The organism is Nonomuraea sp. WAC 01424 (genome assembly GCF_003947315.1).
In the GTDB taxonomy this organism is placed as follows: domain Bacteria; phylum Actinomycetota; class Actinomycetes; order Streptosporangiales; family Streptosporangiaceae; genus Nonomuraea; species Nonomuraea spiralis.
This window is the reverse complement of the sequence record NZ_QHHZ01000018.1, coordinates 1-53,982: the sequence shown is the minus strand read 5'-3', so window position 1 is coordinate 53,982 and position 53,982 is coordinate 1. Positions and strand designations below refer to the sequence as shown.

Annotated in this window: 58 protein-coding genes (1 of these 58 only partly in view); 30 read left to right on the top strand and 28 right to left on the bottom strand. The window is 71.5% G+C overall.

Going from position 1 to position 53,982, the window contains the following annotated elements:
• The 3 genes in view from DMB42_RS40580 to DMB42_RS40570 are tightly spaced (at most 2 nt apart) and all read left to right on the top strand, a layout consistent with a single transcriptional unit that may run on beyond the window.
• Positions 1 to 1,147, top strand: the 3' portion of a protein-coding gene (locus DMB42_RS40580; RefSeq protein WP_125644378.1) for an ABC transporter permease. It extends 143 nt beyond the left edge of the window; only the last 1,147 of its 1,290 coding nucleotides appear in the window; the start codon falls outside the window, past its left edge; it ends in the stop codon at positions 1,145 to 1,147.
• A complete protein-coding gene (locus DMB42_RS40575; protein ID WP_125644377.1) occupies positions 1,144 to 1,539 on the top strand; it encodes a cytidine deaminase in 396 nt (131 codons plus the stop codon). The genes DMB42_RS40580 and DMB42_RS40575 overlap by 4 nt, the downstream gene beginning before the upstream one ends.
• A 2-nt stretch (positions 1,540 to 1,541) precedes the next feature.
• Positions 1,542 to 2,813, top strand: coding sequence for a thymidine phosphorylase (locus tag DMB42_RS40570; protein ID WP_125644375.1), 1,272 nt, complete (start codon positions 1,542 to 1,544; stop codon positions 2,811 to 2,813).
• 106 nt (positions 2,814 to 2,919) lie between these two features.
• Here DMB42_RS40570 and DMB42_RS40565 read toward each other — a convergent pair whose 3' ends face one another.
• Complete coding sequence (locus tag DMB42_RS40565; RefSeq protein WP_125644373.1) at positions 2,920 to 3,306, bottom strand: MarR family winged helix-turn-helix transcriptional regulator; 387 nt, start codon at positions 3,304 to 3,306, stop codon at positions 2,920 to 2,922.
• Positions 3,307 to 3,393: 87 nt separating this feature from the next.
• On the opposite strand from DMB42_RS40565, the gene DMB42_RS40560 reads away from it, so the two are divergent.
• Positions 3,394 to 4,827 carry an MFS transporter gene (locus DMB42_RS40560; RefSeq protein ID WP_125644371.1) on the top strand — a complete coding sequence of 478 codons (1,434 nt, stop codon included), beginning with the start codon at positions 3,394 to 3,396 and terminating at the stop codon, positions 4,825 to 4,827.
• Between the two features lie 91 nt (positions 4,828 to 4,918).
• Here the strand turns inward: DMB42_RS40560 and DMB42_RS40555 are convergent, their stop codons facing one another.
• Entirely contained in the window at positions 4,919 to 6,670 is a 1,752-nt protein-coding gene (locus DMB42_RS40555) for a hypothetical protein (protein ID WP_125644369.1), read from the bottom strand.
• 124 nt (positions 6,671 to 6,794) lie between these two features.
• On the opposite strand from DMB42_RS40555, the gene DMB42_RS40550 reads away from it, so the two are divergent.
• From DMB42_RS40550 to DMB42_RS40535, 4 genes are all read left to right on the top strand, one after another.
• Positions 6,795 to 7,394: a hypothetical protein gene (locus DMB42_RS40550; RefSeq protein WP_125644367.1), complete on the top strand. Its 600-nt coding sequence runs from the start codon at positions 6,795 to 6,797 to the stop codon at positions 7,392 to 7,394.
• A gap of 5 nt (positions 7,395 to 7,399) precedes the next feature.
• Positions 7,400 to 7,750: a cupin gene (locus DMB42_RS40545; protein ID WP_125644365.1), complete on the top strand. Its 351-nt coding sequence runs from the start codon at positions 7,400 to 7,402 to the stop codon at positions 7,748 to 7,750.
• A gap of 93 nt (positions 7,751 to 7,843) precedes the next feature.
• Positions 7,844 to 8,917, top strand: a complete 1,074-nt coding sequence (locus DMB42_RS40540) for an adenosine deaminase (protein WP_125644363.1) — start codon at positions 7,844 to 7,846, stop codon at positions 8,915 to 8,917.
• Positions 8,914 to 9,540, top strand: coding sequence for a PH domain-containing protein (locus DMB42_RS40535; protein WP_125644361.1), 627 nt, complete (start codon positions 8,914 to 8,916; stop codon positions 9,538 to 9,540). The genes DMB42_RS40540 and DMB42_RS40535 overlap by 4 nt, the downstream gene beginning before the upstream one ends.
• Positions 9,541 to 9,572: 32 nt before the next feature.
• Here the strand turns inward: DMB42_RS40535 and DMB42_RS40530 are convergent, their stop codons facing one another.
• The 3 genes from DMB42_RS40530 to DMB42_RS40520 are packed head-to-tail and all read right to left on the bottom strand — an operon-like array spanning position 9,573 to position 12,446.
• Complete coding sequence (locus tag DMB42_RS40530; protein WP_125644359.1) at positions 9,573 to 10,301, bottom strand: enoyl-CoA hydratase/isomerase family protein; 729 nt, start codon at positions 10,299 to 10,301, stop codon at positions 9,573 to 9,575.
• The gene (locus tag DMB42_RS40525) at positions 10,298 to 11,809 is read right to left on the bottom strand and encodes an AMP-binding protein (protein WP_260478232.1); all 1,512 of its coding nucleotides are present in this window, start codon (positions 11,807 to 11,809) and stop codon (positions 10,298 to 10,300) included. Before DMB42_RS40525 ends, DMB42_RS40530 begins: the two co-directional genes overlap by 4 nt.
• A complete protein-coding gene (locus tag DMB42_RS40520) occupies positions 11,751 to 12,446 on the bottom strand; it encodes a TetR/AcrR family transcriptional regulator (RefSeq protein ID WP_125644357.1) in 696 nt (231 codons plus the stop codon). Before DMB42_RS40520 ends, DMB42_RS40525 begins: the two co-directional genes overlap by 59 nt.
• A gap of 110 nt (positions 12,447 to 12,556) precedes the next feature.
• Between DMB42_RS40520 and DMB42_RS40515 the strand changes: the two genes are divergently transcribed.
• From DMB42_RS40515 to DMB42_RS40505, 3 genes are read left to right on the top strand one after another with little or no spacing between them, the layout of a single operon-like run.
• A complete protein-coding gene (locus tag DMB42_RS40515; protein ID WP_125644355.1) occupies positions 12,557 to 13,375 on the top strand; it encodes a MerR family transcriptional regulator in 819 nt (272 codons plus the stop codon).
• Positions 13,336 to 14,295: a sigma-70 family RNA polymerase sigma factor gene (locus tag DMB42_RS40510; protein WP_125644353.1), complete on the top strand. Its 960-nt coding sequence runs from the start codon at positions 13,336 to 13,338 to the stop codon at positions 14,293 to 14,295. Before DMB42_RS40515 ends, DMB42_RS40510 begins: the two co-directional genes overlap by 40 nt.
• A gap of 15 nt (positions 14,296 to 14,310) precedes the next feature.
• Complete coding sequence (locus tag DMB42_RS40505) at positions 14,311 to 14,796, top strand: GyrI-like domain-containing protein (RefSeq protein ID WP_125644351.1); 486 nt, start codon at positions 14,311 to 14,313, stop codon at positions 14,794 to 14,796.
• Between the two features lie 9 nt (positions 14,797 to 14,805).
• Here the strand turns inward: DMB42_RS40505 and DMB42_RS40500 are convergent, their stop codons facing one another.
• A complete protein-coding gene (locus DMB42_RS40500; RefSeq protein WP_125644349.1) occupies positions 14,806 to 16,311 on the bottom strand; it encodes an MFS transporter in 1,506 nt (501 codons plus the stop codon).
• A gap of 156 nt (positions 16,312 to 16,467) precedes the next feature.
• Here DMB42_RS40500 and DMB42_RS40495 point away from each other — a divergent pair, with 156 nt between their 5' ends.
• Entirely contained in the window at positions 16,468 to 16,836 is a 369-nt protein-coding gene (locus tag DMB42_RS40495) for a YciI family protein (RefSeq protein ID WP_125644348.1), read from the top strand.
• Positions 16,837 to 16,870: 34 nt separating this feature from the next.
• On the opposite strand, the gene DMB42_RS40490 is transcribed toward DMB42_RS40495, so the two are convergent.
• The 4 genes from DMB42_RS40490 to DMB42_RS40475 form a co-directional block, all read right to left on the bottom strand.
• Positions 16,871 to 18,490, bottom strand: a complete 1,620-nt coding sequence (locus tag DMB42_RS40490; RefSeq protein WP_125644698.1) for a phospho-sugar mutase — start codon at positions 18,488 to 18,490, stop codon at positions 16,871 to 16,873.
• Between the two features lie 62 nt (positions 18,491 to 18,552).
• The gene (locus tag DMB42_RS40485) at positions 18,553 to 19,356 is read right to left on the bottom strand and encodes a purine-nucleoside phosphorylase (RefSeq protein WP_125644346.1); all 804 of its coding nucleotides are present in this window, start codon (positions 19,354 to 19,356) and stop codon (positions 18,553 to 18,555) included.
• A 3-nt stretch (positions 19,357 to 19,359) separates the two neighbouring features.
• Positions 19,360 to 20,664 carry a M20/M25/M40 family metallo-hydrolase gene (locus DMB42_RS40480; protein ID WP_125644344.1) on the bottom strand — a complete coding sequence of 435 codons (1,305 nt, stop codon included), beginning with the start codon at positions 20,662 to 20,664 and terminating at the stop codon, positions 19,360 to 19,362.
• Positions 20,661 to 21,641: an Lrp/AsnC family transcriptional regulator gene (locus DMB42_RS40475; protein ID WP_125644342.1), complete on the bottom strand. Its 981-nt coding sequence runs from the start codon at positions 21,639 to 21,641 to the stop codon at positions 20,661 to 20,663. Before DMB42_RS40475 ends, DMB42_RS40480 begins: the two co-directional genes overlap by 4 nt.
• 114 nt (positions 21,642 to 21,755) lie before the next feature.
• On the opposite strand from DMB42_RS40475, the gene DMB42_RS40470 reads away from it, so the two are divergent.
• Complete coding sequence (locus DMB42_RS40470) at positions 21,756 to 23,060, top strand: MFS transporter (protein ID WP_260478230.1); 1,305 nt, start codon at positions 21,756 to 21,758, stop codon at positions 23,058 to 23,060.
• Here the strand turns inward: DMB42_RS40470 and DMB42_RS40465 are convergent.
• Positions 23,057 to 23,482: a gamma-glutamylcyclotransferase gene (locus DMB42_RS40465; RefSeq protein ID WP_379478648.1), complete on the bottom strand. Its 426-nt coding sequence runs from the start codon at positions 23,480 to 23,482 to the stop codon at positions 23,057 to 23,059. The genes DMB42_RS40470 and DMB42_RS40465 overlap by 4 nt on opposite strands.
• A 245-nt stretch (positions 23,483 to 23,727) precedes the next feature.
• Here DMB42_RS40465 and DMB42_RS40460 point away from each other — a divergent pair, with 245 nt between their 5' ends.
• From DMB42_RS40460 to DMB42_RS54450, 3 genes are all read left to right on the top strand, one after another.
• The gene (locus DMB42_RS40460) at positions 23,728 to 25,122 is read left to right on the top strand and encodes an NAD(P)H-quinone dehydrogenase (RefSeq protein ID WP_125644336.1); all 1,395 of its coding nucleotides are present in this window, start codon (positions 23,728 to 23,730) and stop codon (positions 25,120 to 25,122) included.
• 156 nt (positions 25,123 to 25,278) lie between these two features.
• Complete coding sequence (locus DMB42_RS54455; protein WP_221762571.1) at positions 25,279 to 25,785, top strand: hypothetical protein; 507 nt, start codon at positions 25,279 to 25,281, stop codon at positions 25,783 to 25,785.
• Complete coding sequence (locus DMB42_RS54450; protein WP_221762570.1) at positions 25,782 to 26,087, top strand: cellulose binding domain-containing protein; 306 nt, start codon at positions 25,782 to 25,784, stop codon at positions 26,085 to 26,087. The genes DMB42_RS54455 and DMB42_RS54450 overlap by 4 nt, the downstream gene beginning before the upstream one ends.
• 64 nt (positions 26,088 to 26,151) lie before the next feature.
• On the opposite strand, the gene DMB42_RS40450 is transcribed toward DMB42_RS54450, so the two are convergent.
• On the bottom strand, positions 26,152 to 26,697 hold the full coding sequence (locus DMB42_RS40450) for a TIGR03086 family metal-binding protein (protein WP_185845120.1): 546 nt from the start codon (positions 26,695 to 26,697) through the stop codon (positions 26,152 to 26,154).
• On the opposite strand from DMB42_RS40450, the gene DMB42_RS40445 reads away from it, so the two are divergent.
• On the top strand, positions 26,696 to 27,529 hold the full coding sequence (locus DMB42_RS40445; RefSeq protein ID WP_185845119.1) for a helix-turn-helix domain-containing protein: 834 nt from the start codon (positions 26,696 to 26,698) through the stop codon (positions 27,527 to 27,529). The genes DMB42_RS40450 and DMB42_RS40445 overlap by 2 nt on opposite strands.
• Positions 27,530 to 27,569: 40 nt before the next feature.
• On the opposite strand, the gene DMB42_RS40440 is transcribed toward DMB42_RS40445, so the two are convergent.
• Both DMB42_RS40440 and DMB42_RS40435 read right to left on the bottom strand, forming a co-directional pair.
• On the bottom strand, positions 27,570 to 27,911 hold the full coding sequence (locus DMB42_RS40440; protein ID WP_125644330.1) for a DUF5713 family protein: 342 nt from the start codon (positions 27,909 to 27,911) through the stop codon (positions 27,570 to 27,572).
• A gap of 77 nt (positions 27,912 to 27,988) precedes the next feature.
• The gene (locus tag DMB42_RS40435; protein WP_125644328.1) at positions 27,989 to 28,435 is read right to left on the bottom strand and encodes a hypothetical protein; all 447 of its coding nucleotides are present in this window, start codon (positions 28,433 to 28,435) and stop codon (positions 27,989 to 27,991) included.
• 70 nt (positions 28,436 to 28,505) lie between these two features.
• On the opposite strand from DMB42_RS40435, the gene DMB42_RS40430 reads away from it, so the two are divergent.
• From DMB42_RS40430 to DMB42_RS40420, 3 genes are read left to right on the top strand one after another with little or no spacing between them, the layout of a single operon-like run.
• Entirely contained in the window at positions 28,506 to 29,330 is an 825-nt protein-coding gene (locus tag DMB42_RS40430; RefSeq protein ID WP_260478229.1) for an AraC family transcriptional regulator, read from the top strand.
• A gap of 33 nt (positions 29,331 to 29,363) precedes the next feature.
• Positions 29,364 to 29,795 carry a VOC family protein gene (locus tag DMB42_RS40425; RefSeq protein ID WP_260478228.1) on the top strand — a complete coding sequence of 144 codons (432 nt, stop codon included), beginning with the start codon at positions 29,364 to 29,366 and terminating at the stop codon, positions 29,793 to 29,795.
• Between the two features lie 58 nt (positions 29,796 to 29,853).
• Positions 29,854 to 30,393 carry a GNAT family N-acetyltransferase gene (locus DMB42_RS40420; protein ID WP_125644326.1) on the top strand — a complete coding sequence of 180 codons (540 nt, stop codon included), beginning with the start codon at positions 29,854 to 29,856 and terminating at the stop codon, positions 30,391 to 30,393.
• Here DMB42_RS40420 and DMB42_RS40415 read toward each other — a convergent pair.
• Complete coding sequence (locus tag DMB42_RS40415) at positions 30,327 to 30,704, bottom strand: hypothetical protein (protein WP_125644324.1); 378 nt, start codon at positions 30,702 to 30,704, stop codon at positions 30,327 to 30,329. The two genes, DMB42_RS40420 and DMB42_RS40415, sit on opposite strands and share 67 nt — an antisense overlap.
• A gap of 167 nt (positions 30,705 to 30,871) precedes the next feature.
• On the opposite strand from DMB42_RS40415, the gene sigJ reads away from it, so the two are divergent.
• Both sigJ and DMB42_RS40405 read left to right on the top strand, forming a co-directional pair.
• On the top strand, positions 30,872 to 31,801 hold the full coding sequence (gene sigJ / locus DMB42_RS40410) for an RNA polymerase sigma factor SigJ (RefSeq protein ID WP_125644322.1): 930 nt from the start codon (positions 30,872 to 30,874) through the stop codon (positions 31,799 to 31,801).
• 42 nt (positions 31,802 to 31,843) lie between these two features.
• The gene (locus DMB42_RS40405) at positions 31,844 to 32,344 is read left to right on the top strand and encodes a carboxymuconolactone decarboxylase family protein (protein WP_125644320.1); all 501 of its coding nucleotides are present in this window, start codon (positions 31,844 to 31,846) and stop codon (positions 32,342 to 32,344) included.
• A gap of 12 nt (positions 32,345 to 32,356) precedes the next feature.
• On the opposite strand, the gene DMB42_RS40400 is transcribed toward DMB42_RS40405, so the two are convergent.
• From DMB42_RS40400 to DMB42_RS40370, 7 genes are all read right to left on the bottom strand, one after another.
• A complete protein-coding gene (locus DMB42_RS40400; RefSeq protein ID WP_125644318.1) occupies positions 32,357 to 33,118 on the bottom strand; it encodes a PIG-L deacetylase family protein in 762 nt (253 codons plus the stop codon).
• A gap of 8 nt (positions 33,119 to 33,126) precedes the next feature.
• Positions 33,127 to 34,260 (bottom strand): ROK family protein, encoded by a 1,134-nt coding sequence (locus tag DMB42_RS40395; RefSeq protein ID WP_125644316.1) that lies wholly within the window; start codon positions 34,258 to 34,260, stop codon positions 33,127 to 33,129.
• Between the two features lie 2 nt (positions 34,261 to 34,262).
• Positions 34,263 to 35,084, bottom strand: a complete 822-nt coding sequence (locus DMB42_RS40390) for a carbohydrate ABC transporter permease (RefSeq protein WP_125644314.1) — start codon at positions 35,082 to 35,084, stop codon at positions 34,263 to 34,265.
• Position 35,085: 1 nt separating this feature from the next.
• Positions 35,086 to 35,967 (bottom strand): carbohydrate ABC transporter permease, encoded by an 882-nt coding sequence (locus DMB42_RS40385; RefSeq protein ID WP_125644312.1) that lies wholly within the window; start codon positions 35,965 to 35,967, stop codon positions 35,086 to 35,088.
• Between the two features lie 3 nt (positions 35,968 to 35,970).
• Positions 35,971 to 37,398, bottom strand: a complete 1,428-nt coding sequence (gene ngcE, locus DMB42_RS40380; protein ID WP_125644310.1) for an N-acetylglucosamine/diacetylchitobiose ABC transporter substrate-binding protein — start codon at positions 37,396 to 37,398, stop codon at positions 35,971 to 35,973.
• Between the two features lie 90 nt (positions 37,399 to 37,488).
• The gene (locus DMB42_RS40375) at positions 37,489 to 38,445 is read right to left on the bottom strand and encodes an N-acetylglucosamine kinase (protein ID WP_125644308.1); all 957 of its coding nucleotides are present in this window, start codon (positions 38,443 to 38,445) and stop codon (positions 37,489 to 37,491) included.
• The gene (locus tag DMB42_RS40370; protein ID WP_125644306.1) at positions 38,439 to 39,689 is read right to left on the bottom strand and encodes a 6-phospho-beta-glucosidase; all 1,251 of its coding nucleotides are present in this window, start codon (positions 39,687 to 39,689) and stop codon (positions 38,439 to 38,441) included. Before DMB42_RS40370 ends, DMB42_RS40375 begins: the two co-directional genes overlap by 7 nt.
• A gap of 180 nt (positions 39,690 to 39,869) precedes the next feature.
• On the opposite strand from DMB42_RS40370, the gene DMB42_RS40365 reads away from it, so the two are divergent.
• Entirely contained in the window at positions 39,870 to 40,469 is a 600-nt protein-coding gene (locus DMB42_RS40365; RefSeq protein ID WP_125644304.1) for a dihydrofolate reductase family protein, read from the top strand.
• On the opposite strand, the gene DMB42_RS40360 is transcribed toward DMB42_RS40365, so the two are convergent.
• Positions 40,438 to 40,893, bottom strand: coding sequence for an ATP-binding protein (locus tag DMB42_RS40360; protein WP_185845118.1), 456 nt, complete (start codon positions 40,891 to 40,893; stop codon positions 40,438 to 40,440). The two genes, DMB42_RS40365 and DMB42_RS40360, sit on opposite strands and share 32 nt — an antisense overlap.
• 209 nt (positions 40,894 to 41,102) lie before the next feature.
• Here DMB42_RS40360 and DMB42_RS40355 point away from each other — a divergent pair, with 209 nt between their 5' ends.
• The 4 genes from DMB42_RS40355 to DMB42_RS40340 all read left to right on the top strand — a co-directional run bounded on the left by DMB42_RS40355 (position 41,103) and on the right by DMB42_RS40340 (position 43,949).
• The gene (locus DMB42_RS40355; RefSeq protein ID WP_125644300.1) at positions 41,103 to 41,918 is read left to right on the top strand and encodes a helix-turn-helix transcriptional regulator; all 816 of its coding nucleotides are present in this window, start codon (positions 41,103 to 41,105) and stop codon (positions 41,916 to 41,918) included.
• Positions 41,906 to 42,112 carry a DUF397 domain-containing protein gene (locus tag DMB42_RS40350; protein WP_125644298.1) on the top strand — a complete coding sequence of 69 codons (207 nt, stop codon included), beginning with the start codon at positions 41,906 to 41,908 and terminating at the stop codon, positions 42,110 to 42,112. The genes DMB42_RS40355 and DMB42_RS40350 overlap by 13 nt, the downstream gene beginning before the upstream one ends.
• Before the next feature lie 204 nt (positions 42,113 to 42,316).
• Positions 42,317 to 42,970 (top strand): RNA polymerase sigma factor, encoded by a 654-nt coding sequence (locus DMB42_RS40345; protein WP_125644296.1) that lies wholly within the window; start codon positions 42,317 to 42,319, stop codon positions 42,968 to 42,970.
• Positions 42,960 to 43,949, top strand: a complete 990-nt coding sequence (locus DMB42_RS40340; protein ID WP_125644294.1) for a CU044_5270 family protein — start codon at positions 42,960 to 42,962, stop codon at positions 43,947 to 43,949. Before DMB42_RS40345 ends, DMB42_RS40340 begins: the two co-directional genes overlap by 11 nt.
• A 79-nt stretch (positions 43,950 to 44,028) precedes the next feature.
• Here DMB42_RS40340 and DMB42_RS40335 read toward each other — a convergent pair whose 3' ends face one another.
• From DMB42_RS40335 to DMB42_RS40310, 5 genes are all read right to left on the bottom strand, one after another.
• Positions 44,029 to 45,123 carry a hypothetical protein gene (locus tag DMB42_RS40335; protein WP_125644292.1) on the bottom strand — a complete coding sequence of 365 codons (1,095 nt, stop codon included), beginning with the start codon at positions 45,121 to 45,123 and terminating at the stop codon, positions 44,029 to 44,031.
• Entirely contained in the window at positions 45,120 to 45,614 is a 495-nt protein-coding gene (locus DMB42_RS40330) for a SigE family RNA polymerase sigma factor (RefSeq protein WP_125644290.1), read from the bottom strand. The genes DMB42_RS40335 and DMB42_RS40330 overlap by 4 nt, the downstream gene beginning before the upstream one ends.
• Positions 45,615 to 45,714: 100 nt before the next feature.
• Positions 45,715 to 46,995 carry a hypothetical protein gene (locus DMB42_RS53730; RefSeq protein ID WP_260478226.1) on the bottom strand — a complete coding sequence of 427 codons (1,281 nt, stop codon included), beginning with the start codon at positions 46,993 to 46,995 and terminating at the stop codon, positions 45,715 to 45,717.
• Between the two features lie 225 nt (positions 46,996 to 47,220).
• Positions 47,221 to 48,972, bottom strand: coding sequence for a biotin carboxylase N-terminal domain-containing protein (locus tag DMB42_RS40315; protein ID WP_125644288.1), 1,752 nt, complete (start codon positions 48,970 to 48,972; stop codon positions 47,221 to 47,223).
• A 28-nt stretch (positions 48,973 to 49,000) separates the two neighbouring features.
• A complete protein-coding gene (locus DMB42_RS40310; protein ID WP_125644286.1) occupies positions 49,001 to 49,720 on the bottom strand; it encodes an SDR family NAD(P)-dependent oxidoreductase in 720 nt (239 codons plus the stop codon).
• 123 nt (positions 49,721 to 49,843) lie between these two features.
• Between DMB42_RS40310 and DMB42_RS40305 the strand changes: the two genes are divergently transcribed.
• From DMB42_RS40305 to DMB42_RS40295, 3 genes are all read left to right on the top strand, one after another.
• Entirely contained in the window at positions 49,844 to 50,116 is a 273-nt protein-coding gene (locus tag DMB42_RS40305; RefSeq protein WP_260478225.1) for a WXG100 family type VII secretion target, read from the top strand.
• 88 nt (positions 50,117 to 50,204) lie between these two features.
• The gene (locus tag DMB42_RS40300; RefSeq protein ID WP_125644284.1) at positions 50,205 to 51,353 is read left to right on the top strand and encodes a S8 family serine peptidase; all 1,149 of its coding nucleotides are present in this window, start codon (positions 50,205 to 50,207) and stop codon (positions 51,351 to 51,353) included.
• Between the two features lie 73 nt (positions 51,354 to 51,426).
• The gene (locus DMB42_RS40295) at positions 51,427 to 53,859 is read left to right on the top strand and encodes a serine/threonine-protein kinase (RefSeq protein WP_125644282.1); all 2,433 of its coding nucleotides are present in this window, start codon (positions 51,427 to 51,429) and stop codon (positions 53,857 to 53,859) included.
• The last annotated feature ends 123 nt before the right edge of the window (positions 53,860 to 53,982 follow it).

The window sequence follows — 53,982 nt, the reverse complement described above, 5'->3', positions numbered from 1 at the left end:
GATCGGCCTGGCCGGTCTCGGCGGCCTGTGGGCCGAGCGGGCCGGCGTGGTCAACATCGGCCTCGAAGGCATGATGGTGCTCGGCACCTGGTTCGCCGGCTGGGCCGGGTACCAGTGGGGCCCGATGGCCGCGCTGCTCGCCGGGCTGCTCGGCGGCGCGCTCGGCGGGCTGATCCACGCGGTCGCGACCGTCACGTTCGGCGTCGACCACATCATCAGTGGCGTCGCCATCAACCTGCTGGGCCCCGGCATCACCCGCTTCCTGTCCGAGGTCCTCTACGGCGAGGGCACCTCGGCCAGCGCGAAGGGCGCCGGCATCACCACCTCGCCCGCGATCAGCTCGTCCGCGCCTGAGGTGAGCCTGCCCGTGTTGTCGGACGGCCCCGACCTGCTGGGCAAGCTGGAGAGCACCCACTGGTTCCTGCTCTCCGACCTCGCCGGCATCCTGCGCGGGCTCACCCACGACGTGAACGCGCTGGTCATCCTGGCCGTGTTGCTGCTGCCGGTGACGTACCTGGTGCTCTGGCGCACGTCGTTCGGGCTGCGGCTGCGTTCGGCGGGGGAGAACCCGTGGGCGGCCGAGTCGCTGGGCGTCAACGTCTACCGGATCAAGTACCTCGCGGTCGTCGTCTCCGGCGCCTTCGCCGGGCTCGGCGGCGTGTTCCTGGTCTTCGTCTCCAACAAGTACGTCGAGGGCCAGACGCAGGGCCGCGGCTTCATCGGCCTGGCCGCCATGATCTTCGGCAACTGGCGGCCCGGCGGGCTCGCGGCCGGCTCGTCCCTGTTCGGGTACGCCAGCGGTCTGCAACTGCGCAGCTCCGGCGAGGTCAGCGCGGTCACCTCGTTCTTCCTGTTCGGCTCGCTGCTGCTGCTGATCTACATCGCGCTCCAGGTCCGTAAGCTGGTCGCGCCGGGTCAGCCCGCCGAGGTCGTGGCGAGGGGCGTCAAGGACTACACGGTGATCGCCGCCGCCGCGGCGGGCGCGATCCTGCTGTTCTGGCTCTGGCGGACCGTGAAGACACTGCCGGGCGAGTTCGTCTACATCACGCCACACGTGCTCACGCTGCTCGTGCTCCTGGTCGCTTCGCAACACCTGCGGATGCCCAAGGCCGACGGCGTGCGCTTCCGCCGGGGGGATCAACATTGAACATCGACTGGGACGGCCTGCGCGACGAGGCGTCCGCGGCCATGCGCAACGCGTACGCGCCGTACTCCAAGTTCCCGGTGGGGGCGGCGGCGCTGGTGGACGACGGCCGGATCGTCACGGGTTGCAACGTCGAGAACGCCTCGTACGGCCTCGGCCTGTGCGCCGAGTGCGGCCTGGTGTCCGCGCTGCACATGTCGGGCGGCGGCCGGCTGGTGGCCTTCACCTGTGTGGACGGCCACGGCGAGCTGCTCATGCCGTGCGGGCGCTGCCGCCAGGTCCTGTACGAGTTCGGCGGTGAGGACCTGCTGGTCGAGACCGTCGACGGCCCCAAGCGCATGGCCGAGATCCTCCCGTACGCGTTCGGCCCCGACGACCTCAGCAGGAGCACCTGATCATGGACGCCATCGAGGTCATCCGCGCCAAGCGGGACGGCGTCGAGCTGTCGGCCGCCCAGATCGACTGGGTGATCGCCGCCTACACGCGCGGCGACGTGGCCGACGAGCAGATGTCCGCGCTCGCCATGGCCATCCTGCTCAACGGCATGAACCGGCGCGAGATCGCCGACTGGACGCAGGCCATGATCCGCTCGGGCGAGCGTATGGACTGGTCGATGCTCGACCGGCCCACGGCCGACAAACACTCCACGGGCGGCGTGGGCGACAAGATCACGTTGCCGCTGGCGCCGCTGGTGGCCGCGTGCGGCGCGTACGTCCCGCAGCTCTCCGGGCGCGGCCTCGGCCACACCGGCGGCACGCTCGACAAGCTGGAGTCCATCCCCGGCTGGCTGGCCTCGCTCTCCAACGACCAGATGCTGCACGTCCTGCGCACGGCCGGAGCGGTGGTCTGCGCGGCCGGCTCGGGCCTGGCCCCGGCCGACAAGAAGTTGTACGCGCTGCGCGATGTCACCGGCACCGTCGAGTCGATCCCGCTGATCGCCTCGTCGATCATGTCGAAGAAGATCGCCGAGGGCACCGGCTCGCTGGTGCTCGACGTGAAGGTGGGCTCCGGGGCGTTCATGAAGACGACCGAGGCGGCCCGCGAGCTGGCCGAGACCATGGTCGCGCTCGGGAGCGACGCGGGCGTGCGCACGGTCGCCCTGCTGACGGCCATGGACCGGCCGCTCGGTCGGGCCGTGGGCAACGCGCTGGAGGTCGAGGAGTCGATCGAGGTGCTGGCCGGCGGCGGGCCGTCCGACGTGGTCGAGCTGACCGTACGGCTGGCGCGCGAGATGCTGGAGGCCGCCGGGGTCGCCGGCAAGGACCCGGCCGACGCGCTGCGTGACGGGTCGGCCATGGACGCCTGGCGGCGGATGATCTCCGCCCAGGGCGGCAACCCGGACGCGATCCTGCCTCGCGCGGCCGAGACCATGACGGTCCAGGCGCCGTCGTCCGGGGTGCTGGCCCACCTGGACGCGTACGCGGTGGGGCTGGCCGCCTGGCGGCTCGGCGCCGGACGGGCGCGCAAGGAGGACCCGGTGTCGTTCGGCGCGGGGATCATGCTGCACGCCAAGCCCGGTGACCTGGTACGCGAGGGACAGCCGCTGATGACGCTGCACGCGGACGAGACGGCCCGGTTCGAGCGGGCGCTGGACGCGCTGGAGGGCGGCTACGAGGTGGCCGACGCGGGCCGCGACCTCCTGCCCCTGGTCATCGACCGCATCGGCTGACCCGCGGGGCGGGGTTTCGCCGCTCGTTGAACCACCCCGGAAAGACCCGTGCACGGCGGCCGGCCCGACGAGGGGCCGGCCGCCCGCGTGTTCTCCGGCGCGTTCGTCAGGGAACGGGGACCGGGGTGTCGGCGAAGACGTCGTTGAGGACGGCGCGCTGCGTGGGCAGGGCCTGGGCGTGCCGGGTGCGGCCCTCGTCGGTGATGCAGACGAACACGCCCCGGCGGTCGGAGTCGCAGGTGCCGCGGGTGACGAGCCCGCTCTTCTCCAGCCTGGCCACGACCCTGGACAGGGCGCTCTGGCTCAGGTGGACCTCCTCGCAGAGCTCCTGGATGCGCAACTGCTTGTCGTGGTGGACGATCCGGTCGAGCACCTCGAACTCACTGGGCCCGATCCCATGATGCTCGCCCAGCTCCCGCTCCAGCGCGCACATGGCCTTCGCGTGTTTGGCCAGGACATAATGCCAGGTCTCGACCACGAACTCCTCGTCCATGTCGCGGAGGTTACCATCTCGCGAAGATTCATGCAACGACATTAAATGCGCTTGCATTAGATGCGGGCGCATGTATTGTTCTGACCCATGTCCTCTTCCTCATCCCGTTGGGGCGCGCTCGCCGTGCTCTGTGCAGTGATCTTCCTTGACGCCCTTGATGTCTCGATGGTGGGCGTCGCCCTGCCCGCCATCCAGCACGACCTGGGCCTCAGCACCTCTTCCCTGCAGTGGGTGGTCAGCGGCTACGTGCTCGGTTACGGCGGTCTTCTGTTGCTCGGGGGCAGGACCGCCGACCTGCTCGGGCGGCGCAGGGTGTTCCTGGTCGCTCTGGGCGTCTTCGCCGTCGCGTCGTTGCTGGGCGGTGTCGTGGACGACGGAGGGCTGTTGATCGCGGCCCGCTTCGTCAAGGGTGTGGCCGCCGCGTTCACCGCGCCCGCCGCTTTGTCGATCATCACCACCACGTTTCCGGAGGGCCCGGAGCGCAACAAGGCATTGAGCATCTTCACCGCCTGCGCCGCGAGCGGTTACTCGCTGGGCCTCGTGCTCTCCGGTCTGCTGACCGGGCTCGGCTGGCAGTGGACGCTCCTCATGCCGGTGCCGGTCGCGGTCATCGCGCTGATCGCCGCGTTGAAGGTGCTGCCGAAGGGCCGGGAGGAGCGCGCCGAAGGCGGTCACGACCTCATCGGTGCCGTGCTGATCACCGCCTCGATGTTGCTGCTGGTCTTCACCGTCGTGCAGGCTCCCGAGGTCGGCTGGGCCTCGTTCCGGACGATCGGCTCGCTGGTGGCCGTGGCGGTGCTGCTCGGCCTGTTCGTCTTCACCGAGCTGCGGTTGAAGCACCCGCTGGTGCGGCTCGGCATCCTGCGCTCGGGCCACATCGTCCGCGCCAACCTCGGACTGCTCATCCTGATGGGTTCGTACGTCGCCTTCCAGTTCGTGGCCATGCAGTACTTCCAGAACCTGCTGCACTGGTCGGCGCTCGGCACGGCCATGGCGTTCCTTCCCGCGGGCCTGCTCGTCGCGGTCACCTCGACCAAGATGGGCGACTTCGCCGACAGGTTCGGCACCGGCAAGCTGATCGTCATCGGCGCCGCGGCCCTGGCCGGCGGGTACGCGATCTTCCTGGGCATCGACGAGACGCCGAGCCTGGGCGCCATGGTGATCCCCGGCATGGTCCTGCTGGGCGTGGCGTTCGCGCTGTCCTTCCCCGCGCTGAACATCCAGGCCACCAACGGCGTGCACGACGACGAGCAGGGCCTGGCCTCCGGGCTGCTCAACACCTCCGGCCAGGTCGGCGGCGCGATCGTGCTGGCCGTGGTGACCGCCGTGCTGACCTCGGGCGGGAACGGCGAGACGTTGTCGATCGGCGCGCTGCGCTCGGCGATCGTGGTCTCGCTGGTGCTGGCCCTGGTCGGGCTGGCGATCTCGGCCACCGGGCTGCGCTCGCGCCGGGCCGCCGCCGAGGTCGAGGCCGAGGCCCAGGCCGAACGGGAGGGCGTGAAGGTCGTCGAGGCCGTCTGATCCGTGCTGATCGGGCCGCATGGCCCGAGCCGACCGGGTCACCTGGTCCGTGACCGGGAAGAGGGTTCCGCCGGAGGCGGCGCCCTCTTCCTCATTCCGCCAGGGCGCCGAGCGGGTCGGAGTAGTCGATCCACTCCGTCGCGGAGTCGTCGAAGACGGTCGCCTCGCCGGTACGGACGTCCACCTCGGTCAGGTAGACGTCCTCGAGGTCCCACAGGCGTACGAGGACCTTGTCGCGGCTCAGCCAGCGTTCCACCCGCACCACTTCGAGGTCGTCCTCGTCCAGCCGCGTACGGGGGCCGGCGACGCGGCCGGTACGGGCGTCCATGGTGACCAGTTCGTCGTCGGCCGTCACCAGGGCCAGGGAGTGGCCGTCGGGCGCGAGCGCGGCGCCGTGCTCGACGAGCGCGGGGTCGATGCGGAACCCCCGGGTACGGGTGCGCCCGCCGTCCAGCCTGAGCGTGCTGACCGAGGCGTGGCCGGGGACGTCCGTGGTGTCCCGGCGTTCGGAGACCACGGACGTGCCGTCGTCGTCGAGGGCGAGGATCTCGACGCCCTGGCCGCGTACGGTGCGGGTGGTGCCCGTGCTGAAGTCGAGCACCGCGCCGGCCCCCGAGCCGCCGAAGGAGAGCGAGAAGTAGCGGCCGTCGGGCGAGGAGCCGAGGCGTGCCTCGCCGTCCCCGGCCGTGGCGTCGATCTCCTTGACCACGCCCGTGGGCAGGTCGTGGACCAGGAACCGGCCCTGGGGGTTCTGGTAGACGAGCCGGTGGCCGTCCTGGCTCAGCGCGAGCGGCATGTACGCGCCGGTCGCCGCGTCGTACCCGGCTCGTGCGTCCGGCAGCCGCCATTCCGTGCCCGACCTGGTCGTGAGCACCCATTGGCCGCAGGGGAGGGGGTCGTGGGCGTCCACGTCGGAGTCGCGGCAGTAGCCGGGGTAGGCGAAGCCGACCGGGTCGGGCAGCGCGGTGGGCAGCGGGCCGGGGATCTCGTACCCGGGGCCGCCGGGGGACTGGGAGCGGCGGGCCATCGCCTCGTTCACGTTGTCGGCCACCGCGGACAGGCCCGCGGCGAGCATCGCGACGAGCGTGCCGGTCAGGCCGACGGTGGCGAACGTCCACACCGACGCCCGCACCCTGCGCCGCGTGGCGACCCGGTTCAGGACGGTCGCGGTGAGGTCGGTGTGCGGCATCTCGGCCGCCAGGTCGAGCAGGACGGCCCGCAGGACCCGATCCTCGGCCGGGGCGTCCTGGTGCCCCGGCGTCTCGGGGAACGTCTCGGGGAACGTCTCGGGGAACGCGGAGGGAGGCGGCGCGGCCGTGCCGAGTGTCCAGGGGGAGGAGGCGGTGTCGGGGGCGTCGCTCAGGGTCCAGGGCGAGGCGGTGTCGGGAGGCCGGGGAGCGACCGGTGTCGTGGGCAGATCCGAGGGTGTTGTGAACAGGTCGGGGTGGGAGGAGCGGAGGTGGGTGCGGGCCCGGCGCAGTTCGTCGTCGAGCGCGCCGACCCACAGGCCCGTGACCGTCGCCGCGTGCGGGAGGCTCAGCCCGTCGTGGAGGGTGACGACGACGGCCGCGCGGGTCCTCGGGGCGAGCCCGGCCAGCGGGTGGCCGTCGGGCGCGGGCAAGCGCGCGCCCGTCGCGCCCAGGAAGCGCCGGTACAGCTCGCGCAGCACGGCGTCGGCCGGGCGGTGGTAGCGGATCGCGGACCACCGGCGGCAGGCCGCGACGAGGGCCTTGCCGGCCAGCTCGCGCGCCTTGTCCGCGTCGCCGGTCAGCAGGTACGCCGTCCGGGCAAAGGAAGGGCCATAAGTAGCCAGAAAGACCGATAAATCGTTGGATTTGCTCACTTGTGTGACTCCTTGTGGGTTGATCAGCGTAGAGGGCGTCGCGGTTCCACGGAAGTGCCCAGGAATCCTGGGCCGATCCGCCCCGAAGCCGCTTGCAGGCCCGTGGGCTGGGCATCTACCGGGCATGCGCCCGTCATCCCCGTCCGGCGACCGGTCGTCGCGTCTTCGCCTCGTCGCCCCGTTCGTCTGCCTCGCCCTGCTGACCGCGTGCGGCACGACCTCGCAGAGCGCCCGGCTGGAGTCCCCCGCGGAGACCGGCCGGAGCGCCACCCCCGGAACCACCCCGTCGGACGTCCCCACCAGCACCGCCGAGGTGGAGGTCGAGCGCGACGGCCTCGACCCGGCCGTGGTGACCGGCGTCCGGTACGCCACCCACGACGGCTACGACCGCGTGGTGATCGACCTCAAGGGCGACATCCCCGGATACAAGGTGCAATGGGTGAAGGAGTTCCTGGAGGACGGGTCCGGCGAGCCCATCGGCGTCCGCGGCGGGGCGTACCTGCAGCTCACCCTGTTCCCCGCCAACGCGCACGACGACGACGGCTACCCCACCTGGAAGGGCGGCCCCGTCTACCCGGCCAACCTCAAGAACGTCGGCGACGTCGTACGGACCGGCGACTTCGAGGGCCGCGTGGGCATCGGCCTGGCGCTCGCCCGCCGGGCCGGCTTCCAGGTGAAGGAGCAGTCCGGGCCGAGCCGTCTGGTGCTCGACGTGGCACACTGATCCACGTGGTGAGAGTGATCGAGGGCCCGACCCGTATCCCCGTACCCGGCGGCAAGCTCATCGACGAGCACGTGGGGCGCGTCAACAGCGGCGACGAGGAGATCTCGATCGCCCACATGACCGCCCCGCCCGGCTGGCAGGAGCCCGCCCAGACCCCGTCGTTCACCGAGTACACCGTGGTCCTGCGCGGCAGCGTGCTCGTCGAGCACGACCGCGCCGACGTCGAGGTGGCCGCGGGCCAGTCGGTGGTGACCTCGCCGGGGGAGAAGGTGCGCTACAGCGCCGGCCCCGACGGCGCCGAGTACGTCGCCGTGTGCCTGCCCGCGTTCGCACCGGAGACGGCCGGCCGCGACTGACCGCAGGCCCCGTTCGCGGGTGTGCCGGAAGGGTTGTCCACAGGCGGGCGCGACGTGTGCGGCTGCGGATGAGTGTGCTCATATCATGGCCAGATGAGCCCCACGCTTGACAAGATCCGGCTGGCTCCCAAGGTGTTGTTGCACGATCACCTCGACGGCGGGCTGCGCGCCGAGACGATCGTCGAGCTCGCACGGGAGATCGACTACGGGCGGCTGCCCTCCACCGATCCCGACAACCTGCGCCTCTGGTTCGAGGAGGCGGCCGACTCGGGGTCGCTGGAGCGTTACCTGGAGACCTTCGACCACACGGTCGCGGTCATGCAGACCCGCGAGGCCCTGGTCCGCGTGGCCGCCGAGTGCGCCCGCGACCTGGCCGACGACGGCGTGGTCTACGCCGAGGTGCGCTTCGCCCCCGAGCAGCACACCACCATGGGGCTGAGCCTCGACGAGGTGGTGGAGGCGGTGCTCGAAGGGTTCAGGCTGGGCTCGCAGGGGCGCGGCATCCGCGTCGGCACCCTGCTGACCGCCATGCGCCACATGGCGCGTTCGATGGAGATCGCCGAGCTGGCCGTGCGGTACCGCGACGTCGGCGTCGTGGGGTTCGACATCGCCGGGGCCGAGGCAGGCTACCCGCCCACCCGTCACCTCGACGCCTTCGAGTTCCTCCAGCGGGAGAACGCGCACTTCACGATCCACGCCGGCGAGGCGTTCGGGTTGCCGTCGATCTGGCAGGCCATCCAGTGGTGCGGCGCCGACCGGCTCGGTCACGGCGTGCGGATCATCGACGACATCACCCTGGCCGGCGACGGGTCGGCCAAGCTGGGGCGGCTGGCGGCGTACGTCCGCGACAAGCGCATCCCGCTGGAGATGTGCCCCACGTCCAATCTCCAGACCGGGGCCGCCGCCTCGATCGCCGAGCATCCCATCGGGTTGCTGCGCAGGCTGCACTTCCGGGTCACGGTCAACACCGACAACCGGCTGATGAGCTCGACGAGCGTGTCGCAGGAGTTCGCCAAGCTGGTCGACGCGTTCGGCTACGACTGGGACGACCTGCAGTGGTTCACGGTCAACGCGATGAAGTCGGCCTTCCTCCCGTTCGACGAGCGGCTGGCGCTGATCAACGGCGTGATCAAGCCGGGGTTCGCGCAGATCAAGTGGCAGCCATGAAGCACACATATCGGTCGAGGACCGCGTTCGTCCTGGGGATCGTGTGGCTGGTCTTCGTGGCGTTCAACGTGTGGGACCTGACGGCCCACTACAACGGCAAGCCGTCCATGGTGGCGCTGGCCGTGCTCGGGGCGATGACGGCGCTGGTCTACGTGGTCGCGGTCAGGCCCGCCACGGTGGTCGGCGAGGAGGGCCTGCTGGCCCGTAACCCGCTGCGTACGACGTTCCTGCCGTGGGCGTCCATCGGCGAGGTGAGCGTCACCCACTCCATCGCGGTGCGTCACGGCGGCGAGGGCGCCGACGAGCAGGTGCTGCGGTTGTGGACGCCGATGAGCAGCGCCAGAGAGCGGTCCAAGGCGCAGCGGCGCGGGGTGCCCAAACCCGGTCGGGGCGGGCGGTTCGGGGTCGAGACCACGGTCAGCAAGGCCACGCAGGCCGCCGCCGAGGCGTTCGCGGGCAAGACCCACGCCGACTTCGTGGGCGACCAGATCCGCGAGCGCGCCGAGGCCGCCCGCGGCCGCGACGAGCCGGCGACCCCGGCCAAGGTCACCTTGTCCTACGACTCGATCGCCGTCCTCGTGGTCGCGGTCGCCCTGATCGTGGCCGCCGTGGTCATCGCCTGACGCCACCAGCCCGGCGGCTCGGTGGCTTGGGGTCAGGGGGTTCGGCGGGTGAGGAAGCGGGTCATGCCGGCCTGGGCCAGGCCCGCCTTCTCCACGTGCCGTGCCGCCTCGGTCTCGGCCTCGAAGGCCCGCTCGACCTCCGCCAGCGGCGGGCGCAGCAGCCGCAGGTGCACGGCGGTGGCGGTGCCCGGCCCGGTCCAGTGCCGCACGCGGGCGATCGCGGCCTCCACCAGCTCCTCGGCGGGCACGATCTCGTCCAGCAGTCCGGCCGCGACGGCCTCGGCGGCGCTCAGGCGGGCCGAGTCCAGCACCAGCCGCAGCGCCCGGCCGCCGGCCAGCCGGGGCAGGAGGTAGCCGGCGGCGTTCGAGATCGACAGGCCGAGGTGGTTCTCGGGCAGGAAGTACTCGGCGGCCGGGCTGCCGATCCGGGTGTCGAAGCAGAGCGTCCACTCGGCGGCACCGCCGACGGCCAGGCCGTTGACGGCGGCGACCACCGGCACCTGGGTCTCCAGCACGGCCCTGGTCAGGTCGTGGAACAGCTCCACCTCGGCCACCAGTGACTTGCCCGCCGCCTCGGCGATGTCCTCGCCCGCCGAGAACGCCCGGCCGGCTCCGGTCACCACGATGCCCCTGGCCGTACGGCCGCAGGCGCGTACGGCCGCGGCCAGGTCCAGGCGCATGCCGGCGGTGAGGGCGTTCAGCTTCTCGGGACGGGCGAGGGTGATCAGGGCCACTTCGTCGCGTACGGTCACGTCGATCATGCCGGGTCCTCCGTGGGGATGGCGGGGGCGGCGCGCTGGTCGCGGCCGGGCTGGAGCAGGTGGCGCTTCTCGATGCGGGCGGACGGGGTGAGCGTGAAGGACTCCACGAACTCCACGTACGCCGGGATCTTGAAGCGGGCCAGGCGTTCCCTGGCGTGGGCGACGACGGCGGCGGCCGTGCCGGCGTCGGCGGCGTGGCCGGGGCGGAGCTGGAGGAACGCCTTGGGCAGCTCGCCGAAGAGGTCGTCGGGGATGGGGACCAGGGCCGCGGCCAGCACCGCGGGATGCCGGGCGAGCACGCTCTCGACCTCGGCGCACGAGATGTTCTCGCCGCCCCTGCGGACCGTGTCCTTCAGCCGCCCGGCGTGCCGGATGCGGCCCATCGCGTCGCGTACGCCCAGGTCGCCGGTGTGATACCAGCCGCCGCGGAAGGCGTGCGCGGTGGCTTGCGGGTGGTTCCAGTAGCCGAGCATCATGGGCGTGCCGCGGACCAGGATCTCGCCGGTCTCCTCGTCGATCCGGACCTCCTTGCCGGGCGGAGGCGTGCCCATCGCGCCGGTGCCGACCGTGTCGGCCGCGTCGGGGGCGGACATCAGGTCGCAGCCGCTCTCGGTGGAGCCGTACAGCTCGCGCCAGGGCGCGCCCCAGCGCTCCTCGAACGTGCGGTGCAGGTCGGGCGCGATGCCCGAGCAGAGCACGAGCCGCATCCGGTTCTCGCGGTCGAGGGGGCTCGGCGGCTGCTTGTGCATCAGCAGGGGCATGGTGCCGAGGACGTACGTGAGGGTGGCGCCGTTCTCCCTGGCGGCGGGCCAGAAGCCCGAGGCGGAGAAGCGGGGGAGGACGACGTGCGGGATCCCGCCGAGCAGGCAGAGCAGCGTGGTCCACTGCGGATCCATGTACGAGTACGCCTGCGCGATCATCAGGACGTCGTCGTCGCGCACCTGGATCAGGTCGGCGACGACCTGGGCGGTTCTGAGCCAGTAGTCGTGGGTGAGCAGGCAGGCTTTGGGGAAACCGGTCGTCCCAGATGTGTACTGAAAATTGGCGACATTGTCCGCGCTGAGGGATATGTCGAGAGATGGGCCATCCGTCAGCCTGTCCACCAGGTGCACCGGGCCGGGGACGCGCGGCGCGTGGGCCTCGACGGTCAGGGTGGCGACCGCGCCGGAGTCGCGCAGCACGTGCTCCAGGTCGGCGGCCTGGTAGCGCACGTTCACGGGGACGGTGACCGCCCCCGCCTTGAGGACGGCCAGCCAGCTCAACGGCCACCACGGCACGTTGTCCAGCATCACGGCCACCCGGTCGCCGGGTCGTACCCCTTGGGCGGCCAGTGCGCGGGCCAGGCGGTCGGACTCGGCGTCGGCCTCGGCGAAGCTCAGCGAGGCCGACGGGACGGCCGACGAGATGGCCGAGGGGGCAGCGGGGGAGAGGGCGGGGAATCGGAGGAACTCACGCTCGCCGTACGTGCCGGCGGCGTGCCTCATCAGCTCGGGGATCGTGGTGTGCATCCGGCGGCTCCCACGGGAAGTCGGGCAGCAGGCGAAGATCGAGGGGCGCCACGACCGGGACGGCGGCGCGTACGGCGGCCAGGCCGATCGTGACGAACTCCGCGCACACTTGCTCCAGCGTCGAGTCCCCGTCGGGGCGGTACCACTCGCTGGTGCCGGTGCACATGGACATGAGGGCGAGGCGGGTCAGCTTCTGGTCGGCGATGCGGAAGACGCCTTCGGCGACGCCGTCGGCCAGGACGTTCTTCCAGTGGCTCTCGTAGGCGTCGCGCAGGGCGATGACCTCGGTGTGGGCGGGGGAGCCGGGGGTCAGGGAGCGGAGTTCGCCGTCCATGACGCGGGTGGTCAGCGGGCTGAGCGCGTGCACGGCCGTGAGCGAGGTGATCAGCAGGGCGAGGCGGTCGGCGGGACGGGCCGCCCCGGCCAGGACGTGCCCGGTCGAGTCGATCAGGCCCTGGTGGCCGGCCCGCATGAGGTCGGCCAGCAGGGCTTCCTTGCTGGATACGTGGTGGTAGATCCCGGCGTTGGTCAGGTTCACGGCCCTGGCCAGGTCTCTGATGCTGGTGGCGGCGTAGCCGTGCCGGGCGAACAGGCGCACCGCCGCCGTCCTGATCCGGAGCTGCGCGTCCACGTCCACGGCGACCTACCGAACGTTCGGTTGCTGGATAGCCCGAAAATACCCCAAGTCCCTAGATATCGCCATAGGTTGACTCTGACACGGTGTGAGCCCCTACACCTGGAGCGGACATGTTCAGCATCGGAGAATTCGCCAGGCTGGGGCTTGTGTCCGTACGCATGCTCCGCCACTACGACGCCATCGGTCTGCTGCGTCCCGCGCACGTGGACCCGCTCACCGGCTACCGCTCCTACCAGGCCGCGCAACTGGCCAGGCTCAACCGCATCGTCGCCATCAAGGACCTCGGCTTCACGCTGGAACAGGTCCGGGCGATCCTGGACGAGAAGGTCGGCGCCGAGGAGCTCCACGGCATGGTACGGCTGCGCCGGGCCCAGATCGAGGCCCGGATCAGCGCCGACCTGGCCAGGCTGCGCGGCGTCGAGGCGAGACTCCGGTCCATCGAGACGGAGGGGTACATGAACGCCGCGGAAGTCGTGCTCAAGAAGCTCAGCCCGGTACGGGTCGCCCAGCTCAGCGCCAGGGCCGCCAGCTACGACGGCGAGGACGTCGGCCCGGTCATCCAGCCGCTGTTCGCCGAGATCTGCGCCCGCGTGGACCGGGCCGGCATCCGGATCACCGGCCCCGGCCTGGCCTACTACCGCCAGGAGGACGACGGCTCGGTCATGGTCCACGCCTGCCTGCCGGTCGACGTGGCCCCCGATGCCGGCCACGACTTCGAGATCAGGGACCTGCCCGCCGTCGGCACCGCGGCAACGATCATCCACCACGGCCCGATGGAGGACGTCGGGCCGACGTTCCAGACCCTGGCCCACTGGATCGAGGACAACGGCTACCGTCCGCTCGACCTGGCCAGGGAGGTGTCCCTGCACTGCCCGGACGACCGCGCGGAATGGGTGCACGAGCTGCAGATCGAGGTGGCCCCGGTCTAGTGGAGGCGACCGAGCTGGAACACCACCGGGTCGAGCTGACCGGCTACTGCTACCGGATGCTCGGCTCGGGCTTCGAGGCCGAGGACGCGGTGCAGGAGACGTTCGTCAGGGCGTGGCGGACGTACGACGCGGCGCGGGGGCCGCTGCGTCCCTGGTTGTTCCGGCTCGCCACGTCCGTCTGCCTGGACATGCTGCGGGGGCCGCAGCGCCGGGCGCGGGCGATGGACCTCGGGCCTGCGGCGCGTCCGGGCGACCCGCTCGGCGAGCCGCTGGCCGGGGACGCCTGGGTGTGGCCGGTTCCGGACGGCCGCGTGTTGCCGTCCGACCCGGCCGAGCTGGCGGTGGCCAGGGAGAGCGTGCGGCTGGCGTTCGTGGCCGCGCTGCAGCGGTTGCGGCCGCGGCAGCGGGCCGTGCTCGTCCTGCGCGACGTGCTGGAGTGGCGGGCCGCCGAGGTGGCCGAGCTCATGGGTACGAGCGTCACGTCCGTGAACAGCGTGCTGCAACGCGCCCGCGCCCGGCTGCCCGCGGTCGCCCCGGAGGACGACGAGATCGACGAGACGCTGCTCGACCGCTACGTCTCCGCCTTCGAGCGGTACGACGTGCACGCCCTGGTCTCGCTGCTGCACGAGGACGCCACGATGTCGATGCCGCCGTTCACCTGGTGGCTGCGCGGCCGGGAGGCCGTCAGGACGGTCCTGGAGGCCGCCGCGGCGCCCTGCGAGGGCGCCCGCCTGGTGCGGACCGGGGCGAACGGCGCGCCGGCCCTCGCCCAGTACCGGGACGGGAAGGCGTTCGCCCTGGTAGTCCTGGAGGTCGGCGGCGGGCTCGTCACCGGCGTCACGACCTTTCTCGATCCCGGGCTCTTCCCGTTCTTCGGCCTGCCGATGAGTTTCGGGCACGCGCTCCGTACTGACAGGTGAAGGAGGGCAAGACACATGCCACAGATCGTCGAACTTCCCGAGCGTCCCTACATCGGGATCACGAAGACCATCACGATGACCACGTTCGGCCTGGTCGGAGACCGGATCGCGGAGATGATCGGCTGGCTCGCCGAGCGCGGGCACGAGCCGGCCGGAGCCCCGTTCCTCCGGTACCACGACATCGACATGCCGCAGGACCGGCTGGTGGTGGAGGCGGGCGTGCCCGTCGCCGCCCCCATGGAGGGCGGGGGCGACTTCCACGCGGCCACGCTGCCCGCGGGCCGCTACGTCACCGAGTCCAGCCACGGCCACCCCGACCGGCTCTCCGGCGTCATCGAGTCGCTGCTGAAGTGGGCCGCGGAGCAGGGCCTGGCCTGGGACATGACGGAGAAGGGCGGGGTCGAGCACTGGGGTTGCCGGCTGGAGTTGTACCAGACGGACCCGCGGGTCGAGCCCGACCTGAACAAGTGGGACATCGACCTGCAGTTCCGCCTGGCCTGACGACACCCGTCACGCCGCGTTCGCGCGGGGCAGCAGCGAGGTCAGGAGCGCGGCCAGCACGAACAGGGCCGCGCCCACCAGGCCGATCGCGTCGAGCCCGCTGACGAACGCGGCGTGGCTGGCCCGCAGCAGCTCGGCGGCCTGCTCCGGGGCGAGCCGCCCGGCCACGGCCGCCGCGCCCGCCACGGTCTCCCTGGCCTCGCCGGGCAGGTGCGCGGGCACGGCGTGGTGGTAGATGGCCGCGCCGACCGTGCCGAGCAGGGCCAGGCCGAGCGTCCCGCCCAGGAAGTTGCCCGACTCGGCCAGCGAGGCCGCCGAACCGGCCCGCTCCGGCGGCACCGAGCCGACCACGATCCCCGTGCCCAGGGCGAACAGCGGGCCGGTCCCCAGCGCCAGCACGGTGATCGCGGTGATCACCACCGGCAGCCCGGCCCCGGCCTGCGTGAGCAGCGCCGCCCCGGCGGCCGACAACACCAGGCCGCCCATGATGGCCGTACGGGGTGCGAGGCGGCGGGTGATGACCGGGGTCAGCGTGGTGCCCAGGGCGACGCCGAGCCCCATGGGCGCGAACCACAGCGCCGACTGCGCCGCGGTGTAGCCGAGCACCGACTGCAGGTACTGGGTGACCAGCAGCCCGGTGCCCGCCATGGACACCCCCGCGAGCACCAGCGTGGTCAGGATCAGGGTGAGCGGACGCTGGGCGAACAGGCGCAGGTTGAGCAGGGGATCGTCGAGCGTGAGCTGCCGCCGTACGAACACGGCCCCGAACGCCAGGCCGACCACGATCGCCGCGAGCGGCGCGAGGGGACCGGCCGACACGGAGGAGGCGGCCAGCTCCTTGATGCCCCAGACGACGGGCAGGATCGCCAGCATGGACAGCACCACGCTGGCCAGGTCCATGCGCCCGGCGTCCGGGGCGCGGAACTCGGGCAGCAGCAGCGTCCCGGCGACGAGCAGCACCACGATCACGGGCACGGCCAGCAGGAACACCGACCCCCACCAGAAGTGCTCCAGGAGCAGCCCGCCGACGACCGGCCCGAGCGCAGCCCCGGCGAACTGGCAGGTGGCCCAGATGGCGATGGCCGTGCCCCGCTGCCGCGCGTCGCGGAACATGTTGGTGATCAGCGCGAGCGTGGACGGCATGAGCGTGGCTCCGGCGACGCCCAGCAGCGTACGGGCGGCGATCAGCATGCCGGGACCGGTCGCGTACGCCGCCGCCACGGAGGCGACACCGAAGGCCGCCGCGCCGGTCAGCAGGAGCCGGCGGCGGCCGATCCGGTCGCCGAGCCCGCCCATCGTGATCACCAGCGCGGCGACCATGAACCCGTAGATGTCGATGATCCACAACTGCTGGACGGCGCTCGCCCCCAGGTCCACGCTCAGCCGGGGCAGCGCCAGGAACAGCGCGTTGATGTCGACCGCGACGAGCAGGGTCGGCAGCGCGAGCACGGCCAGCCCGGCCCATTCGCGTCGCCCGGCCCGCGGCTCGGCGGCGGTCTCGGTGAGATTCTGCATGTCAGGAGCCTCCTGGTGGCGTCGGTTTCACCAGGGGGTCGGAGCCGCTGTCGCGCGCTCGACATGTTTTCCGGAAATGTTGCGCCGGGCATGTCGAGAGGGCCGCGGCGGCTCCGACTCCGTCACGACGAACACGTACGACCACGAGGAGAGACGATGAAGTTTCTGCTGATCATGCAGATCAACCAGCAGGTCATGGACACCCTGACCGAGGAGCAGCGCGACCTGATCCAGAACGGCCACGGCGCGTTCATGAAGACGATCCAGGAGTCGGGCGAGATGATCGGCACGCAGGCGCTCGGCGACCCATCGACCAGCGCGGTCGTCCGTACCCGCAACGGCCTGCCCGCCGTGACCGACGGCCCCTACCTGGAGGCCAAGGAGTACATGGGCGGCTACTACATGGTCGACTGCGAGAGCCGCGAACGCGCGATCGAGCTGGCCGGGATGATCCCGGACAGCCAGATCGAGGGCCTGGCCATCGAGGTCCGGCCGGTCATGTTCACGGCCGGCGCCGACATGTGAGCAGGGGGCGGGCCCGCGTCACGGGCCCGCCGCTCTAGAGCCCCAGGTGTGCGGCCAGGTCGGCCTTCAGGCCGTCGAGGTCGCGGGCGGCGGACGCGCGGGCCTCGGCCACCTCGCCCGTCACCGGCACCACCACCTCCAGGTAGCACTTCAGCTTGGGCTCGGTGCCCGACGGGCGCACCACCACCCGGCCGTCGCCGGACAGGTGGAAACGCAGGCCCTCGGTCGGGGGCAGGCCGCCCTCGCCGCGGCTCAGGTCGTCGACCGACTCGACCGCGTGGCCGCCGAGCGTGGCGGGCGGGGCGGCGCGCAGGCGGTCCATCGCGCCGGCGATCAGCGACAGGTCCGCGACGCGGAAGCTGAGCTGGGACGTCGCGTGCAGGCCGTACCGGACGGCCTGGTCGTCGAGGAGGTCGAGCAGGGTACGTCCGTCGCGCTTGGCGGCGGCGGCCACGGCGGCCACGGTGAGCGCCGCGCCGATGCCGTCCTTGTCGTGGACCGGCAGGCCGGCGTCGGAGCCGACGCTGTAGCCGATGGCCTCCTCGTAGCCGAAGACCAGGCCCTCGCCCGCCTTGATGATCCACTTGAAGCCGGTCAGCGTCTCGCCGTAGCGTACGCCGTGGGCCTGCGCGATCTTGCTCAGCAGGGTCGAGGAGACGATCGTGGTGGCCACCAAACGGTCGCCCGTGGTGTGGGTGATCACGTGCTCGGCCAGCAGGCCGCCGGCCTCGTCGCCGGTCAGCATGCGGCACGAGCCGTCGGGCAGCGGCACGCCGACCGCGCACCGGTCGGCGTCCGGGTCGTTGGCGAGGACCAGGTCGGAGCCGAGCTTGGCGGCCAGCGCGACGGCCAGGTCCATCGCGCCGGGCTCCTCCGGGTTGGGGAAGGCCACCGTCGGGAAGTCGGGGTCGGGGTTGCGCTGCTCCTCGACGGCCATCGGCGTCTCGAAGCCTGCCGCGAGGAACGCGCCGGTCAGCGTGCCCGAGCCCACCCCGTGCAGCGGCGTGTACGCCACCCGCAGGTCGCGCGCCTCGCCCAGCGGCAGCGCGGTCACCGCGTCGATGTAGTCGTCGACGATGCCCTCGCCCAGCTCGGTGAGCGTGCCGGGCCCGTCGAGGGGGAGCTGGTCGACGCGGCCCACGGCGTCGATGGCGGCCGAGATCTCCCGGTCGACCGGGGGCACGATCTGGGAGCCGTCGCCCCAGTAGACCTTGTAGCCGTTGTCCCTGGGCGGGTTGTGGCTGGCCGTGACCGTCACGCCCGCGTCGGCGCCGAGGTGGCGTACGGCGAAGGCCAGCACCGGGGTGGGCAGCGGCCGCGGCAGCAGCGATACGTGCAGGCCCGCGCCGGTCAGCACGGAGGCGGTGTCCCTGGCGAACACGTCGGACTTGTGCCGGGCGTCGTAGCCGATCACGACGTGCTTGCCGGGGCCGAGCACGCCGGCCAGACCGGCGGCGGCGCGCATGACGGTGACGCGGTTCATCCGATTGGGGCCCGCGCCCAGCTCGCCGCCGAGGCCCGCGGTGCCGAACTCCAGCTTGGCCTGGAAACGCTCGCGGAGCGCGGGCAGGTCGTCGTCCTCCAGGAGGGCGGACAGCTCGGCCCGGGTGTCAGGGTCGGGGTCCTGGGCCAGCCACTGGCGGGCGCGGCGCATCAGGTCGGCGTCCACGGGCGGGAGCGGCACGTCGCCGTCGGACTCGGGTGGGATGCCGGCGGTCACAGGCGGTCCACCACCTTGGCCAGCAGCACGCCCATGCGGGCGGCCGTGGTGCGGCCCACCTCCAGGACCTCCTCGTGGTTGAGCGGCTCGCCGGACAGGCCGGCCCCCGGGTTGGTGACCAGGGAGACGCCGAGCACCTCCAGGTTGGCCTCGCGGGCGGCGATGGCCTCCAGCACGGTGGACATTCCCACCAGGTCGCCGCCGAGCGTGCGCAGCATCCGGATCTCCGCCGGCGTCTCGTACGTCGGGCCGCGGAAGGCCACGTAGACGCCGTCGGCCAGCGTCGGGTCGATCTCGCGGACCAGGGCGCGCAGGCGGCGCGAGTAGACCTCGGTGAGGTCGATGAACGTCGTGCCGGTGATCGGGTTGGCGCCGGTGAGGTTGACGTGGTCGCTGATCAGGACCGGGTCGCCGACGTTCTGGGTCTCCGGCCGCAGGCCGCCCGCCGCGTTGGTCAGGACGAGCGTGCGTACGCCCGCCGCGGCCGCCGTGCGCACGCCGTGGACGACCGCGTCGACGCCCAGGCCCTCGTACAGGTGGGTACGGCCGAGGAAGACCAGCGCGTGCCGCCCGGACGGGGTGCGGACGACGCGGATCTTGCCGCCGTGCCCGGCGACGGCGGGTGCGCTGAAACCGGGCAGATCGGTGAACGGGATCTCGGCCACGGTCTGCCCGATCGCGTCAGCGGCGGGAACCCACCCCGACCCCATGACGAGGGCCACGTCGAAGGTGTCGAGGCCGGCCGCTCCGGTCAGGACGGCGGCGGCCTCTCCGGCCAGGGTGTATGCGTCGTTGCTCACATCTCAGTAGTTTAGGAGCAGCCTGTCCAGAACCCGCACCCCGAACTGCAGCGCGTCGATCGGCACCCGCTCGTCCACGCCGTGGAACATCGAGGCGAAGTCCATGTCGCCGGGCAGCCGCAGCGGCACGAACCCGAAACCGCGCACTCCCAGGTCGGCGAAGAACGTCTTGTTGTCGGTGCCGCCCGACATGCAGTACGGCACCGCCCGCGCGGTCGGGTCCTCGGCCTTCAGCGCCGCGATCATCGACTCGACCAGCGCGCCGTCGAACGACGTCTCCAGCGCGATGTCGTGGTGCACGAACTCGCGGCGCACGTTCGGCCCGATGAGCGAGTCGACGGTCTTGAAGAACTCCTCCTCGAAGCCGGGCAGGAAACGCCCGTCCACGACGGCCGTGGCCTGGCCGGGGATGACGTTCGACTTGTAGCCGGCGTCGAGCTGGGTCGGGTTCGTGGTGTGGCGGAGCGTCGCGCCGACGAAGCGCACCAGCGGGCCGAGCTTGTCCAGCAGCGGGGCCGGGTCGTCCTCGTCGAACGGCAGGCCGAAGGCGTCGGCGACCTCGGTGAGGAACTGGCGTACGGTCGGCGTGTAGGTCAGCGGCCACTCGTGCCCGCCGAGCCGGGCCACGGCCTTGGCGACCTCGGTGACCGCGTTGTCGGAGTTGAGCATCGAGCCGTGCCCGGCGGTGCCGTCGGCGACCAGCTTCATCCAGGCCAGGCCCTTCTGGGCCGTCTCGATCAGGTAGAGCCGCAGCGAGGGGTCGACCTCCAGCGAGTAGCCGCCGACCTCGCTGATGGACTCGGTCACGCCCTCGAACAGCTCGGGGTTGTTGGCCGTGAGGTACTTGGCGCCGTACACGCCGCCCGCCTCCTCGTCGGCGACCCAGGCGAAGACGATGTCGCGGCGCGGCCGGCGTCCCTCGCGCTTCATCTGGCGCAGTACGGCCAGCATCATCGCGTCCATGTCCTTCATGTCCACGGCGCCGCGGCCCCAGATGTAGCCGTCGCGGATCTCACCGGCGAACGGGTCGACCGACCACTCGGCGGCGTTGGCGGGCACCACGTCGAGGTGGCCGTGGACGAGCAGCGCGGGCAGCGACGGGTCGGTGCCCTCGACGCGGGTGACCACGTTGCCGCGGCCCGGCTCGCTCTCGACGTAGGTCGAATCGATGCCGACCTCGTCCAGCCTGGCCATGACGACCTCGGCCGCGGCCCGCTCGCCGGGGCCGCTGCCGTCCCCGTAGTTGCTGCTGTCGACGCGGATCAGCTCCACGCACAGGTCGGCGACTTCCTTCTCGGCAGGTGTCATGACGTCTTCTCCAGGGTGAGCAGTCCGGACTTGTGCAGGTGACCGCGTTTGTAGGCACGGGTGACGAGGGTCAGGTCGCTGTCGGTGATCTCGTCGAGCCGGCCGAGCATGTCGGTCATGAAACGATAGAGGTCGGCCTCGTGGGCCACCGCCACCTGCACGATGAGGGAGTGGGTGCCCGACGTGGCGGCGCAGTAGCGCACATTGGGGTGTTCGGCCAGGCGGCGGCCGGTCTCGCCGAGCCCGTACGGCCGCACCTTCAGCCACAACACGGCCTCGACCTCCAGGCCCAGCAGCGCGGGTTCGACCTCGGCCCGCGGCAGCAGCAGCCGCCGGTCGACGAGCGAGGCCACGCGCCGGCGGGCGGTCGGCACGGAGATGTCGAGCCGTTCGGCGATCGTGGTGAAGGCGGCCCGGCCGTCGGCCGCGAGCAGTTCGGCGATCTCCTGCTCCAGCGGTGACAGGCCGTCCTCGTCGGGCAGGTCGGGGGGCGGCGGCACCGGGCGCAGGTCGGCGACCTCCCGCTCGGTCAGGAAGGGCGCATGCCATTCGGCCACCGTCGTGAACGTGTGCAGCACGACCTGCGTCTGCGTCTGCAGCACGCCGTCGATCTCGCTGATGTCGTGGGACAGGATGGTGTGCAGGTCCTGCCGGGACGGCGGCACCAGCTCGCAGGCCAGGTCGGCGGCCCCGGTCAGCGCGTAGACCGACCGCGTGTCGCGCCGGTCGGTGAGCGACCTGGCCACCTGGGCCGCCGTGCCGGGCCGCACCTGGACGTGCAGGTGCGCGGGGCGGCCGTGGCCGGTGTGCAGGTCGTCGTAGATCGCGGTGACCCGTACGACGCCGTCGGCGATGAGCCGCTGGAGCCGGCGGGCGACCGTGCGTTCGTGCTCGCCCACCGCCCGGCCGATCTCGCCCCACGAGGCGCGCGGGCTCACCTGGAGCGCGGCGACGAGCCGCCGGTCGAGAACGTCCACCTGCAACCGCTTCCGTGTCGGGTTTGTAAATAATTGCCCAGACATTTGACTGTTTCGGTCTACCGAATGCACAGTAAGCCATTACTGCACGTGTCAGCAAAAGGAGCTTTCGCCGTGTCGACCTCCCCCGTCGCGCAATCGCCGCTCGGCATACCGAAGAGCAGGGTCCGTCAGCTCATGGCGGCCAGCATCGGCAACGTGGTCGAGTGGTACGACTGGTACGCCTACACCTTTCTGGCCACGGTCTTCTCGGCGCAGATCTTCCCCGCGACCTCGGGCAACAGCCTGGTGCCGCTGCTCAGCTCGTTCGCGGTGTTCGCGGTGGGCTTCTTCATGCGTCCTCTGGGCGGGCTGCTGGTGGGCGCGTTCGCCGACCGGTACGGCCGCAAGTCGGCGATGACCTTCACCATCATCCTGATGGGCGCCGGCTCGCTGCTGCTCGGCCTGACCCCCACCTACGAGGCCGTGGGCCTGCTGTCACCGGTCATCCTGACGCTGGCCCGGCTCATCCAGGGCCTGTCCGTGGGCGGTGAGTTCGCCGCCGCCACCACGTTCCTCGTCGAGTCGGCCCCGCCGCGCCGCCGCGGCCTGTTCTCCTCCTTCCAGTACGTCAGCACCACCATCGGCCAGCTCATCGCCTCCGGCCTGGCCGCGCTGCTCACCTCGGCGCTGGTCAAGGAGGACATGAGCTCCTACGGCTGGCGCATCCCGTTCCTCGTGGGCGCGCTGCTCAGCCTGGTCGGCCTGTGGATCCGCAAGGGCGCCGACGAGACCTCGGCGGTCGCGGAGGAGATCCAGCGGGGCGAGGTCAAGCGGCCGGGCATGTTCGAGTTCCTCAAGCTGCACCCGAAGTCGGCGCTGACCATCGTCGGCATCACGATCGCCGGCACCGTCGCGTACTACACCTGGACCAGCTTCCTGCCCATCTACGCCCAGATCACCGTCTCGTTCGACAAGGCCGAGTCGCTCCAGGTCGGCACGATCTCGCTGGTGTTCTTCATGGCGTTGCAGCCGCTGCTCGGCATGTTGTCGGACCGGATCGGGCGCAAGCCGATGCTGATCGCGTTCGGGCTCGGCTTCCTGATCCTGCCGGTGCCGCTGCTCGGCCTGCTCACGAACTCCTTCGCCAGCCTGCTCGTCGTGCAGCTCATCGGCATGGTGTTCCTGGGCTGCTTCACCTCGGTCTCGGCCGCGGTGAACTCCGAGTTGTTCCCGACCCGGGTGCGGGCGGCGGGGGCGGGGTTCCCGTACTCGCTGACCGTGGCGATCTTCGGTGGCACCGCCCCGCTGATCGGCACCGCGCTCCAGAAGGCCGGCAACCCCGGGCTGTTCCCGTGGTACATGTCCGGCCTGGCCCTGATCTCCACGCTCGTGTACATCTTCGTCCTGCGCGAGACCAAGGACCAGCCGCTCCGCTAGGGCGCGGAAGTGCAGGGGCGCTCCCGCAACTCCTTGACGTAGTCGTCGGGGGCGCCCGCGCGCTCGGCGGCGTCGGCCAGCGTGCACAGGTAGCGGGCCGCGGGCAGGCCGCCCTCGTAGCCGTCGAGCACGTAGAACCAGGCCACGACCTCGCCGTCGAGGGTCTGCACCCGCAGCCGCACCTTGTGGTACGCCCCCCGGACCGCGCCCTCCCACTGGTCGAGCGAGGTCTCCTCCCAGTCGGGCACGTCGTAGAGCACGACGAAGACGTGCTCCTCGGCGTCCTCGACGATGGTGGCGATCGAGCTCTCCCACTTGCTGTCGGTGCGCCCGAACGTCAGCCGCCAGCCCGTCAGCCAGCCGACACCCCAGATTGGGGAGTGCGGGGCACGCATGGCCATCTGCTCCGGGTCCATGTTCATCCCGTACGAGGCATAAAGCCGTAGATCATTCGGCTTCCCTGATTGATCCGAAAGCCACGCCACGATCCACCCCTCTCGCCGGGTGCCGCTCGTCATCCAGCTACCGCAGCATCCTGCCACGCTGACCCGCCGTGTCGGTCCAACAGTCCGGGCACGGAAGGCCCATGTGTCCCCCATGTCCGTCCGGATGCCGCCTCCATGGCCCGGTTGCGGGTTCCCCGGGCGCGTACGGGAGAATGGGACACGTGACGAGGATCGTGATCATTGGTGGCGGACCAGGCGGCTACGAAGCAGCGCTGGTGGCCGCGCAGCTAGGCGCGCAAGTCACGATGGTCGAGCAGGACGGCCCCGGCGGCGCCTGCGTGCTCACCGACTGCGTGCCGTCCAAGACGCTGATCGCGACCTCCGTCCGCAAGCAGGCGTTGCTCGACGCGCCGTCGCTGGGCGTGTCGTTCTCGGGCGGGCCCGACGGCGACGCCGGCGTGGTGGGTGTCGACCTGCCGCTGGTCAACAAGCGGGTCAAGGAGCTGGCGCAGGCCCAGTCGGCCGACATCGCGACCCGGGTCGAGGCCGAGGGCGTCGAGATCGTCAAGGCGCGCGGGCGGCTGGTCGATCCGCAGGTCGTACGCGCGGGCGACCGTACGATCAGGGCCGACGTGGTGCTCCTGGCCACGGGCGCGACGCCGCGCGTGTTGCCGGGGGCCGAGCCCGACGGCGAGCGCATCCTCACCTGGCGGCAGCTCTACGACCTGGAGGAGCTGCCCGAGCATCTGATCGTGGTCGGCTCGGGCGTGACCGGCGCGGAGTTCGCCGGCGCCTACCGTTCGCTCGGCGCGGAGGTCACGCTGGTCTCCAGCCGCGACCGGATGATGCCCAACGAGGACGCCGACGGCGCCGAGGTGCTCGAAGAGGTCTACCGGCGGCGCGGCATGAACGTCATGGGCCGCTCGCGCGCCTCCTCCGTCAAGCGCACCGCCGACGGCGTGGTGGTGACCCTGGAGGACGGCCGCACGGCCGAGGGCTCCCACGCGCTGATGACGGTCGGCATGGTGCCCAACACCGGCGGCATCGGCCTGGAGGAGGCCGGCGTCCAGCTCGACAGGAACGGCTTCGTCAAGGTCGACAAGGTCTCCCGCACCTCCGCGCCCGGCGTCTACGCGGCCGGCGACTGCACCGGCGTGCTCATGCTGGCCTCGGTGGCCGCCATGCAGGGCCGCATCGCCGTGTGGCACGCGCTGGGCGAGGCCGTCCAGCCGCTGCGGCTGGCCACGGTGGCCTCCAACATCTTCACCGACCCCGAGATCGCGGCCGTCGGCGTGGCGCAACGCTCGATCGAGGCGGGCGAGATCGACGCGAACGTGGTCAAACTGCCGCTGGCCACCAACGCGCGGGCCAAGATGCAGGGGTTCAACGACGGGTTCGTCAAGCTGTTCTGCCGCCCTCACACCGGCATCGTGCTCGGCGGCGTGATCGTCGCCCCGCGTGCCTCGGAGCTGATCCTCGCGGTGTCGCTGGCCGTGCAGCAGCGGCTCACGGTCGACCAGGTCGCCCACACGTTCGCGGTCTACCCGTCGTTGTCGGGCTCGATCACCGAGGCGGCCCGCCGTCTCATGCAGCCGGAGGCGGCCATCGGCCTCTAGCCTCCTTCCGTCCCACCTTCCTTCCTGCGTACGAGAGCCGTGCGGGTCCTCCTGACCCGCACGGCTTTCGCGTCTCCGTGGCCGGTTGCCGTCGGGCGTATTGGATAGTAGTATTATCTAAATCTGGATAACGCTACTATCCAATGAGGTGCCCGGATGACTGTGATCGTTCTCTTGGTGGCCACGCTGGGCTTCCGGCTGCTGGGCGTGCTCGGCGTACGCCGCTTCGCCACCTGGCGGGTGTCGGCCGCGCACGGGCTGGCGGTCATGCTGGTCATGACCGGCAGCGCGCACTTCGTCCCCGAGGGTGTGACCTTCATGCCCAACCACGGCGACCTGGTGCGCATGGTGCCGCCCTTCGTGCCGTTCCCCGCCGCCGTGGTCTATTTGACGGGCGTGTTCGAGCTGGCCGGCGCGGTGGGGCTGGTGTTGCCCGCGACCCGCGGGGCGGCCGGGCTCTGCCTGGCCCTGCTGTTCGTCTGCCTGCTCCCGGCCAACATCTACGCCGCCATCTCCGACGTGCCCTTCGCGGGCGGGGAGGCGTCGCCGCTGTGGCAGCGTGTCCCCGAGCAGATTCTCTACATCGCCGTGGCGCTGGCCGCCCGGGGCCGCCGCGCAACTCCCGCGCCGGAGGCCGCCGGGCCGGTCGCCGTCCAGCGGTGATTCGCCGGGCACACCAACGGCCGCGGCATCCTGTACGGCGACCGCACCGGCCCCGTCGTCACCCCGACCCCGACCCCGACCGTCACCCCCACCACGGGTACGGGCTGCACCGCCGTCCACACCCCCGGCAGATCACCCAGCTCTGGAACGGCACCCTGACCCAGTCGGGCGCCGGCGTGAGCGTGACCGACGCCGGCTACAACGGCGCACTCCAGCCGAACGCCACCACGTCCTTCGGCCTCACCGGCACCTACTCCGGCGCCAACCCCCCACCCGCCACCCTCACCTGCACCGCGTCCTGACCCCGGACCTGGGAGGCGCTGCGCGTACTTGGGAGCTGCCCGCAGCGCCCCCTTCACCCCGTCGTCAGGGCTTCCAGGCCGGGTCGCGGCCGATCAGGCCGAGCAGCCGGTCGAACGGCGGCGCGTCGTCCGGCACCGCCACCGGCGGCCCGAAGGCGCCGCTCCGCCTGCCCATCTCCACCGACTGCTCGGTGAAGCGCAGCCCCCGCGCGACGGCCTCCGCCTCCGGTTCGTACGCCTGCTCGGTGGCCCTGGCCAGGTCCCAGCCGTGGACGACCATGTCCACCAGCCACAGGTGGGCCACCATGGTCATCGGCAGGCCGCCCAACGCGGCGCACGTGCCCTCCCACGCCTCGGGCCGCGACCAGGCGGTCAGCATGCGGTCGGCCCGCTCGGGGAAGTCGCCGGCGTACGGGCCCTGCTCGGTGCGTTCCCCGCCGCGCGCCAGCGACTCGAACATCTCCGCCACCCATTCGAGGTGGCCGATCAACGCCTTGACGTCGAACTCCGCGCACGGCGTCGGTGACCCGAGCTGCTCGGGCCGCACCGCGGTCACCAGGCCGGAGGTCCGGTGAGTGGCACGGGTCATCAGCGGCATCATGTCTTCCATGGCAGACATCATGTCCCGCCTGACCGGGGCGCGGCTTGTAGAAACGCGACAGCGCGGCTGGGTCGACCCGTACGCGGGGCTCGCCGCCTTCGACTACTCGCGGCGGTACCCCTCGCCCGAGTTGTCGGCGTACGTGGAGCACTTCTGGGTCGTCACCTGGACCGACCTGGACGAGCCGTACGAGCAGCGCATCGTGTCGCATCCCACCGTGAACATGACGATCGTCCAGGACTTCCACCAGATCGCGGGCGTGATCAGGGGCGGGTTCTCGTACACGATGAGGGGCACCGGCCGCGCGCTCGGCACACGCTTCCGCCCCGGCGGCTTCCGGACGTTCCTCGGCGGCCCGGTCTCCCAGCTCACGGGCCGGTTCGTGCGGATCGGCGAGATGTTCGCGGCCTCCGGCCCGGCCCTGGTCGAGCAGGTGCTGGCCGAGCACGCCGGCGGGGCCGCCGTCGCGCACGTCGAACGGTTCCTCCTGGCGCTGGGCCCCGCGCCGGACCCGCTGGCGGAGGAGGCCGCGGCGCTGGTGGGGATGGTCGAGGACGACGTGTCCGTGACCAGGGTCGACGAGCTGGCCGACAGAGCGGGCAGGTCGATGCGCTCGCTCCAGCGGTTGTTCCGCGACTACGTCGGCATCGGCCCCAAATGGGTGATCCGCCGCTTCCGGCTGCACGAGGCGGCCGAGCGCGTGCACCAGGGCCTCGACCTGGCCACCCTGGCCGCCGAGCTGGGTTACACCGACCAGGCCCACCTGACCCGCGACTTCACGGCCGCGGTCGGCATGTCACCCGCGGCCTACGCCCGCCTCGGCACCACCACCCGCCCCTGACACGCCCGTGCCCGTGACACGCCCGTGGACCCGGCCTGGGTCACCACTCGCGGGGGGCGATCAGTTCCTCGATGTCGGCCTCGGGGAAGCCGTAGGCCGACGCCACGAACCAGAACTCCTCGGCGATCGCTTCGCGCGCGACGGTCTCGATCTCGCTGCCGGCCTCGTGGAACTCCTCGTCGAGGGCGTTGAACTCCTCCGTCGCCGCGTGGGTCAGCGTGTAGAGGGCCGCCAGATCGGCCGGCCGCTCGGCCTCTACGCGCGCGCACAGGCGCAGCAGGACGGCCCTGCCCTTGTCGACGACGTGATCGGGGTAGTAGCCGTCGTCGTACATGGCCTTGAGAAAGGCGCGGCCGAGCACCTGCGGATCCGTGGGGGACATCCCCGATCTCCTCTATCGTGCGATCGCGTGCGGACGGCTCGATCATGCCCGGCGCCACCGACAGAATCCCGCCGGGGTCAGCGCATCAGTTCGTACGCCGCGTACGCCGCGACCCCGTACGCGAGGTGCGGGACGACGTCGGAGACCCACGCGCTCGCCGGCCACGTACGCGGGTCGGTGGCGCCGAGCAGCGTCAGCGGCACGTTCGAGCCCGACATGGCCAGAACGGTGAGCGCCAGCACCCCGACCGGCCACGACCTGCGCCGCCCCGACAGGACCCCGTACGCGACGGCCGCGCCGATCCCGGTGGCGTACCCCATGAGCGAGCCCAGCGCCTCGGTGCGGTTGGCGGCCCGGTCGCCGTCGCCGAGGTCGGTGTGGGTCAGGTCGGACAACTTCTCCACGGCCTGGCGCGGCGTGCTGCTCGCGCCCCGCGCGCGGACGAGCATGTCCAGGTAGGAGGCGGTGTTGAGCGCGGTCGTGCCGGCCGCTCCCGCGACCAGTCCCTTCACGAGTGTGTGCATGCCCCGGCCGCTACCCGGCGCGGACCGCCCTTCACGCGGGGGACCTGCTCGGCGGCCGTACCCTGGCAGGGTGAGCGTTGACGGGATGTCCGCCGCGCTGGCGCCGTACGTGACGACGCTGGCCGCCTACGACCTCGGGCCCGCCACGGCCGGCCCGCATCGCGGGCTGCCCTCCTCCACGCTGTCGATCACGATCCCCGAGGACGACTTCGTCGATATCGCCTGGGCCGGCCGGCCCGGTTCGGGCCGGCGGCTGCGGGCCGCGGTCGCGGGGCTGCACCTGAACGCGGCCGAGCTGAGTCAGCGGGGCTGCACACGCGGGGTGTGGCTGACGCTCAGCCCGCCCGGCGCCGCCGCGCTGCTCGGGGTGCCCGCGTCCGAGCTGGCCGGGGAGGTGGCCGACCTCACCGACCTCGCCGACGTCGTCCCGGCGCTGGCCGGGCTGCCGGAACGCCTGGCCGCCTGCCGGTCCTGGGCCCGGCGCCGCGCCGTCGTCGAACGCGGTCTGCTCGCCGGGCTGGCCCGGCACGGCGACCGCGCGGCCCGCCGTACGTCCCGGGGCACGCTCGCGGCTCTGTCCAGGACGGCCCGGGTGGAGGAGGCGGCCCGGCTCCTCGGCTGCTCCCGGCGGCATCTGAGCAACACGGTCCGCGGCGAGTACGGGGTGACGCCCAAGGAGTACCAGCGGCTCGTCCGCTTCGAGGCCGCCCGCGGCAGGCTCGTGGCCGCCGCGCGCGGGGGAGCGGCGGGCCTGGCGGAGGTGGCCGCCGCGTCAGGGTTCGCCGACCAGGCGCACCTCACGCGCGAATGGCGGGCCATGGCCGGATGCACGCCCACCGAATGGCTGCGCACCGAAGGGCCATCCGCCCGGCGGGCGCCGGACGGACGGGCCTGACGGGGGCGTCCCCTAAGGCGGGTTCGTTCCCGAATGTTCAAGACCTGGCTGCTGCCGGGCGCCCACGATGGCGGCATGGACATGCACATCGCTCCACGTCTCATCGTGCCCGACCCCGACCGCGCGTCCGCGTTCTACCAGGACGTCCTTGGCGCCGACCGGGTGTTCCGTGCCGAGCCGGACGGCGACGGGCGGCCCGCCGTCGTCGAGCACCGGTTCGGCGGCACGTCGTTCCGGGTCTCACCGGCCGTCTCCTCCTGGGGCTGGCTCTCGCCGGACGACCTCGGCGGCTCCGCCGTTCTCCTGGAGATCGAGACCGCCGACCCCGACGCGGTCGGCGCACGCATGGCCGCCCAGGGGGCCGAGGTGGTCGTGCCGATCGAGAACCGGCCGTACGGCAAACGTTCGGGCCGCCTGCGCGACCCGTTCGGCCACTTGTGGATCCTCACCGGCCCTCTTCACTGAGCGCCGCCCAGCCGCAGGGGCTTTTTTCCTGATTTTTCGGGCTGGCATGCTGCTCGGCATGGAGGACATGGATCACAGCCGCGTACGCGTCCGGCCGGTCCGCGAGGAGGACCGGCCGGGGGTGCTGGCGCTCGCGCCGCGCCTGGCCGAAGGGGTGGCGGAGTGGCGGGACGCCGAGGCGGCGCTACGGGCGGCCGAAGGCTGGCTCACCGCGTCGGTCACCGCGTCGGTCACCGCGTCGGTCACCGCGTCGGTCGCCGCGGCCGGGGAACGGCGGGGAGCGGTCTTCGTCGCCGTACGAGGCCCGCGGATCGTCGGGGTCGTCTCGGTCGACCGGCAGCGGCACTTCACCGGCGACGAGGACGCCTACGTCGGCGAGCTGGCCGTCGACCCCCGTGAGGTACGCGGAGGAGTGGGCCGCCGGCTGATGGCGGCGGCCGAGGACTGGGCCCGGGGTCAGGGGCTGCGCCACGTGACCCTGGAGACGGGCGCCGCCAACACGACCGCGCGCCGCTTCTACGCCGCCCTCGGTTACACGGAGGAGGGGGTACGGCTGACGCGCTCGCTGGACCGCGGCGTCCAGACCCGGCTGAGCTGAAGCACGCTCCCGGTGAACAGCAGCACGCCCAGCGGCACGTGCAGGGTGGTCACGTGCGCGATGCCGAGCGCCACCTGTGCGCTGACGAGCACCAGGAACCCGGCCGCGTGCATGATCGGCTTGGGCGAGCCGCCGCCCGGCCGCCACGCCACGACGGACGCGACCAGTTGCAGCACCGCCACCGCGAACACCGTGTACGCCGCGGCACTGTGCAACGGCTGCCTGCTGGGCACCGACAGCAGCAGGCCGGCGGTGACCGGCGCGGCGAAGAGGGCGATGGTCTGCAGAATGAGCGTGATACGCAGGAACATGGGGAACTCCTCGACCGCCGGTGCCGGCGGTCTGCCGTCTGGGTGTTGTCCTCTGTGTCCGACGACGTGACCACCCGGAATGTGAGGTGGTGCGGTGACTTCACAGTCCAGGACGCTGTCTCGTCGGACATATAACCGCAAAAGCTACCAAGGGAGTCGTTCGCACCATGACCAACCCCTCCGATCCCGGCCTGGACGCGATCATGAGCGAGCGACGGCAGCTCATCAACCTGGCCTACCGGCTGCTGGGCTCGCTGGCCGACGCCGAGGACGTCGTCCAGGAGACCTACACCCGCTGGTACGCCATGTCGCGGGAGCAGCAGGAGGCCATCGAGTCGCCGGGCGCCTGGCTGACCAGGGTCGCCGGGCGTATCTGCCTGGACCAGCTCGGCTCGGCCCGCGCCCGCCGCGAGCGATACGTCGGCGAATGGATCCCCGAACCGCTCCCCGACCGCGCGGAATGGCCCGGCGACGACCCGGCCGACCGGGTCACCCTGGACGAGTCGGTCAACATGGCCTTCCTCGTCGTCCTGGAGTCGATGACCCCGGCCGAGCGGGTCGCGTTCATCCTGCACGACGTCTTCCGCTACCCCTTCGCCGAGGTGGCCGAGATCGTCGGCCGCAGCCCGGCGGCCTGCCGGAAGCTGGCCTCCTCGGCCCGCCACCGCATCGACGCCGGGCGCGTACCGGTGGCCCCCGTGGCCCGGCAGGCGGGCATCGTACGGGAGTTCAAGCAGGCGTGGGAGGCCAAGGACATCGACGCCCTCATCACGCTGCTCGACCCCGACGCCACCGGCGTCGCCGACGGCGGCGGCGTGGTCAGCGCCGTGCTCCGGCCGATCGAGGGCGCCGTCCGGCTCGCGCGCTACGCCTTGGGCATCGCCGACCGGGCGCCGGACATGACGCTGCTGGAACGCACCGTCAACGGCCGACCCGGCCTGGTGGCCCAGCAGGACGGCGTCACCGTGATGGTGGTCGCGTTCGACGTGGTCGGCGACCGGATCAGGCACATCTGGGCGGTCCGCAACCCCGACAAGCTCCGCCCCTGGACCACGGCTCACCTCACAAATCCGGACGCCGCGTCGTCGGACGGCTGAGGCACCGAGCCCAGAGGAAGTCCGAGAAGGGAAACCCCCATCATGTCCACGACGTCCGAGCGGGAAGATCTCCAGTCACGTCTGCCCGACCCCAGCCGGTTCTTCCCCGAGCTGGGCGACATCGCCACGGCCCTGACCAAGGCCACGTACAACGGCTCGATCCCGCGGTCCACCGTCGGCCTGGTGCAACTGCGCGCCGGGCAGATCGTCGGCAGCACGTACCACACGGTGCGGCAGGCCCAGCTCCTGCGCGGGGCCGGGGAGCCGGACGAGCGCGTCGCCGCCGTGGCGTCCTGGCGGGACGCCCCCTACTTCACCGGCCCCGAACGGGTGGCCCTGGAGCTGGTGGAGGCCGTCCTCACCGCGAACCCGTACGGGGAACGGGTCCCCGACGAGCTGTACGCCAGGGCGGCGGCCCACTACGACGACAAGGCGCTGTGGACGCTCATCCTGGCGATCAGCCAGATCTGCTTCTTCATCCCCGTGGCCGTGATCGCCAAGCCGATCCCCGGCAAGGCCCCCGGCAAGAACTACACCGGCTAGCGCCGGACCCCGTCACGCGGCCGGTTCGCGGGTGCCGGCGAGCAGGCGCCGGACCTCCTCCACGTCGGCCTTCCTGCCGTAGTCGGCGAGCTGGAAGGTCTCCTCCTCCGCGAACTCCGCCCAGTGTTCGAGCACGAAGGCCCGTCCCGCCGCCACGTCGCCGGCCGGGGGCGCCTGGTCCAGGAAGCCCCGCTGCCACGGCGCGAACTCCAGGAACTGGGAGGCGTGAGCCAGGCACGCGTCCAGCTTGGCGGTCAGGACCGGCGACACGTCCACCACTACGTCCGCCCGGTGCACGGGGGCGGAGGCGTAGTCGGTCATGAGCAGGCACAGCGGCATACGCTCCAGGGCCGGCTTGCCCACCTCAAGATTGCGCGTCATCGCGAACTCGACCGCGTGCGCGGCCAACTGCCCGGCGGCGCGGTTGTCGGGGTGGCCGCCTCCGTCGGCGTGCAGGGCGATCACCAGGTCAGGACGCCAGGCACGGATCTGCGCCAGCACCCGCAACCGCAGCTCGACAGTGGGTTCCAGCATGCCGTCGTGCACGTCGAAGATCTCGTAGTCGATCACGCCGAGCGCGTCGGCCGCCCGTACCGCCTCCTGGGCGCGGCGGCGGGCCAGCGGGCCGCGCTCCAGCTCGTGGTGCCCGGCGTCGCCGTTGGTGAGCGTCAGGAACTTCACCGCGTGCCCGGCCCGCGCGAGCAGCGCGGCCGTGCCGCCCGCGTAGATCTCGGGTTCGTCGGGGTGGGCGGCGATCACAAGGGTTCTCAACATGTGCGTCCTTAGGGGTTGGATTCGGTACGGCCGGCCGTACCGGCTTGGAAGACCCGCTTGCGGGTCAGGTCCAGGGCGTAGCAGAGGGCGCCGTCGAGCACGGCGTTGCCGCACGCGGCGCTGAGGGCGACGGTCACCGGCACCAGCGGCGTCGAGGCCAGGCGGTCGGCGACCCGCGCCCTGAGCGGCTCGCCCCCCGCCGCGCACAGCGGGCCGGCGAGCACCACCAGGCCCGGGTCGAGCACGCCGATCGCGGCCGTCACGCCGAGCGCCACCCGCGCGGCGGCGTCGTCGAGGAAACCGGGATGGGCGTCGGCCAGCGTCCGGCTCACGGAGGCCAGCGCGGGCTCGGTCGCCAGGCCGTGCGCCCGCGCGAGCGCGGCCAGCGGCTCGGCGCCGAGCAGCGCGCCGAGCGGCCCGCCGTCCTGGTCGTAGATCCGGCCGGTGGTGACGGGGTCGGGCACGATGACCGAGCCGACCTCGCCGCCGCGCCCGGTGACGCCGCGCCAGAGCGCGCCGTTCAGCACGACTCCCGCGCCGACCCCGCCGCCCACCCAGAGCAGCACGAAACTGCTGTCCTCGTGCTCCTGGAGCTCGCGGATGGCGACCAGGTTGACGTCGTTCTCCAGACGTACGTTGTCCGGCAGGTCGTCCAGGCCGGACCAGCCCGAGAGCTGCACGGCCTGCCGCAGCCGCCGGCCGTCGGCCTCCACCACGCCGGGCACGCCCACCACGACCTGGTCGAGCTCGTCCAGGTCGAAGCCGGCCGCGGCGACCGTCTCGGCCAGCAGCGGGCGGACGTCGCCGGTCGCCTCCGTACGGTGGTTGCCGAGCACCCGGCCGGTCAGGTCGGCGACCGACACCTCGATCGAGCTCGTGGTGAGATCGACCCCCGCCACGCGGGCGGCCGAGCCGTCGAGCCGCCACATCTGCGCGGCCGGCCCGGCGTTGCCCGGTTTGAGACCGGCCTTCATGGCCAGCCCACTGCCCTCCAGCCTGCGCAGCACCTCGGCCGCGGACGCCTTGGACAGGCCGGTGTGCAGTTCCAACTCGGCGCGGGTGAGGCCGCCGTGCTCCAGGAGCAGGGTCAGCGCGGCGCGCTCGTTGAGCGTACGGAAGACGGTGGGGTTTCCCGAAGACATGCCTACTTCAGCGCTCCTGATGTCAGCCCGGACTGGATATGTCGCTGGAAGACGATATAGATCAGCACGACGGGAAGCACGGTCATGCTGAGGGCCGCGAACAGTCCGGGCCAGTCGGCCTCGTACCCGGCGATGGTCGAGATGTCGGCCACGCCCTGGGTGATCACCCACAGGCTCTTGTCGCCGGGCAGCAGGACCAGCGGGATGAGGTACTGGTTCCACTGGCCGAGCACGTTGAAGATGGTCAGGCTGACCAGCGCGGGCTTCGCCATGGGCAACATGACCTGGAAGAACGTACGGGTGTGCGAGGCTCCGTCGATCATCGCCGCCTCCGCCCCGGCGTCCGGCAGCGCCCTGAAGAAGGACGTCAGGAAGAACACCGTGAACGGCAGCGAGTAGGCGATGTAGACCAGCACCAGGCCGACATGGCTGTTGAGCAGCCCGAACCCGTCCACCACGAAGAACAGCGGGACGAGCGCCAGGAAGACCGGGAAGGCCATGCCGGAGACGAACAGGAAGTAGACCAGCCGGTTGCCGGGGAAGCGGTAGCGGGCCAGCACGTAGGCGGCCATCGAGCTGAGCAACATCGTCCCGGCCACGCCGAAGAAGACCACGATGACCGTGTTGAGCAGGTAGCGGCCGATGTTGGCGCGCTCCCAGGCCCGGGCCCAGTTGTCCCAGCGCAGTTCGCCGGGCAGTTGGAGGGCGTCGCCGAAGATCTCCGCGTTGCTCTTGAAGGAGGCCAGCAGGGTCCACAGCAGGGGGGCGATGATGAGCAGCGCCCAGATCCCCAGGACAACCTGGATGCTGATTTTTCGGAACATTTCAGTAGACGACCTTCTGGCGACGGGTCACGCGCATCGTCAGCGCGGCGAAGGTGATGGTCAGGAAGAACAGTGCGACGCCCATGGCCGAGGCGTAGCCGAACCTGGAGTAAGAGAAGGCGTTCTTGTAGATCTCCGTGGCCAGTACGGTGGTCGCGCCGTCCGGGCCGCCCTGCTCCACCGACAGCACGTTGACCAGTGCGAACCCGTCGAACGCGGCGATGCCCAGATAGACCCACGCCACCTGGACGGTGTCCCAGACCAGGGGCAGGGTGATGGAGAAGAACATCCGCAGCCGGCCGGCCCCGACGAGGGCGGCGGCCTCGAACACGTCCTTCGGGATGGCCGCCATCCCGGCCGAGAACAGCACGACGTAGAAGCCGACCGCCTGCCACACCATCACCGCGATGATCGACCACAGTGCCAGGTTCTGGTCGGTCAGCCAGCCGACCGGCTCGACGCCCAGCTTCCCCAGCGCGCCGTTGAGCACGCCGCTCCCGTCGGGCCGGTACACGGCCTTGAACAGCACGCCGACCACCGCGACCGCGAGCACCTGCGGCAGGAAGAAGATCACCCGGTAGTACCGGGCGCCCGGCGTGCCCGCCGAGTCGCCCAGCAGGTACGCGAAGACCAGCGCGAGGGCGATGGTCACCAACGGCAACGTCACGAGCAGCACCGCGTGGTTGCGGACGGCCTGCCAGAACGTGTCGTTGCCGAACATCCGCTGGAAGTTGTCCAGCCCGACGAAGTTCAGGTTCGCCGACACGCCTCGCCAGTCGGTCAACGCGATCTGGAACGCCTGCACGTACGGGCTGATCACGAAGACCGCGTAGAGGATCACGGGAAGGGCGAGGAAGCCCGCGACGAAGCCGTGGCGTCTCATCTGTCAGACGCTCCTGGTCTGCTTGGCGATGGCCGAGTCGGCCTTGAGCTCGTCGGCCTTCTTCTGCATGTTCGCGCAGAACTGCTCGGGCGTGATGCGTCCGGACATGACCGAGTTGGTCTGGACCTGCCCGTGGTCGAACAGCTCCTTGTACCAGCCCTCGAAGCGGGCGTCGGTGATGATGTTCGTCCCGGCGGCCTCCTGGGCCTTGGCCGCGCTGCGCACCGCCGAGGTCAGGTCGAGGCCGTCCACCACGCCGTTCACGACGGTCAGGTTCTTGGTCATCTCGGTGTAGCCGCGCGCGCCCTCCCGCGACAACATCATGCGCAGGTACTCCAGGCCGCCCTGCGGGTTCTTGCCCTTGGCCGCCACGAAGAACGCCTCGCTGACCCCGATCATGATCGCCTCGTACGGCATCGCGTCGGCGGCGGTGATGCTGGGCACGGGGGCGATCGCGTACTCGAAGGAGTCCGGCCGGTCCTTGGCCATCTCGTTCTCCAGCCACGAGCCGCAGGGGTAGAACAGCACCTTGTCCTGAAGGTGCTTGACCTGCGTCTGGGTGTGGTCGAGCCCGAAGTACGCCTTGTCGCCGAAGTCGCGCTGCACCTGCGCCCACGCCGCGACGGCCTGCCGTACGGGCTCGGCCTTCCAGGCGCCGTCGGCGAGGTTGTCGATGTCGACGATCACCTTGTTGCCACCGATCTTGGCGGCGCTGTAGACCAGGTTCCAGAGCTGGTAGAAGGGGCCGACCTGGCCCGGGTAGGCGAACAGGGCGATGCCCGCCTTCTTCGCCTCCTCGCCGAGGGCGTTGAACTCCGCCCACGTCTTCGGCACCTGCCAGCCGCGCTTCTCGAACAGCTTGGCGTTGTACCACAGGGCCCGGTGGGCGACCGTGTACTGCAGCACTCGGGGCACACCGTCGATCAGCGAGTTCTCGTAGACGCCGCCGACCAGCGTGTCGCGTACCTTCTTGGCCGGGTCGACCAGGGAGGGGGCGTCGAACAGCGGCGTCAGGTCGGCCAGGTGCCCTTCGGCGACCAGCGACTGCAGGTCGAGGGCGTCGGGGCCGGAGTTGTTGACCACGTCGGGCGCGTCGCCGCTGATGAAGCGGGGGCGGAGCTGCGTGCCGACCTTCTGGGTCGGCACGTGCTTGATCTTGGCGGTCTTGTACGCCTTGCTGTAGAGGGCCTCGTGCAGGTCGGTCGCGTAGCCGTCGCCGTTGCCGCCGCTGAAGATCACGACTTCCAGCTGCCTGGCGGCGTCCACGCCGAGGGGGTTGGCGGCCGAGGTGGGAGCGGCCGAGGTGGAGGCGACCGGACCGGCGGAGCGGCCCGTGGCGCAAGCAGCGAGCAACCCGGCGCCCGGCCCCGCCGCGAGGGCGGTGAATCCGATACGTCGAAGAACCTCACGTCGGCTGGGGGTGGTGGACATGGGTGGCCTCCTTGACCGCCAACCGTCCGGATACCTTCCAGACGGTTGGCGGCTGACTCTAGACTTACCGCCCCACGTGCGTCAATACCTCTAGAACTGAGTTCGGAGGCGAGCCTTGGCCTCCTCGGAGGCCCCGATACGGTCCAGCCCGTTCAGCGCGGCCCCCACGATGGGCGGCTGGTCGGGGATGACCTGCTTGGCCAGCGGAGCCCGTACGGCGAACCGCTCCTCCAGCAGCGCGACCAGCAGCGGGATGCGGGCGTGCAGCACGCCCCCGCCCAGCACGACCTCCGTCGGCGTGTCCAGCAGGTCGAGCCGGCGCAGGCACACCTCGGCCATCACCACGATCTCGTCGGCCAGCCGGGTGACCAGCTCCAACGCGATCGCGTCAGCCGACGCGGCGGCCTCGAACACCCCGGGCGCGAGCGCGGTCAGGTGATGCCGCTCGATCTGCCCGAAATGCACCCCGAGCACCACCTCCTCGACCGTCCGCGTGCCGAAATGCGCCTTGACCAGGTCGGCGAGCGCGGTCGGCGCGCCCCGGCCGTCCTCGGCGCGGATGGCGTGCCACAACGCCTCCTCCGCCAGGCCGCCGCCCCCGCCCCAGTCGCCGCTGATCTTCCCGAGCGCGGGGAAACGGGCCACCTGGCCCGTGGGCGAGACGCCGACCGCGTTGATGCCCGCGCCGCACACCACCGCGACCCCGCTGGGCCCGGACGCGCCCGAACGCAGCAGCGCGAAGCTGTCGTTGCCCACGACGACCTCGGCCGCCATGCCGCGCGCGCGGAACTCGGCCGCGAGGGCCTCCTCCTCCACCGGCAGGTCGGCCCCGGCCAGGTAGGCGTAGAGCTGGTCGGCGTACGGGGGAACGGCCCCCGGGCCGAGCGCCCGCCGGACGGCCTCCTCCACGACGTCCACGGCCGCCGGCACGCCGACGGTCTGCGGCTCGAACGGGCCGCCGTCGCCCTGGGCGAGGACCGTGCCGTCGCCCGAGAGCACGACGACGTGCGTCTTGCTGTTGCCCGCGTCCACGGCGATGATCACCATGGCAGGTACCGCTCGTTCGCCTCCAGCAGCAGGTCGGTCAGCTCGCCCGCGATGGCCTCCTGGCCGATCAGCGGGTGGGCCAGTAGCGCGTTGCGCACCCGGTCCGCGCCGCCGTTCAGCGCCGCGTCGAGCGCCAGCTCCTCGTACGCGGAGACGTTCGCGATCAGGCCCGCGTACAGCGGCTCGACCGGATCGACCGGCAGCGGCGCCGCCCCGGACGCCGAGACCCTGGCCGGAACCTCGATCACCGCCTCGTCACGCAGGAACGGCAGCGTGCCGTTGTTGCGGGTGTTGACCACCTGGACGTCGCCACGGTCGCCGAGCAGCGAGGCGATCAGCGCGACGGCCGCCTCCGAGTAGTAGGCGCCGCCGCGCTTGTCCAGCAGGTCAGGCTTGGTGTCCACGGCCGGGTCCGCGTACAGCTCCAGGAGCTGCGTCTCCATCGCCGCGACCTCGGCCGCGCGCGACGGCTTGGCACGCTGCTCGGTCACCACCAGGTCGTGGGCGTAGAAGTAGCGCAGGTAGTAGGAGGGGACCACCTGGAGCCGGCGCAGCAGTTCCACGGGCAGGCCGAGGTCGTCGGCCAGCTCCGGCCCGTGCTCGGCGATCAGCTTCGGCAGCACGTCGACGCCGTCGACCAGGACCGACCGCTCCCACGTCAGATGGTTGAGCCCGACGTGCCCGAGCTCGACCCGCTCCGGCGCCACGCCCAGGTGCCGGGCGAAGCGGCGCTGGAACCCGATGGCCACGTTGCACAGGCCGATCGCGCGGTGCCCGGCGTCCAGCAGCGCCCGGGTGACGATGCCGACCGGGTTGGTGAAGTCCACGATCCAGGCGTCGGGCGCGTGGGCGCGTACCTGATCGGCCAGGTCGAGCACGACCGGGACCGTACGCAGGGCCTTGGCCAGCCCGCCCGCCCCCGTCGTCTCCTGTCCGACGCAGCCGCACTGCAGCGGCAGCGTCTCGTCCACGTTCCGCGCGGCCTGGCCGCCCACCCTGAGCTGGAAGAGCACGGCGTCCGCGCCCGCCACCCCCTCGGCCACGTCGGCGGTGGCGACCACCCGCGCCGGGTGCCCGGCCCTGCGCAACATCCTGCGGGACACGCCCGCCACCAGGTCCAGGCGCGAGGCGTCCGGGTCGATCAGGGCGATCTCGGTGAGCGGCAGCTCGTCGCGCAGCCTGGCGAAGCCGTCGATGAGCTCGGGGGTGTAGGTCGAACCGCCCCCGATCACGGCGAGTTTCATGTGAACTCCTAGAATTAGGAAACTTTCCTAACCGACGAACCTACCCGACCGCCGCCCGCCCGACTCCTCCCGACCCCCGTTCGCGAAAAGTTCCCCTCGCCGTGTAGAGAACCCGCCGTCGGCTCCGACTCCCTGGTGAAGGCGCCGCAAGGGCGCCACGAAAACAGGAGGCGAACCGGGATGGGCAAGGTCACATGCGACATGGGGACGTCGGTCGACGGCTACGTGGCGGGGCTGAACCAGAGCCTGGACAACCCGTTCGGCGAGGGGGTGGGCGACCGGCTGCACGAGTGGATGTTCGAGGAGCCCGAGCGGCACGCCGAGGTGATCGAGCGCATCACGGCGGCCGGGGCGTTCATCATGGGCCGCAACATGTTCGACCCCGGTCGCGGCGACTGGGACCTGGGCTGGACCGGCTGGTGGGGCGAGGAGCCGCCGTACCACGCGCCGGTGTTCGTCCTCTCCCATCACCCGCGCGAGCCGCTGCCCATGAAGGGCGGCACGACGTTCTACTTCGTCACGGACGGGATCGAAGCCGCCATGACCCGGGCCCGCGAGGCCGCGGGGGACCGCGACATCTCCATCGCCGGCGGCGCCGCCACGGTCAACCAGTACCTGGCCGCCGGTCACATCGACGAACTCCGCCTGCACGTCGCCCCCGTGATCCTGGGCAGGGGCGAACGCCTTCTGGCCGACGCCGGCGACATCACCCTCACCCCGGCGGCCCCGCCCACGGGCACCGACCTGGTCACCCATCTGACGTACCGGGTGGTCCGCTAGGGACGTTCCTTTCCAGGTCGGCCCATACGACACGGTGGCCGTGCGGTTCGGCGACGTGCGTGCCGCTCCTGACGGACAGTGCGGCCACCAGGCCGAGGCCGCGACCTGACTCCCGCAGGGACCCGGCGTCCAGGGGGGCGAAGCGCGGCTCTCGCTCCGCCGTCCCGGGGTCGACCACTTCGAGGCGTACGAACCCGTCCCCGATCCCGAGCAGCACCGTGACCCAGTCACGCTCGGGCCCCGGCGGCACATGCCTGACCGCGTTGGTGACCAGCTCTGAGACGACCGTCAGCGCATCGTCCCGAACCGCCGGATCGACATCGTCCAGCCAGCGCCGAATCGTCTGCCGGCTTTCTCCGGGGGCTCGGTCGCCGCGCCTCAGCGTCATGCCTTTCCAGCTGGAGACGGTCTGGAGAAGTGACATGAATTCCCTCCAAAGCGAATCCGAATGTTGCTTGCGACAAAAGCGCTGTCGCCCGGGATCCAGCATGAACGGGCGCGCGATGGCATGGCACTCACACCTCGCGAAATCTGGCCGACAAGGAATGACGCCTGGCATGTATTGATTGTCGGAAGGACGTCGCAGTAGCCTTCCGGAAGGCAATCCCCTTGCTCTTGAACTGCGGAGACGCCATGACTCCCGATGTCGGCGACCATTTGTCACCCAGAGCACGTTTCGCTCGTGACCTCGCAGAACGACGTAAAGCGGCTCGAATGACACAATCCGCACTTGCTCTACGCATTCTCTGTCACGAATCACTCGTCAGTCATGTCGAGAAAGGTAGACGGGTCCCCACGCTGGAATTCGCTCGCGAGGTGGACAAGGCGTTCGGCGCCGACGGCCATTTCGCCGGCCTCCACGAGCGCATCTCTCAGTCACCCGCTCTGGGCTGGTTCGCACGGTGGGTCGAGGAGATCGAACCGCAAGCCGTCATCATGTACTCGTGGGATCCGCTGCTGATCCCCGGCATCTTGCAGACCGCCGGCTATGCCCGCGCCATCTTCTCCACTGCCGCCCCGCCGGATCGCGTCGAAGAGCGAGTCCAAGCCCGCATACAGCGCATGAGAATCTTCGACAGCAACAGCCCTCTGGCCTTTCTCGCGCTCATTGACGAAGGAGTCCTGCACCGCCCGATCGGAGGGCCTGGCGTCCTGGCGGAACAGCTCCGATACCTGCTGGATCTCACCTGCCATCCCCGCATCACCATGCAACTGGTGCCCGTCGCCGCCGGTTGTGTGGCCGGCACCATGAGCGCGTTCGCGCTGGCACGGCTGCGTGACGGTTCGGAGGTGGTCTCTGCTGACTCGGTCCTCTCCGGTCAAGTCACTGGAGATCACGAAGCGGTCATGCGCCTCAAGCAGCGGTATGACACCATCAGAGCGGACGCACAGCCGAAGAACGTCACACCACGGGCGATTGAGGATGCGATCAAAAAATGGACCCTGTAGACCTCGGCGGAGCGGAATGGCGTAAGTCCAGCGCCAGCGGCGACAACGGACAGTGTGTCGAGGTCGCGACCAACCTCCCGGGGATCATCGCCGTCCGTGACAGCAAGAACCCGCAGGGCCCAGCGCTGATCTTCACTCCTGAGGAGTGGAAGGCGTTCCTCCACGGCGCCAATCAGGGCGAGTTCGCCATCTGAGGCAGACGTCTGTCGCTTCGGAGTCGGGTTCGTCCGAGGGGCGCGGGGACCGGTAGTCCCCGCCGGGGGTGTGGGCTTGCCCTCACAAGGACACAGCCTGAGCTCACCGCGCCCATTGGCGAAGCCCTGCATGGCCCACACGAGAACCGGATCCGTCCTATCGGGTGAAAGGGGGTGTTCAGCCCGAAGAACGGAGCCGAGAGTTTGACGCAGGACACCGAGGTGGACGACGCGGAGGTGATCAGACGTGCCCGCAGCGACCCCGCCGCCTTCTCGGCGTTGTACGACCGGCACGCCCCCGCGCTCCACAGATACGTCACCCGCCGCCTGGGCGATTCGCTGGCCGACGACATCGTGGCCGAGACGTTCCTGGACGCCTTCCGCCGCCTGGCCCGCTACGACACCGCCCACCGCGACGCCCGCCCCTGGTTGTACGGCATCGCCGCCAACCTGATCGGCAAGCACCGCCGTACCGAGATCAGGGCCTACCGCGCCCTGGCCAGGACGGGTCTCGACGCGGTGGCCGAGAGCTACGCCGACCGGGTGGTGGCCCGCGTGTCGGCCGGGGCGGCGCACCGCGAGCTGGCGGGGGCGCTCGCGACGCTGTCGCCGCAGGACCGCGAGGTGCTGCTGATGATCGCCTGGGCCGACCTCAGTTACGAGGAGGTCGCCCGCGCGCTCGGCGTCCCGATCGGGACCGTGCGTTCGCGCCTGCACCGCGCCAGGAGGAAGACCCGGGCGGCCCTGGGCGGCATCGACCCGTCAGCCGTCCACGACGCCGCCCCCTCAACCACTCACGACGCCGCGCCCTCAGGCATCCACGACACCGACGAGGAGGACCCCGGCCGTGGACGATGACCTCACGCTCCTGCGCGAGCTGCGCGCGGACGCCCCCGAACCCGACGCCGACCGCCTGCGCGCCGTGCGCGCCCGAGCCCTCGCCCCGGCCCGGCTGCGGCGCCGGTTCTGGGCGGTGCCGTCGCTGCTGGCCGCCGCGACAGCCGCCGCCGTCGTCGTCGTGGCGGTGAACGGTTCCCACACCTCGGCCCCCGCTCCGCCGGGCGCCGTGACCACCATGCCGGTACGGGCCGAGACGGTGCTGCGCCAAGCCGCCCTGGTGGCCGAGGGACGCCGGAAGTACCACGAGCCGCGCCCCGACCAGTGGTTGTACCGGAAGGATCTGGTCAAGCAGCCCTTCGAGGAGCAAAGCACGGTCGGGGAATCCTGGACCCGGTACGACGGCACCCGGTACGCGTACCGCCAGAACGGCGGCTCCATGGAATCCCTGGACATCACCCCCGACCCGGACGACGACGACCTGACACCCCGGCAGTACGCGGCCAAGTTCGCCGACCTGCCCACCGATCCCGCCGCGCTGCTGGACCACGTCAGGGGCGACCGTCACTGGTCGACCCTGCCGAAGGGGGCGGAGGCCGAGCAGCCGGACGCGCGGGCGTTCCGCGTGTTGTCGGTCTACCTCGACGCGGGTGTCCCCATGCCGCCGCAGGTCGAGGCCGCCATCTTCCGTGCGCTCGCGGAGCTCCCCGGGGTGCGGGTGGACCTCGGCGTACGGGACGCGGCGGGCCGGGCGGGGATCGGCATCGCCTACGAGCCCGCCGGTTCCGTCCCCGGGGGGCCGATGCGGGACGCGCAGGGCCGGATCGTCTCGCGGTCGTACCTGGTGCTGGACGCCGCGACCTACCGCTTCCTCGGCAGGCGCGTGGACACCCTCCAGGACGAGGTCATCGGCGGTGAGGTGACGGCCCGCAAGGGCACGTTCTACGCGAGCGCCGACCTGGCGACAGGCGTGGTGGACGAACCAGGTCAGATCCCCTGACCGACCCGCGAGCGGCCCGCGAGCAGGCGGGCCGCTCGCAGGCCGCGCGACCGGAAGACCGTTCGAGTCGCAGGCCGCGCTACGGACGTGCGCCCAGGCGGTCGACCCAGCCCATCTCCTCGTACGCGGTCTGGATCAGCGGCTCGGACCGCCCCGGCGGGCGGAGCTCGTAGGCGAGCAACCGCGCCGTCGCGACCTCCACGACCAGGCGCGACTCGCCCGCGCCCTCACCGCTGCCCGGCGTGGTCAGCGCCAGGGCAACGCCGGTACGGCCCAGCGGGTCGGTGACCTCGCCCAGCGACCTGATCGCGGGCTGCTCCGCGAGCACCCGATACAGGGAGGAACGGGTTCCCGGGCTGATGGGACCGGAGAGCAGGTCCTGCGCCGTCGCCCACACATAGGTGGTGAACGTCGGCTTGCCGGGCCACCAGTCACCGGCCTTCTCCTCGTCGAACAGCCGCCGCAGCAGGCTCGCCAGCTTCTCCTCGTCGGCCGGGAGCTCCAGCAGTTGCCGGAGTGTGTAGCGGTGGGTGCCGATCAGGAAGCGGAGTTGCATGTCGTAGTCATTGCTCGACGGCTTTCCCCCGCTCAGGTCGGGGGAGCCGAGCCGCCTCCATCGAGCCTCGTCCTCGGGGGAGGCGAAGGTGACCTTCGGGTCCTGGCGGGTCACGGTCCGGCTGGGCGCACCCCGGCGGGCCGCGTACCAGGTGTCCTGGGTGTTCGTCAGCCTGGCCGAGAACGGTGGGTTCTTCGCCTGCGGGTGGCGTACCGGCTGGGTGGTGCGCGCGCGAACGTGCCAGTACCGGCCGGAGGCGGCGGGCCCGTGCCCGGCGGACTCGGCCGCGGCCAGCAACACGGACCGTGCGTCCAACGCCTGGCGCGCTCCTGCCGAGGACGCCGGCGTACCGGCCGGAAGGGTGCTCAGCGTACCGGTCGGAAGGGCGCTCGGCGGCGCGCCCGCGGGGCCGATCCCGGTGCCGCCGAGGATCACGACGGCGGCCGCCGAGGCGAGCAGCGCGCCCGCGGCGGCCCGCGTCGCGGTGCGGATCCGCCTGGCCCGGCGCCCTCGTCGCACCAGCGCGGGCACCGGCGGGGCCGCGGGCGTGGGCATGGGCTCTTCACGTTGGGCGAGAACACGCAGTGCCCGTGCCAGGAGTTCCTGGTCGTCCTTCATCGTGCTGCCTCCTGATCTTCGCGCAGAGCCGTACGCAGGCGCGCCATCGCTCTGGAGTGCTGGCTCTTGACGGCGCCGACCGAGCAGCCGAGTACGGCCGCGACCGCCTTCTCCGTCAGGTCCTCGTAGTGCCGCAGCACCACCACCGCCCGTTGCCTGGGTGACAGGGCGAGCAGGGCGCGACGCAGGTCCTCGTGCGGCTCGTGGAACTGCTGGCGGGGATCGGTGTGCTCGGGCGGACTGGCGGTGGGCACCTCCCGCCGTCGTCGCCGCCACCGGCTGACGTTGCCGTTGGCCAGCATGCGCCGCAGGTAGGCGTGCGGGTCGGCGGAACGCACGCGCCGCCAGTGGACGTACAGCCGCACCAGGCAGTCCTGCAGCAGTTCCTCGCCCCGGTGCCGGTCGCCGGCGAGCAGGATGGCGACGGCCATGTGCCTGTCCCAGGCCGCCGCCACGAAGGCGGCGTAGGAGGCGTCGTCGGATTCACTCACACGGCCTCAACGCGGAAGTGGGCCGGGAAGGTTTACCCCGGAACACGAAAAGGGCGCGCCCCCGGAATGGGAGGGCGCGCCCGTCAGGGTCGGCGCAGGGTTACCAGTCGCCGCCGCCGAAGTCGCCACCGCCGAAGTCTCCGCCGCCGCCGAAGTCGCCCCAGCCGCCGCCACCGCCGCCGCCGAAGTCGCCTCCGCCGCCGAAGTCGCCGCCGCTGAGGTCGCCCCCGCCGCCGCCGTCCTGGTAGCCCTCGGCGTAACCGGCGCCGTAGCCGCCGTAGCCGCCGTGGAACATGCTGCCCATCATCGTGCCGATGAACATGCCGGTCATGATGTCGCCGAAGCCGCCGTAGTAGCCGTAGGCGTACGGCTGGTAGGCCGGGCCCGCGTCGTAGTAGGGGCGACGGTGACCGTCGACCATGACCTCGCGCATCTGCGGGTCGAAGCCGCGCTCCACGGCCTCGGCGTCCATCGCGCAGGCCGGTACGTCGCGCACCGCGCCGCCGGGCGGGGACCAGCGCACGTCACGCACCGACGGGCCGTGCTGCGGGTTGAAGAAGCAGGGGGCGCGCCGCTCGGGGATCGGCTGGTTGTTGACCTTGGCCTTCACCACGGCGAGCGCGTAACGGCCGTCCTCGAGGGTCTGGGTGACCTCGCGGACCTGGTCGGGCCGCTGGACGGCGTTGAGCTGCGTCTTGGCCTTCTCGTAGGAGTCGAGTGCCTGCTGCCACTCGGTGATGTTCCCGCCGCCCTGGCCGGCGAGGGTGACGTCGGTGTCGAGCGCGGTGATCTCCTCGCCCAGCTTGGTGACGTCCTCCTCCACGGTCTGCTTGACCGCGGCGAGGTCCTTGGCCTCCTGGATGGCGCGCTTCTTCTTCTTGTTCTTGGAGTAGAGGAAGTAGCCGCCGCCGCCGACCACCACGAGGCCGAGCAGGGCCACCAGCGCGAACGTGCCGCCGGCGCCGGGGTTGGCCTGGCTGCTGGTGCCGAGCGCGCCGCTGCGGTCGTTCTTCTCAGCGGCGTCCACCCGGTTGGCGAAGTCCTTCACGCCCGCCACGATGTCGCCGGAGTTGGCGTTCGTCGAGAGCTTGACCAGGCGGCCGGCGAGGTTGTTCGGCAGGGCGTTGGACGCGGCGAACATCGTCTCGCCGTCGAACACGACGACCGTCACCTCGGGACGCCCGGCGGCCATCAGCGCCTTGCCCAGCGACGAGAGGTACGGCCCGACTGTGGAGTTGTCGAAATTGCCGTCGGGCAGCGCGACAGCGTAGATCTTGCTGTCGGCGTCCTTCAGCGCGTCATTGATGTCACTCTGCTGGCTGGAACTCAAGGGGGAGCCCGACACCACGTAGAGCGGGGCGTTCTTCCAGTTTTGCACCACAGTCTGTGCGTCAGGTGGCGCCGCCGCCGCGTTGGCGGCAGGGGACAGCGTTAGAACGACGAACAGCCCGGCGATCAGAGCCGCGATCGCGGCCCCTGCTCGGCGCAGCGAATGGGTCATTGGCAGCAAGCCTCCTTCGCCCATGAGGACGAACGGGCGGTCGGCAAAGTTCCTCACTGGGCACGTTACCTGGCCGGGACGGCTCGAAAGCACCGGGGAGCGGGCTCAGGCGTCCTTGATCTCGCAGATCGTGGCCCCCGACGTGACGGTCTGGCCGACCGCGGCCGACAGGCCCGTGACCGTGCCCGACTTGTGGGCCGTCAGGGGCTGCTCCATCTTCATGGCCTCCAGCACCACGACCGTGTCGCCCTCGCTCACCACGTCGCCGTCGTTCGCCACGACCTTGACGATCGTGCCCTGCATCGGGCTGACCAGTGCGTCGCCCCCGGCGGCGGCGTGCTTCCGTGCGCCGCCCGCGCGGCGCGGCGCCTTGCCCGCGGCCGGAGCGGGGCCCGCCGTGCCGAGCCCGGCCGGGAGCACCACCTCGATGCGCTTGCCGCCGACCTCGACCGTCACCGTCTCCCGTACGGCCGGCGCGGCCGGTGCGGTGGCCACCTCGCCCGCGTACGGCTCGACCGGGTTGTCCCATTCGGTCTCGATCCACCGGGTGTGCACGGCGAACGGCTCGGAGGTGAACGCCGGGTCGGTCACGATCGCCCGGTGGAAGGGCAGCACGGTCGGCATGCCGTCGATCTCGAACTCGGCCAGCGCCCGCCGGGACCGGTCGAGCGCCTCCCGGCGGGTGCGCCCGGTCACGATCAGCTTGGCCACCAGCGAGTCGAACGTCTGCGGCACCGTCATCCCGGCCTCGTAGCCGGAGTCGAGCCGTACGCCGGGGCCGGCCGGGGTGCGCATCGCGGTCAGCGTGCCGGGGGCGGGCAGGAAGTTGCGGCCGGGGTCCTCGGCGTTGACGCGGAACTCGATCGAGTGGCCGCGCAGGACCGGGTCGTCGTAGCCCAGGAGCTCGCCGTCGGCGATCCTGAACATCTCGCGGACCAGGTCGATGCCCGCGACCTCCTCGCTCACCGGGTGCTCGACCTGGAGCCGGGTGTTGACCTCCAGGAAGGAGATCGTGCCGTCCTGGCCGACGAGGAACTCGCAGGTGCCGGCGCCGACGTAGCCGGCCTCCTTCAGGATGGCCTTGGAGCTGGTGTAGAGGAGGTCGATCTGCTCCTGCGACAGGAACGGCGCAGGGGCCTCCTCCACCAGCTTCTGGTGGCGGCGCTGGAGCGAGCAGTCGCGGGTGCTGACCACGACGACGTTGCCCTCGTGGTCGGCCAGGCACTGGGTCTCGACGTGCCGGGGGCGGTCGAGGTAACGCTCGACGAAGCACTCGCCCCTGCCGAAGGCGGCCACGGCCTCGCGTACGGCGGACTCGTACAGCTCGGCGACCTCCTCCAGCCTGCGGGCGACCTTGATGCCGCGCCCGCCGCCGCCGTACGCGGCCTTGATCGCGATCGGCAGGCCGTGTTGCTCGGCGAACGCCACGACCTCCTCGGCGCCGGAGACCGGGTCCTTGGTGCCGGCCACCAGCGGCGCGCCGACCTTCTGCGCGATGTGCCTGGCCTGCACCTTGTCGCCCAGAGCGGCGATGGCGGCCGGGGGCGGGCCGATCCAGACCAGGCCCGCGTCGATGACGGCCTGCGCGAATGCGGCGTTCTCGGCCAGGAAGCCGTAGCCGGGGTGCACGGCGTCGGCGCCGGAGCGCGCGGCGACGTCGAGCAGCTTGGCGATGTCGAGGTAGGTCTCGGCGGGGGACTGCCCGCCCAGCGCGTACGCCTCGTCGGCCACCCTGACGTGCAGGGCGTCGATGTCTTGGTCGGCGTAGACGGCCACGCTGCCGATCCCCGCGTCCGTGCACGCGCGGGCCACCCGTACGGCGATCTCGCCGCGATTGGCGATCAGAACCTTCCGCACCGACCTTCGTCCCTTCCTCAGTGTGTGCTCAACGGCCGAGGTACGCGCCGCCGTTCAGGTGCAGCACCTGCCCCGTCATGTGCCCGGCTCCCGCGGAGGCCAGAAAGAGAACGGTATCGGCCACGTCGGAGGGGGTGCCAGGGCGTCCGTTACGCGTGTTCTGCACGCGGGCCGCGACACCCTCCTCCGTGAGCCTTCCGCGGAAGAACTCCGTCTCCACCACGAGCCCGGGGGCCACGACGTTGGCGGTGATGCCTCTCGGACCCAGCTCGGCGGCCAGGTCGGCGGTCCAGGATTCGACGGCGGCCTTCGCGGCGCCGTACGAGCCGGACCCGGTGCCGCGCGCGGCGATCGAGCCGATCGACACGATCCGGCCGCCCTTGCCCATGCGGGGCGCGAGCGCGGTCGTGACCAGCACGGCGGACAGCAGGTTGGCGTTGAGGTTGGCCCACCACGCCTCGGCGACGTCCATCAGGTCCTCGGACTGCCGGCGTTCCAGGTTGGTGTTGCCTCCGGCGTTGTTGACCAGGACGTCCACGTGCGCGGGCAGACGGTCGAGCGCGTCCTTGACGGCGACCGGGCTCGCGGCGTTGAACGGCACGTACGCAGCCCCCAGCCGTTCGGCGGCCTCCTTCAGCACGTGCTCGCGGCGGCCGGTGATCGTGACATGGTCGCCGACCGAGACGAACGCCTCGGCGACGGCGTAGCCGATCCCGGTGCCGCCACCGGTCACCACGACCTCGCGCATGAGCGGATCACTCCTTAGATCCGAATAATCCTCTGGACGACCATAGCCGCTCGGCATAACGGGGGCGACGGGCGGTGGCCCGCTTTATGGTGAGGGCGCTTTCACCAGTTCCAGGAGGTATGCATGAGCCAGAGTATGCTCGGCGGCAACCCCGCGGAAATGCAGCAGATGGCCAGCCAGTTCAGGCAGCAGTCCGAGGCGCTCCGCACCATCATGACCGCGCTCGACGGCGAGGCGGCCAAGGTCGGCACCGCGTGGACGGGCCTCGGAGCCCAGCGTTTCAATCAGGCCTGGCAGAACTACCGCACGGCCTTCCAGCGGATGACCGAGGAGCTGCAGGAGGCTTCGCGGGTCATCGACACGTACCAGCGGAACATCGAGTCCGCCACGCAGTGAGCACGGACGGGGCCCTGGCCGGTCGCCGGGGCTTCTTCCGTGGTGAGGGTCATTCCTCTCAGATCCGGGCAGGCTACGCTCTTTCCCCATGATTGGTCGCGCCTTGGCGGCGAGCGTGCTCGCCCTGCAGTTCGCCGCGGTGCCGGCGCAGGCCGCGCCCGAGAGGTGCACGCCCAAGAGGGCCGTCATGGCGGTCGGTGAGACCTGGGCCCAGCGGCGGCTCAACGTGCAGCGGGTGTGGCCGCTGACCATGGGCCAGGGCGTCACGGTCGCCGTCATCGACAGCGGTGTCGACGAGACCCATCCCCAGATCAGGCTGAGCGGCAAGGCCGACCTCACCGGCACGGGCTTTCGCGACTGCGTCGGCCACGGCACCGCGGTCGCCGGGATCATCGCCGGCCAGCCGCGCGGGGACGTGCCCTTCCACGGCGTCGCCCCCAGGGTCAAGCTCCTGTCGATCAAGCAGGTCAACGGCGACAGAGGCGACGTGGGGCTGCTGGCCAAGGCCATCAGGACGGCCGTGGACGAGCACGCCGACGTGATCAACCTCTCGATCGACGCCCCCGACACCCCCGACCTGAGGTCGGCCGTCAACTACGCGCTGGACAGCGACGTGGTGATCGTCGCCGCCGCCGGCAACCTGACCAAGGACGACGGCACGTCGGCGCCCTCCTACCCCGGCGCGTACGAGGGCGTGTTGTCGGTGGGCTCGGCGACGCCGGACGGCGGGCGTTCGCAGTTCTCCAACCCCAACGCGGTCGGCGTGCTCGGCCCCGGGGAGGGGATCAGCTCGACCTGGCCGCTCAAGGGTTACCAGTCCGCCCTGAAGGGCACCAGCTACGCCGCCCCGTACGTGACGGGGGTGGTCGCGCTCGTCCGCGCCCGCCATCCCAAGCTGAACGAGCTCCAGGTGCGCAGGCGTATCACGCTGACCGCCGACGGCGCGACGGGGGCGGGCACCGGCGCCGGGATGGTGAACCCGCTGCTCGCGGTGACCGCGGTCCTGCCCTCGGAGCAGGTGGCGGTGGCCGCGCCGGTGCCGCCGCCGCTGCCCGTCACGGCGGTGCACAAGGCCGTACCGCCGGACCGGCGGTCGATGGAGGTCGCGACGGTGGTCGCGGCGGGCGGGCTGGCGCTGGCCAGGGTGGTGATGGCGGCGTGGGTGTTCGTGCCCATGGGACGCAGGCGGCGCCGGCTGCCCGGAGCGCCGCCGGATATCGGGCGAATTGACGGTTAACTGTACGAGTGGTCAACCGAAACCGCTGATGCTTATGGGGCTTATTTGGTTAAATGTCTCTCGATCATGACACATGCCTGAAAGGACGGTCATGGTGGAGAAGGACTCCTCCCGGGCGCCCGTACCGGAGCGGATCGGCGGTCACGAGATCGTGGGCCTGCTGGGGCAGGGCCCGCGTGGCGCCGTTCACCTGGGCAAGGAGTCCGAGGACGCCGATCCGGTCGCGATCAAGACGCTGACCGCCGATCCGGCGGCCGACCCCGACTTCGTGGACCGGCTCCAGAGCGTCACGCGGGTGTCCAGCTCGTACGTCGCCCGCACGCTCGACGCCGGCGTCCAGGACGGGCTGCTCTACGTCGTACGGGAGCACGTCGAGGGCCGTTCGCTGGCCGAGACCGTGGCCGCCGACGGCCCGCTGACCGGCGACGCGCTCGAACGTGTGGCGGTGGGCATGCTCACCGCGCTGACCGCGGTGCACCTGGCCGGGTTCGCGCACCGGGGGCTCACGCCGTACAACGTGATCCTCACCGGCGAGGGGCTGCGGGTCACCGACATCGAGATCGGCGACCCGGCGGGCGAGATCGGCTACCGCGCGCCCGAGCAGATCAACGGCCTGCAGTACGGGCCCTACGCCGACGTGTTCGCCTGGGCCGCGACCGTGGTCTTCGCCGCCACCGGGTCCGCGCCGTTCGGCCAGGACGCGCACGCCGTGCTGACCGGCGAGCCGGAGGTGGACGGGCTGCCGGAGCCCTTGCGCCAGACGGTGCTCGCGGGGCTGGCCAAGGACGTCTCGGGACGTCCCACGACGTACACGGCGCTGCTGCGTCTGCTGGGCGACGACAAGGCACCGATACCCACACCGCCCCTGGAGGACGCGGCGGTGGAGGGCGCGCCGGCCCAGGGCGTGCCGGTGGAAGGTGTGCCCGTCGAGGGGGTGCCGGTGCCGATGCCGCCGGTCGAGCCGCCGGCCCTGGTCACCCTGATCGATGGCCAGCCCTTGGCACCGGGTCAGCCGCCCATCCCGGGACAGCAGCCTTTGGGGCCAGGGCAGCCGCCAGCGCCGGGTCAGCAGCCAGCGCCGGGTCAGCCGCCAGTGCCGGGTTCGCCGTTGGTGCTCCCTCTGGCCGTCGAGGGCGCTCCCGCCCCGCACGGCCCGGGCCCGCACGGTCCCGCCCCGCACGGCCCCGGCCCGCACGATCCCCCGCCTCCCGGCTTCCTCCCGGAGGGCGCGCTGCCCCCGGGCGCGTTCCCACAGGGCCCGATGGCGCACGACCCGATGCAGCCCGGCCAGATGCAGCTCGGCCCGATGCAGCCCGGTCCGATTCCTCCGGGGGCGTTCCCGCAGGGGCCGATGGCGCATGACCCGATGCAGCCCGGTCCGATCCCCCCTGGCGCTTTTCCTCAGGGGCCCATGCCGTACGAACCCATGCAGCACCCGCCGGTACCGGCGCAGGCCGCCTGGGGGCCGCCGCCCGGCCCGCCGAGCCCGCCTCAGGAACAGGTCCAGCCCGCCGCCGGCCCCGGGAACGCCGCCGCCGCGACGCGCAGGCCGTTCCCCATCGGCCTGGTCGCGGGCGTGATCGCGGTCGTGCTGCTGTCGGCCGTCGGCCTGTGGGGCGCGAGCCGCTACTCCTCCAGCGTCACCTTCGAGCCCGCCGCGGCGGCGGGCGCGCCGGTCACGCCGGACGCGGCCGGCGCCCAGCAGGCCGTGACCGTCGCGCCCACGCAGCCCCAGGCCGAGGTCACCGTGCCGTGGGCGGCCACGCCGTCCCCGGACGACAACGCCGTGGGCCCGCTGGTGCTGCCGAGCAACGGCCCCACGGACGGGGCGGGGGTGCCGGTGCTCACCTCGGTGCCGACCATGCCGGCGACGCCGCCGGTGGTGGTCCCGACGGACCGGCCGACCGCTCAGGAGAAGAAGACGGCCAGGCAGCCCAAGCCGAAGACCACGGTCACCAAGACCGTCAGGCCGACCCCGACGCAGCGGCCGACCACCCAGCGGCCGACGCAGAAGCCCACCCAGAAGCCCACCCAGAAGCCCGCGGAGAGGCCGACCGCGGAGCCGACCCAGAAACCGACCCAGAAACCGACGCAGAAGCCGTCGGAGAAGCCCTCGGAGAAGCCGACGCAGGCCCCGGCGCCCACCAAGACTTCGGCGGCGCCCGCGGTCGCGCCGAAGCAGAACCCCTACACGGCGACGCAGGTCTGCGGGTCCGGCTTCGGGGTCCAGCGGTCGAGCTCGTTCAGTGGCGGGACGACGTACCAGCTCTACAACAACAGCACGGGCCAGAACTGCGTGGTCACCATCAAGTCCGGCGCCGACGTCGGCCGGGCGACCCCGATGAGCGCGACCCTGGAGGTGCAGAACGGCCCGAGCAGCACCGACAGCGGCAACTACGAGTACTACGCGGGTCCGGTCAAGCTGCCCGCCGCGGGCAAGTGCGTGCGCTACTCGGGAAGCTCGGGTTCCGGCAACACCAGCGCGGGGTGGGCCAACTGCGGCTAGTGAGCCGGCTTTGAGATTCGGTCGCAGTAGCGACAGATACGGTCGATGATCTGGTCGGCGGTCTTGGTCCAGCGGAACGGCTTGGCGTTGTCGTTCCAGAGCTCGATCCATTCCTCCAGCGTG

Excerpts from the sequence above, each read along its gene's own strand:
- DMB42_RS40570 (WP_125644375.1), top strand. The coding sequence starts at position 1,542 with ATGGACGCCATCGAGGTCATCCGCGCCAAGCGGGACGGCGTCGAGCTG.
- DMB42_RS40565 (WP_125644373.1), bottom strand. The coding sequence starts at position 3,306 with ATGGACGAGGAGTTCGTGGTCGAGACCTGGCATTATGTCCTGGCCAAA.
- DMB42_RS40560 (WP_125644371.1), top strand. The coding sequence starts at position 3,394 with ATGTCCTCTTCCTCATCCCGTTGGGGCGCGCTCGCCGTGCTCTGTGCA.
- DMB42_RS40550 (WP_125644367.1), top strand. The coding sequence starts at position 6,795 with ATGCGCCCGTCATCCCCGTCCGGCGACCGGTCGTCGCGTCTTCGCCTC.
- DMB42_RS40540 (WP_125644363.1), top strand. The coding sequence starts at position 7,844 with ATGAGCCCCACGCTTGACAAGATCCGGCTGGCTCCCAAGGTGTTGTTG.
- DMB42_RS40535 (WP_125644361.1), top strand. The coding sequence starts at position 8,914 with ATGAAGCACACATATCGGTCGAGGACCGCGTTCGTCCTGGGGATCGTG.
- DMB42_RS40530 (WP_125644359.1), bottom strand. The coding sequence starts at position 10,301 with ATGATCGACGTGACCGTACGCGACGAAGTGGCCCTGATCACCCTCGCC.
- DMB42_RS40525 (WP_260478232.1), bottom strand. The coding sequence starts at position 11,809 with ATGCACACCACGATCCCCGAGCTGATGAGGCACGCCGCCGGCACGTAC.
- DMB42_RS40515 (WP_125644355.1), top strand. The coding sequence starts at position 12,557 with ATGTTCAGCATCGGAGAATTCGCCAGGCTGGGGCTTGTGTCCGTACGC.
- DMB42_RS40510 (WP_125644353.1), top strand. The coding sequence starts at position 13,336 with ATGGGTGCACGAGCTGCAGATCGAGGTGGCCCCGGTCTAGTGGAGGCG.
- DMB42_RS40505 (WP_125644351.1), top strand. The coding sequence starts at position 14,311 with ATGCCACAGATCGTCGAACTTCCCGAGCGTCCCTACATCGGGATCACG.
- DMB42_RS40500 (WP_125644349.1), bottom strand. The coding sequence starts at position 16,311 with ATGCAGAATCTCACCGAGACCGCCGCCGAGCCGCGGGCCGGGCGACGC.
- DMB42_RS40495 (WP_125644348.1), top strand. The coding sequence starts at position 16,468 with ATGAAGTTTCTGCTGATCATGCAGATCAACCAGCAGGTCATGGACACC.
- DMB42_RS40490 (WP_125644698.1), bottom strand. The coding sequence starts at position 18,490 with ATGCGCCGCGCCCGCCAGTGGCTGGCCCAGGACCCCGACCCTGACACC.
- DMB42_RS40480 (WP_125644344.1), bottom strand. The coding sequence starts at position 20,664 with ATGACACCTGCCGAGAAGGAAGTCGCCGACCTGTGCGTGGAGCTGATC.
- DMB42_RS40465 (WP_379478648.1), bottom strand. The coding sequence starts at position 23,482 with ATGAACATGGACCCGGAGCAGATGGCCATGCGTGCCCCGCACTCCCCA.
- DMB42_RS54455 (WP_221762571.1), top strand. The coding sequence starts at position 25,279 with ATGACTGTGATCGTTCTCTTGGTGGCCACGCTGGGCTTCCGGCTGCTG.
- DMB42_RS40445 (WP_185845119.1), top strand. The coding sequence starts at position 26,696 with ATGGCAGACATCATGTCCCGCCTGACCGGGGCGCGGCTTGTAGAAACG.
- DMB42_RS40450 (WP_185845120.1), bottom strand. The coding sequence starts at position 26,697 with ATGGAAGACATGATGCCGCTGATGACCCGTGCCACTCACCGGACCTCC.
- DMB42_RS40440 (WP_125644330.1), bottom strand. The coding sequence starts at position 27,911 with ATGTCCCCCACGGATCCGCAGGTGCTCGGCCGCGCCTTTCTCAAGGCC.
- DMB42_RS40435 (WP_125644328.1), bottom strand. The coding sequence starts at position 28,435 with ATGCACACACTCGTGAAGGGACTGGTCGCGGGAGCGGCCGGCACGACC.
- DMB42_RS40425 (WP_260478228.1), top strand. The coding sequence starts at position 29,364 with ATGTTCAAGACCTGGCTGCTGCCGGGCGCCCACGATGGCGGCATGGAC.
- DMB42_RS40420 (WP_125644326.1), top strand. The coding sequence starts at position 29,854 with ATGGAGGACATGGATCACAGCCGCGTACGCGTCCGGCCGGTCCGCGAG.
- DMB42_RS40415 (WP_125644324.1), bottom strand. The coding sequence starts at position 30,704 with ATGTTCCTGCGTATCACGCTCATTCTGCAGACCATCGCCCTCTTCGCC.
- sigJ (WP_125644322.1), top strand. The coding sequence starts at position 30,872 with ATGACCAACCCCTCCGATCCCGGCCTGGACGCGATCATGAGCGAGCGA.
- DMB42_RS40405 (WP_125644320.1), top strand. The coding sequence starts at position 31,844 with ATGTCCACGACGTCCGAGCGGGAAGATCTCCAGTCACGTCTGCCCGAC.
- DMB42_RS40400 (WP_125644318.1), bottom strand. The coding sequence starts at position 33,118 with ATGTTGAGAACCCTTGTGATCGCCGCCCACCCCGACGAACCCGAGATC.
- DMB42_RS40395 (WP_125644316.1), bottom strand. The coding sequence starts at position 34,260 with ATGTCTTCGGGAAACCCCACCGTCTTCCGTACGCTCAACGAGCGCGCC.
- DMB42_RS40390 (WP_125644314.1), bottom strand. The coding sequence starts at position 35,084 with ATGTTCCGAAAAATCAGCATCCAGGTTGTCCTGGGGATCTGGGCGCTG.
- DMB42_RS40385 (WP_125644312.1), bottom strand. The coding sequence starts at position 35,967 with ATGAGACGCCACGGCTTCGTCGCGGGCTTCCTCGCCCTTCCCGTGATC.
- ngcE (WP_125644310.1), bottom strand. The coding sequence starts at position 37,398 with ATGTCCACCACCCCCAGCCGACGTGAGGTTCTTCGACGTATCGGATTC.
- DMB42_RS40375 (WP_125644308.1), bottom strand. The coding sequence starts at position 38,445 with ATGGTGATCATCGCCGTGGACGCGGGCAACAGCAAGACGCACGTCGTC.
- DMB42_RS40370 (WP_125644306.1), bottom strand. The coding sequence starts at position 39,689 with ATGAAACTCGCCGTGATCGGGGGCGGTTCGACCTACACCCCCGAGCTC.
- DMB42_RS40365 (WP_125644304.1), top strand. The coding sequence starts at position 39,870 with ATGGGCAAGGTCACATGCGACATGGGGACGTCGGTCGACGGCTACGTG.
- DMB42_RS40360 (WP_185845118.1), bottom strand. The coding sequence starts at position 40,893 with ATGTCACTTCTCCAGACCGTCTCCAGCTGGAAAGGCATGACGCTGAGG.
- DMB42_RS40355 (WP_125644300.1), top strand. The coding sequence starts at position 41,103 with ATGACTCCCGATGTCGGCGACCATTTGTCACCCAGAGCACGTTTCGCT.
- DMB42_RS40350 (WP_125644298.1), top strand. The coding sequence starts at position 41,906 with ATGGACCCTGTAGACCTCGGCGGAGCGGAATGGCGTAAGTCCAGCGCC.
- DMB42_RS40335 (WP_125644292.1), bottom strand. The coding sequence starts at position 45,123 with ATGAAGGACGACCAGGAACTCCTGGCACGGGCACTGCGTGTTCTCGCC.
- DMB42_RS40310 (WP_125644286.1), bottom strand. The coding sequence starts at position 49,720 with ATGCGCGAGGTCGTGGTGACCGGTGGCGGCACCGGGATCGGCTACGCC.
- DMB42_RS40305 (WP_260478225.1), top strand. The coding sequence starts at position 49,844 with ATGAGCCAGAGTATGCTCGGCGGCAACCCCGCGGAAATGCAGCAGATG.
- DMB42_RS40300 (WP_125644284.1), top strand. The coding sequence starts at position 50,205 with ATGATTGGTCGCGCCTTGGCGGCGAGCGTGCTCGCCCTGCAGTTCGCC.
- DMB42_RS40295 (WP_125644282.1), top strand. The coding sequence starts at position 51,427 with ATGCCTGAAAGGACGGTCATGGTGGAGAAGGACTCCTCCCGGGCGCCC.